This window comes from Xylanibacter ruminicola (genome assembly GCF_900142525.1).
GTDB lineage: Bacteria > Bacteroidota > Bacteroidia > Bacteroidales > Bacteroidaceae > Prevotella > Prevotella ruminicola_A.
The window spans coordinates 57,672-115,342 of record NZ_FRBD01000016.1 but is presented as its reverse complement, the minus strand read 5'-3'; the positions used below and the strand labels follow the sequence as shown (position 1 = coordinate 115,342).

The window sequence follows — 57,671 nt, the reverse complement described above, 5'->3', positions numbered from 1 at the left end:
CAGCCGCACTCCGCAGCCCAGTCAACGCTCTTTCCGCCGTCGATAAAGCCCAGCACCTCTACCCTCTCCAGCTTGTCGATACGGGCGGCATAGCGGCATATCATGCTCACCGCCTCGCGCTCGCCCTCGCTCACTCGCGCCGATGCCACCTCGATACGATCCACGTTCAGATCGTTCAGCAGCATGCGGGCTATGATCAGTTTCTCGTGAGGCAGAAAACTCACGCCGCTGGTCTGCTCGCCATCGCGCAGCGTAGAGTCCATAATCTCCACGAAGGGCTGTATGCGCTTGTACTTATTTACTTGTTCGCTTGTTCCCATAATTCTGTTTTCTGTTTGTTCTGCACCAGGAAGTCGATGTCGTCAAGTCCCTGCATCAAGCAGTGTTTCTTGTAGCCGTTGATGTCGAAGTGCTCGCTGCTTCCGGTAGCCTTGTTGGTAACGGTCTGATTCGGAAGGTCTACTTCCACCTCCATCTTCGGATTCTTGGCGATGCTATCGAAGAGTTCAGCCAGAAACGCCTCGCTCACTACCACCGGCAGCACGAAGTTATTCAACTCGTTATTCTTGTGGATATCGGCAAAGAACGAGCTGATGACCACGCGGAAGCCGTAGCCTGCAATGGCCCAGGCGGCGTGTTCTCTCGACGAGCCCGAACCGAAGTTCTTGCCTGCCACGAGGATGCAGCCCGAGAACTCAGGATTGTTCAGCACAAAGTCCTTGTTCAGCGTGCCGTCGGCATTGTATCGCCAGTCGCGAAACAGGTTGTCGCCAAAGAATTTCTCCTCGCGGGTTGTAGCCTTGAGGAATCGCGCGGGTATGATCTGGTCGGTGTCCACATTCTCCAAAGGAAGTGGCACGCAAGTGCTGGTAATTATATCAAACTTTTGTTTCATAATTCTTATTTTTATCGACCCCACTCCCTCTCGAGAACGTTTTCCTTCAATATTCCCCTCCTCTCGAGAGGAGGGACCAGGGGGTGGAGTGAATAAACTCTTATACCTATTTATATAACTCTCGGGGATCAGTAATGACGCCCGTGATGGCAGCGGCTGCGGCTGTGAGGGGCGATGCCAGGATGGTGCGGGCACCGGGGCCCTGGCGACCCTCGAAGTTACGGTTCGAGGTGCTCACACTCAGCTTGCCAGCGGGAATCTTATCATCGTTCATTGCCAAGCAGGCCGAGCATCCGGGCTGACGAATCTCGAAACCAGCCTCAGCCAGCACCTTGTCGAGACCTTCCTCGCGAATCTGCTTATCCACAGCCCACGAACCAGGCACCAGCCAAGCCACCACATCATCGGCCTTCTTGCGGCCTTTAACTATTGATGCAAACGCCCGGAAATCCTCTATTCGGCCGTTGGTGCAAGCACCAAGGAATACATAATCTACCTTGGTGCCCAGCAACTTCTGCCCAGCCTTAAACTGCATGTAGTTCAGCGCCTTCTCGAAAGTACACAAAAGGGACGGTTCTTTTTGTGTACTTTCGGGGATGGCGTCGTTGATACCAATACCCATACCGGGGTTGGTGCCGTAGGTGATGCGGGGCTCGATGTCGGCAGCATCAAAGGTGAGTTCCTTGTCGAATACTGCATCATCGCCGCTCTTCAACGTCTTCCAGTAAGCCACAGCCTTATCCCATTCCTCGCCCTTAGGCGCAAACTCGCGGCCCTTCAGGTACTCGAATGTGGTTTCATCAGGAGCTATGAAACCGCCTCGCGCTCCCATCTCTATCGAGAGGTTACAAAGCGTCAGTCGGCCCTCCATCGAAAGCGCCTCAACGGTTGAGCCCGCATATTCAATGAAATATCCTGTAGCGCCGCTGGTGGTAATCTGCGCCATCAGGTACAGCGCCACATCCTTGGCGGTAACGCCCTTGCCCAGCTGGCCGTTCACGGTGATTCGCATCGACTTAGGCTTCTGCTGCAGGATGCATTGCGAGGCCATCACCATCTCCACCTCGCTGGTGCCGATGCCGAAAGCCACAGCACCCATAGCGCCATGTGTAGAGGTGTGCGAGTCGCCACAGACAATCGTCATACCAGGCAGACTCAGGCCCTTCTCAGGCCCCACCACGTGGATGATACCGTTATCCTTCGACATCATGCCGTAGTGTGTCAGTCCGAACTCGGCAGCGTTCTTAGCCAGTGTGTCAACCTGCTTCTTCGATACAGGATCCTCTATGGGTTTGTCCTGATCGTGCGTTGGTGTGTTGTGATCTGGCATGCAGTATATCTGTTGGGGACGGAAACATTTCAGTCCGCGAGCACGCATGCCGTCGAAAGCCTGAGGCGATGTCACCTCGTGGCAGTACAGACGGTCGATGTAGAGCTGAGTGGGTCCGTCCTCTACCTGCTGCACCACGTGCTTATCCCAAATCTTGTCAAATAATGTGTTCATTCGTCTTCCTTTTTAAATTTGTTGATACAATCTATGTATGCCTCGACGCTGGCAGTCACGATATCCGTGTTGGCACCGAATCCGTAGTACAAGCTTCCGTCGTACTCCACCTGCATGTGCACCTTACCCACATCGTCCGAGCCCTTCGAGATAGCCTGGATGGTAAACTCCTTCAGCGTCATCTGCTTCATGATAATCTTCTTCAGCGCTTTGATAGCTGCATCTACAGGACCGTTTCCTGATGCCGCAGCCTCGAATTTCTGTCCGCTGATGTCGAGCCCGATAGAGGCCACGCTCTTCACGCCCTTACCTGTAGTAACCTGCAGGAAGTCGAGGCGAACAGCGTGCGTATCAGCAGTATCGGCGCCAGCCAGCATCAATGCATCGGCATCGCTCACCTCTTTCTTCTGGTCGGCCAGAGCCAGGAACTTCTCGTAAACCTTGTCGAGCTTCTCTTCGGTGAGATCAACGCCGTTCACGTGCAGACGATGCTTCAGTGCAGCGCGACCTGAGCGGGCAGTCAGTACGATGCTGTTATCATCGATACCCACATCCTTGGGGTCCATAATCTCGTAGGTCTGCACATTCTTCAGCACGCCATCCTGATGGATGCCGCTAGAGTGTGCAAACGCGTTACGACCCACGATGGCCTTGTTAGGCTGAACCGGCATGTTCATCAGGCTCGAAACCATGCGGCTGGTGGGATATATCTTGGTGGTATTGATGTTAGTCTCAATACCCAACTGCTTGTGACACTTCAGTATCATGGCAATCTCCTCGAGCGATGTGTTTCCTGCGCGCTCGCCTATGCCGTTGATAGTCACCTCTACCTGGCGGGCACCAGCCATCACACCGTTAAAGGTGTTGGCAGTAGCCATTCCCAAGTCGTTGTGGCAATGGGTTGAAATGATGGCGCGGTCGATATTATCAACGTGCTCCTTCAGGTACTTAATCTTGTCGAAATACTCCTGTGGCAGACAGTATCCGGTAGTATCGGGGATGTTCACAACGGTGGCTCCGGCCTTGATAACAGCCTCTACCACACGTGCCAGATACTCGTTGTCCGTACGTCCGGCATCCTCGCAGTAGAACTCCACATCGTCCACAAATCGCTTGGCGTACTTAGTGGCGGCTACGGCTCGCTCCAGAATCTCCTCACGTGTAGAATTGAACTTAAACTGGATGTGCTCGTCGCTGGTGCCGATACCTGTGTGGATACGCTTGTGCTTGGCATACTGCAGCGCCTCGAAAGCCACGTCGATATCGCGCTCTACGGCACGAGTCAGCGCACAAATCACCGGCCAGGTTACGGCCTTTGAAATCTCAATCACACTGTTAAAGTCGCCTGGACTTGAAATAGGGAATCCTGCTTCGATCACATCCACGCCCAACTGCTCCAGCGCCTTTGCCACCTGAATCTTCTCTACGGTGTTCAACTGGCATCCGGGCACCTGTTCGCCGTCGCGGAGCGTTGTGTCGAAAATAAACAATCTGTCACTCATTTCTGTTTGTCTTTTATTTAAATTTGTTTGTATATCCAACAAAAAAGCCTTTCACACTCGGAAGTGAGAAAGGCTCGTATTTAATATTTTTATGTTTACTCTTTAATGCTTCATCTACGCGCACCTCAATCACTTCCGCCTGCCCCATGCAGTCGAATAATAATTAGGCCGTTAAGTAGATTCAGACTCTTCATTCTTGATCTCAATTTTAATTTCGGGTGCAAAATTAATCTTTTTCATTGGAATAAACAAACAAATCGTAACTTTTTTAATTAAAAAACTAACATTTTATTACTTTTCACCATTTTTACTGGCATAAATCAATATCAATTCCTCATACACATATTTAATTTTATAGCGATTTTGGTTGCAAATATAAGAAATTTCTTTGTATCTTTGCATCCGAAAAGTAGTAAATAAATGAAAAAGGTATTAATATCTATTATATCACCCCTTCTGCTGTTGTCGGCATCAACTTACCTTCTGCCCCGCCCTGCCCACCAAGGCATGCAGCTAAGCGCCGCCATCAGACAAACCATCCCCGCACATGCCGACACCCTGACCAAGGACACCATCCCCGCAGGTCTCGACGACGAATTCAGATACTATTTCGACCGTCACAACGTGATGGATGAAGGTTACGAAATAGTAGCCGCCTTTGCCAACGGCAAGCGACTCAGCATAGAACCAGCCCGCCGACTAACCGTTTGGAACGTAGGAACATGGCGCAATCGTATACACGAGGGAACAGCCCTAGCGGTAGACACTGCTGGCTTTACGATTGTGGGCACCTACGATGCCGACACCATCAAGACGGGTCTCCGCATCGATACGCTGGGCACCTATCTGGGTGATTTCAGAGGCACCTCAGCCCACGGTCACGGCGCTTACATTGCTGATGGCAGCTACTTCGAAGGCCACTGGGTTGATAATGCTCGCGACGGATTCGGCATCCAACTCTTCACGCTAGCAGGCGAAGATGCCCGACTACAGGTTGGCGAATGGAAGAAAGGCCGATTCTGGGGCGAACGCATGAAGTACACCTCTGAGCGCATCTACGGCATCGACATCGCCCGCTATCAACACGGCAAGGGTCGCCACAAGTTCCCTATCAACTGGAAACAACTTGGCATCAACTACCTAGGCCGCAAAACGCACAAGAATGTTCACGGCAAGGCCGATTACCCCGTATCGTTCATCTTCATCAAGAGCACCGAGGGCATCAGCATCACCAACAAGTATTATGCCAACGATTACGCCCAGGCTCGCAAGCACCACATCCCCATCGGTGCCTATCACTTCTTCTCGCTCAAGAGTTCGGGTGCAGCCCAGGCTCAGCATTTCATCAAACACACCAAGTTCCTGAAAGGCGATCTGCCTCCTGTGCTCGATGTGGAACCCAGCGATGCACAGATAGCAGCAGCCGGCGGCCCTGAGAAGATGTTCCGGCAGATTCGCGTTTGGCTCCGTATGGTCAAAGCCCGTTGCGGCGTTTCACCTATTTTATATATAAACCAGATGTTCATCAACAAGTATTTCGGTATGGTACCCGACATTAAGCGCGACTACGATGTATGGATAGCCCGCTACGGCGAATATAAGCCCGATGTGCGTCTGGCCTTCTGGCAACTCTGCTCCGATGGTCGCGTCAAAGGCATCACAGGCGATGTTGACATCAATGTGTTTAACGGCTACAAGAGTCAGTTCGACCAATTTGTGGCCCAAAAATCGATAAAATGAAAACGATTCTGATTTTGGTTGGTAAGACCACCGACAAGCATTTCCAGGCAGGCATCAACGATTACGTAGATCGCATTGGCCACTATATGCCCTTCGAGCTATTCACTATCCCTGAACTCAAAAATACCAGAAGCCTGAGCGAGGAGCAACAGAAACAGGCCGAGGGCGAGCTGATTCTAAAGCAGATTCAGCCTAGCGATACCGTTGTACTGCTAGATGAGCATGGTAAGGAATTCCGCAGCATAGAGTTTGCCAAGTGGCTGGAGCAGAAAAGAAATACAGCCCGCCGACTGATATTCGTCGTTGGCGGACCGTATGGATTCTCGCAAGCCGTTTACTCAAGGGCCAACGAGCAGATTTCTTTATCAAAAATGACGTTCTCGCATCAGATGATTCGCCTTGTTTTCACAGAGCAAATCTACCGTGCCTGCACCATTATTAAAGGTGAACCTTATCATCACGAATAAAGTTTATATTTTACCTACGGATTATACGGATTTTACGGATTATTATCCGTCGCAGTTAATTAAATCCGTAAAATCCGTATAATCCGTAGGCCATAAAATCAAAGATTATTATAATTTTGAACAGAGAAGGTGCTGGTGCGCATGTCGCCAGTTTCAAATCCGCGCTTCAGCCAACGCTTACGCTGCTCGCTGGTGCCGTGAGTGAATGACTCAGGTGTAGCGCGACCCTGAGCCTTCTTCTGCAACCAGTCGTCGCCGATAGCCTTAGCCAACTCCAAGCCCTTCTCCAGATCGCCATACTCCATCGAGTGATTCATCGCGTCTTCATAGTGAGCCCAAACGCCAGCATAGTAATCTGCCAGTAACTCCAGGCGTACACTAATCTGGTTAGCCGTCACCTTATCTGTCTGATTCATAGCCGAATGCGCCTTATTCAGTGTACCTGTAAGATACTCGATATGATGACCTATTTCGTGAGCTATCACGTAGGCATAGGCAAACGTATTTCCCTCTACACCAAGCTGACGTTTCATCTGTGTGAAGAACGACAAGTCGACATACAATTTCTGGTCACCCGAGCAATAGAACGGACCAACCGCAGCCGTAGCCGAACCGCAGGCAGAGTTTACCTGATTAGTAAACAGCACCAGCGTAGGATACTGATATTCGCCCCAACCGTTGTCCTGGAACACCTTAGTCCAAACCTCCTCTGTCGAGGCCAGAATCTTCTTACAGTCAGAGGCCAATTCCTGTTCTTCTTCAGTAAAGTTTTCCTCGCCCACCGTCTCTGTCGGAGCCTGCATGGTCTGTTGCACAACGTTGTTCACCACGTCGGTCACATCGCCACCCTGAAGAAAGGTAAACAGAGCAATCAGGATAATACCGCCGATACCACCGATACCAGCCTTAGCACCACCGCTCAATCCGCGGCGATCCTCAACATTCGAGCTTTCGCGTCTTCCGTCTAATCTCATAGCTTTTAGGTTTATTAATTGTGAATTCTGAATTATCTTACTGTCATATGGAAACACCCCTGCTTCACCTCGTATTTAATGTAGCATCGGCCTTGCTCACGCATATCACGAAGCACCTCCGACAGTACATATTTAAGCGAGTCGTTTCGCACCGCACGGCGCGCAGGTCCATCAGGATTCTCAACCGTTTCAAATCGGTTGTAGCATATATCAATGGTAGTACCATACATGTGGCACGAGTTCTCGGTAGCATTGCCATTATGTCTGCGCAGCTTCACCACGTCAGCCTCCGAGCGCAACACGCTGGTAACTATTGGGCGATGCAAAGGTATACCCTTCACATACAAGCTATCGAAGAAAGCTGAACCGATATCCTGCAACAATACCGCCGCACGAGGCACCAAATAAGGAATACTAGAATACAGGTGGTCTACGTGAAAATATGGATTTGCACCAACATAAACCAGTTCGTTCTTACGTTTTTCAGCATCCTCACGGTCCTTCACGCGCTTAACACCCCATTTCAGGGCCGCCTGTAACTGCACCGCCTGAGTATCAGGGAAACAAGCTTTGAAGTTAGGAACGGAGAATATGCGGTGTGGCTTTGTGGAAGGTGGAATGGGATTCGAGGAACTCGTTACTCCTTCCTCGTTACTCGAACTTTCAGCCACCTCCGGAAACGCTGCACGCACCGCTGCAAGCACCAGAACCACAGCCGTAAAACTTAATAAATATCTTTTTTTTGAGAGTTTCATTTATTTTTTCCGTTTTGCGTTGCAAAGATACATATTTTTTTTGTAACTTTGTGCCCAAATTTAAAAAACTTCAGCATTTGATAGAGAAACATATCGTATTAGAAGACATTGACCCCGTGATATTCTATGGGGTTGGCAACGGGCACTTACAGATGATTCGCTCGCTATTTCCGAAACTGCGTATCATGGCTCGCGATAACGTTATCCGCGTGCTTGGCGATGAAGAACAGATGGCTGCATTCGAGGAAAGCACCGAAAAACTGAGAGCCCATGTGCTCCGCTTCAACTCACTAGGCGACGAGGATATCCTGGATATTATTAAAGGTAAGCGCACACGCGATGACGTGCCCGACGGCGTAGTTTGCTATTCTATGTCAGGCCGCCCCATCAAGGCGCGCACCCCTAATCAGCAGCAACTTATTGAGGCCTACAACAAAAACGACATGATTTTTGCCGTTGGCCCTGCTGGTACAGGTAAAACCTACCTCTCTATCGCTCTGGCCGTTAAGGCGCTGAAGGACAAGACTGCTAAGAAAATCATTCTATCGCGCCCAGCTGTAGAGGCTGGCGAGAAGTTAGGATTCCTGCCTGGCGACATGAAGGAGAAGATTGACCCTTATCTGCAGCCACTCTACGATGCACTCGAGGATATGCTGCCACAGGTCAAGCTGCAAGATATGATGGAGAAACACATCATTCAGATAGCTCCGCTGGCCTTTATGCGTGGTCGCACGCTGAGCGATGCCGTAGTCATCCTCGACGAGGCGCAGAACACCACTCCCGCCCAGATACGTATGTTCCTTACCCGTATGGGCTGGAACACCAAGATGATCATCACGGGCGATATGACCCAGATAGACCTGCCCCACTCGCAGAAGAGCGGACTCATCGAAGCCCTGCACATCCTGAATAACGTAGAGGGTATCGGCATCGTCAATCTGGATCGCGGAGACATCGTGCGCCACAAGCTCGTTACCCGCATCGTCAATGCATACGAAGAATTCGATAAAGAATATAAAAACAATGAAAGCATTAACAAAGACAGACTTTAAGTTCGAAGGACAGAAGAGCGTGTACCATGGAAAGGTACGCGATGTTTACAACATCAACGACGATCTGATGGTAATGGTTGCCACCGACCGTATCTCGGCATTCGATGTCGTATTGCCAAAGGGAATCCCCTTCAAGGGTCAGGTACTCAACCAGATTGCAGCCAAGTTCCTGGATGCAACCACCGACATCTGCCCTAACTGGAAGTTGGCTACACCCGATCCTATGGTAACCGTAGGACTCAAGTGCGAGGGTTTCCGTGTAGAGATGATTATCCGTAGCATCCTTACTGGTTCAGCATGGCGCGAGTACAAGAATGGTTGTCGCGAGCTGTGCGGCGTGAAGCTGCCCGATGGCATGAAGGAGAACGAGCGTTTCCCAGAGCCCATCATCACCCCAACAACCAAGGCCGATGAGGGTCACGACATGAACATCTCTAAGGAAGAAATCATTGCTCAGGGCATCGTATCAGCCGAGGATTACGCTATCATGGAGGACTATACCCGCAAGATCTTTGCTCGCGGACAGGAGATTGCCGCCAAGCGCGGACTCATCCTCGTTGATACCAAGTACGAGTTTGGTAAGCGCGACGGTAAAGTTTACCTCATCGACGAGATTCACACCCCTGACTCAAGCCGCTACTTCTATGCCGATGGCTACGAGGAAAAGTTGGCGAAGGGCGAGCCCCAGCGCCAGCTGTCAAAGGAGTTCGTACGTCAGTGGCTCATTGAGCACGACTTCATGAACGAGCCCGGCCAAGTTATGCCTGAGATTACCGACGAGTATGCCGAGAGTGTATCTGACCGCTACATCGAGCTCTACGAGCACATCGTAGGCGAGAAGTTTGAGCGCGAGCAGAGCGAGGACGACATTGCCGAGCGTATCGAGAAGAACGTAAGTGCTTGGTTATCAGCATTCAAGAGCCGCTAAAATATGTACGAGCAGGAGAAAATAAACCCCTATCACGATGGTGAGAAAGCCTCGCAGGTAGAGCAGATGTTCGATAACATCGCCCCTACCTACGATAAACTGAACCACCGTCTGTCGTGGGATATCGACAAGGGTTGGCGCCGTAAAGCCATCAAGCAGCTGGCGCCATTCCACCCCAAGTCGCTGCTCGATATTGCAACCGGCACAGGCGATTTCGCCATACTTTCAGCCCAAATGTTAAGGCCGGAGCGCCTGATTGGCGCCGACATCAGCGAGGGCATGATGCAGATAGGCCGCCAGAAGGTAGCAGCCCTTGGACTGCAGGATGTAGTGACCTTCGAGAAGGAGGACTGCTTACACCTATCTTATAATAGCGACACCTTCGATGCTGTTACCGCTGCTTTCGGCATTCGTAACTTTGCCGATCTCGATGCAGGCCTGCGCGAGATGTACCGCGTACTCAAACCCGGTGGTCATCTCAGCATAGTAGAGCTCACCTCACCCGTCAGCTTCCCTATGAAGCAGCTGTTCCGCATCTATTCACATACCTTCCTGCCCGTCTACGGCCGACTGATCTCGCGCGACACCAGCGCCTACTCATACCTCACCAAGACTATCGAGGCGTTTCCACAGGGCGAGCGCATGGTGGACATACTGATGAAGGCAGGCTTTGCCGAAGCCTCGTTCCGCCGACTCACATTTGGTATTTGTACGATGTATTTCGCAACTAAATAAACACTAAAAAAAAAATGGACAAGTACGGACTTATCGGCTACCCTTTAGGCCACTCGTTTTCCATCAGCTACTTCAACCAGAAGTTTGCCGATGAGGGCATCAATGCCAAGTACGAGAACTTTGAGATTCCCACGATTGACGATCTGCCCGAGATTATCGACCGCAACCCCAATCTGCGAGGTCTTAACGTCACTATTCCTTATAAGGAGAAGGTCATTCCCTTCCTCGACAGTATCTCGCCAGAGGCACGCGCCATCGGAGCCGTCAATGTCATCCGCGTGGTTCATCAGAAGAATAAGACCCTGCTCAAGGGCTACAATAGCGATGTTATTGGGTTCACCCAGAGTATCGAACCGATGATCGACCCCAAGTGGCACAAAAAGGCACTCATCCTGGGTACCGGCGGCGCATCAAAGGCCATCAACTACGGCTTGAAGTCATTAGGCATAGAACCCGTATTTGTAAGCCGTTACGAGCGCCCTGATACCATCCAGTATCAGAGTATCACACCCGATGTGGTTCGCGAGTACAACGTCATCGTCAACTGCACGCCCGTAGGCATGTATCCACATACCGACGAGTGCCCACAACTGCCTTACGAGGCGATGGACCAGCACACCATTCTCTACGACCTGATTTACAACCCCGACCAGACCTTGTTTATGCGCAATGGTGCGAAATACGGCGCCGAGGTTAAGAACGGTCTTGAGATGCTCCTGCTGCAGGCTTTTGCAAGTTGGGAATTTTGGCACGAACGCTGAAGCGCTAATTCACAATTCATAATTCACAATTAAGAGACATGGATAACAGATATATGATGAGAGGCGTAAGTGCCGCCAAAGAGGACGTGCACAACGCTATCAAAAACATTGACAAGGGAATCTTTCCACAGGCATTCTGTAAGATCATCCCCGACATTCTGGGCGGCGACCCTGAGTATTGTAACATCATGCATGCCGATGGCGCTGGCACCAAGTCGGCCCTCGCATATATGTATTGGAAGGAAACTGGCGACCTCTCTGTATGGAAAGGTATCGCTCAGGATGCTATAGTAATGAATACCGACGACCTGCTCTGCGTGGGTGCCGTCGATAACATCTTGGTCAGCTCTACCATCGGTCGTAACAAGATGCTCATCCCTGGCGAGGTTATCTCTGCCGTCATCAATGGTACTGACGAGCTCCTGGCTGAGCTCCGCGAGATGGGTATCGGTATCTATCCCACTGGTGGCGAGACTGCTGATGTAGGCGACCTGGTTCGCACCATCATCGTTGATAGCACCGTTACCTGCCGCATGAAGCGCTCTGACGTCATCGACAATGCTAACATCCGTCCAGGCGATGTGATTGTAGGTTTGTCGTCAACTGGTCAGGCAACTTACGAAAAGCGCTACAACGGCGGTATGGGCTCTAACGGACTGACCTCAGCCCGTCATGATGTCTTCGCCAAGTATCTGGCCGAGAACTATCCTGAGAGCTACGATCACGCTGTGCCCGACGACCTGGTTTACAGCGGCAAGTACAAGCTTACCGACAGCGTTGAGGGTTCGCCCGTCAATGCCGGCCAGCTGGTTCTCTCGCCCACCCGCACCTATGCTCCTGTCATCAAGCGTTTGCTCGACGAACTGCGTCCTGAAATCCACGGCATGGTTCACTGCACAGGTGGCGCCCAGACCAAGGTGCTGCACTTCGTGAGCGACAACTGCCGCGTAATCAAAGACAACATGTTCCCTGTCCCCCCACTCTTCCGCGCCATCCACGAGTGCTCAGGCACCGATTGGAAAGAGATGTACCAGGTGTTCAACATGGGTCACCGCATGGAGATCTACGTTCGCCCCGAGGTTGCCCAGCAGGTCATCGACATCAGCAAGTCGTTCAACATCGATGCCCAGATTGTTGGTCACATCGAGGAGGGTCCAAAGTCACTCACCATCAAATCCGAATTCGGCGAGTTCAATTACTAAACATATCTGCAAAAAGAGAGGTTTTCAATCGAAAACCTCTCTTTTTATGAATCGCCTCGTATAGCGCACAGCGTTACAGTGTTACAGTTTATAATTTTAACCATCGAGACTGTGAAAAAGGATCTGTTTAGAGAACTGTAACACCCTGTGACGAGAGCTTATAATCGGCAAAAAAACTAGCGGGGAATAATTACTCGCTGACCAGAATCTTTTCGATTTTACCCACGTACATGGTGTGGAAGTCGCCTTGGGGGTAGCACTGGTCGAGGGTTTCCTGATAACAGAAACCATCCTTGCTGAGCTCATGGGCGTACATCTTCTTACACACAAGCACCATCTTAGCCTCTTTGAAATATACCGAATTATCGGCATAGACAGGAGTGAGACCGGCCTTGGCAATCTTGTCTTCGTGGCGACCTGAAGTGCTGCCGAGATATGCCAACTGTTTTTTAAACGAACCGTCCAAGACACTAAGGGTGAAATAGGGCTCGGCATCGACAAACTGCTTGGTAAAGCGCGACTGGCGGATATAGATGACTGCAGTGGGATCGTTATGCCCCCAGAGGCAGCCGAGATGGCCCCAAGAAATGGTCATAGTGTTACAGCCACTCTGCAGGTTACCGGCAGTTACAAGCATCCAATCGCTTCCAATAAGATTGAACGGATTGAACTGCATTTCTTTGTAATTAATCTCTTTCATTGTATATTCTTAATTTAATTTTTTTTGTTATTGATTAATAATTTGTATTCAGGAGAACCGGCAGTGATACTCGTTCTCTTTTTTTGTCAACTAACTCGGAGACAGAGCATTGTGAGGTCGTCGTTGGCCTCGGCACCATTGCGATGCTCAGCTACCTGGGCGGCGAGGGCCTCGATGACCTGTTGGGCTGTGTCGAAGTGGGTGTTGCGCAGGATTTCAAGCAATCGGTCGTCGCTAAACTGAACCTGCTGCGGGTCTTCGGCCTCGTTGAGTCCGTCGGTATAAACAAACAGCGGACGATTCTTGATGGTATCAATCTCCTCACCTACATACTCGAGATCGGGCCACAAACCGATGGGAGCATTGGACTCCATCTGGAGGAAATCGCCATGATTAGCGCCACCACCGATTACAGGAGGATTATGGCCGGCATTACAGAAGTAGAGATGACCATTGTCCATGTTCAGCATGCCTATCCACATAGTGACGAACATGCCGTTCACGTTATCCTCGCCACCCAGCTCGGCATTCATGTGTTTGCATATCTCGGCTGGCATCAAGCCCTGGTTAGCCATAGTGCGGAAAAGGCGCGTGGCCTGAGCCATGAAGAGCGAAGCAGGAACTCCCTTACCACTGACATCGCCTACGGCGAAGTAGAGCATATTTCCTCGAACCACATAGCCATAGAGGTCGCCACCAACCTCCTTAGCAGGGGTCATCGAGGCATACATATCAAGTCCCTCGCGGTGCGGGAATTCGTGGGGCACCATCGACATCTGGATGTCGCGCGCAATCTGCAACTCGCCCTCGATACGATCCTGAGCAGCCTTGAGTTTTGCTGCACGGCGGCGCAAAACGGAATAGACAATGAAGAACACAGAGAACAGCGCGAGGGCTACGAGCAAAGCGGTGATACGAGTCTGGAGGAGCGAAGTTTCTTTCTCGGCTATCTGAGCCTCCTTATCCTTCGTATCGTAGACGGTGGCCAGCTCGGCTGCCTTATCGCGTTTCTCCCATACTCTGGCAGAATCTAACGCATAAATGATACGAGTGGCAATGGCCAAGGCTGAATCGCGACGACCTGCGCCAAGATATGCCTTGAACCTTAAAGAAACAAAACCTGCGATATTGTCGATGTTCCACTCCTTTTTCTGATAGCGCAAAATATCCTCAATATTATCTATATTCTTCAAGGCCTCTTCGTAATGATGGGATTCAAGCAGATAATCGACAGAGTTAAGGCGACCTATCTGTGATTTATAATAAGGATTCTTAATAGCCTGCTGGTAAGCAAGCGCAGCCTCATCGGCACGTCCCATACGATTAAGGAACAAGGCTTTCATCATCAGCAACTTATAGGATGTACTTTGCGCAGCAGATGTTTCACCATTTTTCTGTACATAGTCATTAAGATAGGTCTCGCCGACTTCCAACCATTTCATGGCTAGCTGATCCTGCTTCATATTAGCGTATGCAATCATAGCTGAAGTAGCCAGACGTATGCGCATATAAGCGTAGAGAGCTAAATCCAAGGAATCGCCTTGAGCGTCGGCTTCATATTTAGCTATAAGGTCAGTCGTTTTCTTAAACTGCGCCTCGGCCTCATCAAAGCGATAAAGATAGATATTATAATAGCCCAGGATAGAGTTCAGCATCAAATGATTGGACCTAAGTTTGCTATGACTGGCAACAAAATCAGGGTCGACAGAATCGAGAAACTGTCTTGTGCGTCGCAAGCCGCGCTCATAATGTCCGCTAATATAATCGAGCTGATAAGACATTCCTGCAATCATATAATGAAAGTAACGATCATCATCGTTCTCTATCTTGCGATTTAATGCAGTATCGGCAATGGCCATGGCAAGCGTATCGTTGTAATCGCTCCAATAGTTCACCCTATAAAAGTCGGCACCTATACGTCCTATAGCTCCTGCCTGCAACAGGCTATCGACAGTATGAGGTACCGAACGGGATGCAAAAACAAGACTATCAAACTTATCGGGATTGAAGTTACTTGTCTGCCGAGCCTTACCGCACGAGCCAAGAAATAATACTACAGCCACGATGGCTACAGAGAAACCGAAAAACGGGCGTAACTGATTAGGTTGCATACAAAATTTCAGGTTAAATGATTAATAATTGGCTGCAAAGATAAGCACTTTAAACGAAAAATGCAAAAAAAACGACGAATAATTGGCCGTTTGGTAATTTTTTCGTATCTTTGCACCCCAAATTAAAGGATTGAACAGAATATGGCAGAAACAAGCAACAGCATTCTACAGAAATTAGATGGACTGGAGGCAAGATTCGAGGAGGTATCGACACTGATTACCGACCCTGCAGTAATTGCCGACCAGCAGAGATTCGTAAAACTTACTAAGGAATATAAAGACCTGGGCGACATTATGGACGCCCGCAAGCGTTATATTGCCTGCCTGAACGGCATTAAAGAGGCCAAGGATATTCTGGCCAACGAGAGCGACCCTGAAATGAAGGAGATGGCTCGCGAGGAACTGGCTATGAACGAAGAGCTGCAGCCACAGCTGGAAGAGGAAATTAAGATAGCACTGATACCAAAAGACCCCGAGGACGCTAAGAACGTAGAGATGGAGATTCGCGCCGGAACAGGTGGCGACGAGGCTTGCTTGTTTGCCGGCGACCTGTTTAAGATGTACAAGAACTACTGCGAGTCGAAAGGCTGGCAGCTCAGTATAACCTACGTATCGGAGGGTGCCGTGGGAGGATTCAAGGAGATTGACTTCTCGGTAAGCGGAGCCGACGTTTACGGAACACTGAAGTACGAGAGCGGTGTGCACCGTGTGCAGCGTGTGCCAGTGACCGAGTCGAACGGACGTATGCAGACCAGTGCTGCCACAGTAGCCGTGCTGCCTGAGGCCGACAAGTTTGAGGTGCACGTGAACGAGGGTGAAATCAAGTGGGATACCTTCCGTTCGAGTGGTGCAGGTGGTCAGAACGTAAACAAGGTTGAATCGGGTGTACGTCTGCGCTATATGTGGAAGAACCCCAACACTGGCGAGACCGAGGAGATTCTGATTGAGTGTACTGAGACCCGCGACCAGCCTAAGAACAAGGAGCGTGCGCTGAGCCGTCTGTATACCTTCATCTACGATAAGGAGCACCAGAAGTATGTAGACGATATTGCAAGCCGACGTAAGAGCCTGGTATCAACAGGTGACCGCTCAGCCAAAATCCGCACCTACAACTTCCCACAGGGTCGCGTTACCGATCATCGCATAGGCTACACAACCCACGACCTGCAGGGTTTCCTTGGTGGCGACATTCAGGCTATGATTGATGCGCTGACAGTGGCTGAGAACGCCGAGCGCATGAAGGAAAACGAACTGTAATCATTGAACATTGAATATTGAACATTAAACATGACCAGACAGGAGTTAATTAAGCAGATACGCGAGAAGCAGAGCTTTCTGTGTGTAGGCCTGGATACAGACCTAGACAAGATGCCTAAAGGGCTGAAGGAGATTGTAAAGAAGGAGTATGAGGAGGAGGAAATGACCTTCGGCATGCTGCTTGAGTTTAACATCCGCATTATCGACGCAACTGCGCCCTACTGCGTGGCTTACAAGCCCAACCTGGCCTTCTACGAGGCTTACGGCATGGAGGGTATAGCTGCCTTCGAGGGTACCATTGAGTATCTGCAGGAGAACTATCCTAACCACCTAATCATCGCCGACGCTAAGCGCGGTGATATCGGCAACACATCGAAGATGTATGCCAAGACTTTCTTCGAGAACTACAATGTGGATGCACTGACCGTGGCACCCTACATGGGCGAGGACTCAGTAACACCGTTCCTGGGTTACGACGGCAAGTGGGTAGTACTGCTGGCTCTGACATCGAACAAGGGTAGTCACGACTTCCAGCTTACAGAGGATGCCAACGGCGAGCGCCTGTTTGAAAAGGTGCTGAAGAAGAGTCAGGAATGGGGTAACGACGAGAACATGATGTACGTAGTAGGTGCTACACAGGGCAAGATGTTCGAGGATATCCGTAAGGTGGCCCCCACCCACTTCCTGCTAGTTCCTGGCGTTGGTGCTCAGGGTGGCAGTCTGGAGGAGGTTTGCAAATACGGCATGATTGATGACTGCGGACTGCTGGTAAACTCTAGTCGCGGCATCATCTACGCCAGCAACGAAAAGGACTTTGCCGAGGTAGCTGGTCAGAAGGCCAAAGAACTGCAGGAGCAGATGGCTGCCATTCTTAAAAAATGAGTGACGTTAAGATTATAAACGACCCGGTTTTCGGGTTTATCAAGATACCTAAGGGCATACTCTACGGGATTGTAGAGCACCCCCTGTTCCAGAGGCTAAACCGCATCAATCAGCTGGGGTTAGCCTCTGTGGTGTATCCTGGGGCCAGGCATACGCGATTCCAGCACTCGCTGGGGGCATTCCACCTGATGAGCGAGGCTATACTCAACCTGCAACAGAAGGGCAATTTTATATTTGACTCGGAAGCCGAGGCCGTACAAGCTGCCATCCTGATGCACGACATAGGCCACGGCCCGTTCTCGCACGTACTGGAGAACACGCTGATTAGCGGCATCAGTCACGAGGAGATATCGCTGATGATGATGGAGGAGATAAACCGATCGATGAACGGACAGTTGAACTTGGCCATCTCGATATTCAAAGGCGAGTATCCCAAGAACTTCCTGCACCAGCTCATTTCGAGTCAGCTGGACATGGACCGCCTGGACTACCTGCGCCGCGACTCGTTCTACACCGGCGTGACTGAGGGTAACATAGGCAGTGCACGTATCATCAAGATGCTCAACGTGGTAGACGACTCGCTGGTGGTGGAACAAAAGGGTATCTACTCGCTGGAGAACTACCTGACCACCCGCCGACTGATGTACTGGCAGGTGTATCTGCACCGTACCTGCGTGGCCTACGAGAAGGTACTGGTAAACATGCTGAGGCGCGCCAAGGAGCTCATCAAGAAGGGTCAGCAGGTATTTGCATCGCCCGCCCTACTCTATTTCCTGGAGAACGACGTGGATGCCGAGTGGTTTGCCACACACCCGGAGGCGCTGCAGAACTACAGCGAGCTGGACGATAGCGACATCTGGAGCGCCATGAAGGCATGGAAGCACCACCAGGACAAAATCCTGTCGACACTGGCTACCGACATGCTGGACCGCCGCATCTTCAAGGTGGAGGTGCTGGAGGAAATGCCCAGCGAGGAGCGCCTGGAGGAGCTAAAGCACACCATCGCCCAGCAGATGGACATAGCATACGAAGATGTCCACTACATGATGAGCCTGAACACCATTCAGAAAGATATGTATAACGTGGATGACGATAAGATACAAATACTTTACAAAAACGGAGAGATAAAGGATATTTCGGAGGCATCGGAACTGCTAAATGTTCAGTTACTTTCAAAAAAAATACGAAAATATTATCTTTGTTATCAAAGATTTCAAAATAATTAGTTATCTTTGCACGGATATTTAATAACTTAGCAGAATTATGGAATTTACAGCCAAACAGATTGCTGAATTGATACAGGGAAGAGTGGAAGGCAACGAGAATGCTGCCGTTCGCACTTTTGCAAAAATTGAAGAGGGAGTAGAAGGAGCCATCTCGTTCCTATCGAACCCAAAATATACTCACTACATCTACGACACAAAGTCGAGCGTAGTACTGATTAACGAAGACGTAGAATTAGAGAAACCCGTTAGCTGCACGCTGATTCGCGTAAAAAACGCGTATGAGTGCGTGGCCAAGTTGCTGCAGTTCTACGAGAGCATGAAGCCCGCCAAGACAGGTATCGACCCACTGGCATCGATATCACCTAAGGCCAAGGTTGGCCAGAACGTCTACATCGGTCCGTTTGCCGTTATCGGCGATGGCGCTGTGGTAGGCGATGGCACCCAGGTATATGCCCACACCGTGATTGGTGATGGCGTGCAAGTAGGCGAGAAATGCCTGCTCTACCCCCATGTAACCATCTACCAGGGATGCAAAATTGGAAATAATGTGACAATACACGCAGGTAGCGTGATTGGTGCCGATGGATTCGGCTTTGCGCCTAACACTGAGGGCTACGATAAGATTCCACAGATTGGTATCGTAGTGATTGAGGACAACGTAGAGATTGGTGCTAACACCTGTATCGACCGTTCGACCATGGGGCAGACCACCATCCACAAGGGTGTGAAGCTGGACAACCTGATTCAGGTGGCTCACAACTGTGAGATTGGCGAGAACACCGTGATGAGTGCCCAGGTGGGTATGGCAGGATCAACCAAGATCGGAGCCTGGTGTATGGTTGGCGGACAAGCCGGTTTTGCAGGTCACATCCACGTGGCCGACAAGACATTTGTGGGAGCCCAGTGCGGTGTTATCAGCAACACTAAGGGCGACGGCGAGCAGCTCATTGGTTCGCCTGCCGTGAACCCCAAGATGTACTTCAAGGCAAGAGCCATCGATGCCAAGTTGCCCGATATGTATCGTCAGGTTGCTGCCCTGCAGCGTGAGCTCGACGAGCTGAAAGCAAAGCTCAATGACAATTGAAAATTGAAAATTGAAAGTTAGCAAGATATGAAACAGAAAACTTTGAAAGGCAGTTTCTCTCTGTTCGGAAAAGGACTGCATACAGGTTTGAACCTGACTGTTACATTTAACCCCGCACCTGAGAACACAGGTTACAAGATTCAGCGTATTGACCTAGAGGGGCAGCCCATCATCGACGCTATTGCCGAGAACGTGATTGACACCCAGCGCGGTACCGTACTGGGCAAGGGCGATGCTCGCGTATCAACCGTAGAACACGGACTCTCAGCGCTCTATGCACTAGGCATCGACAACTGTCTGATTCAGGTTAACGGTCCTGAGTTCCCTATCCTCGACGGATCGGCCATCCTCTACGTGAACAAGATTCAGGAGGTGGGCATCGAGGAGCAGAACGCACCAAAGGATTACTACATCATTCGCAAGAAGATAGAGATTAAGGACGAGCAGACTGGATCGTGCATCACCATCCTGCCTGACGACGCCTTCACCATCACAGCCATGTGCTCGTTCGAGAGTAAATTCATCAACTCACAGTTTGCTACCCTCGACGACCCAGAGAAGTATGCCACAGAGATAGCCAGCGCACGTACATTCGTATTTGTACGCGACATTGAGCCCCTGCTGCAGGCCAACCTCATCAAAGGCGGCGACCTAGATAACGCTATCGTTATCTACGAGCGCCAGACCACTCAGGAGCGTCTCGACATGCTGGCCGATATGCTGCACGTGGAGCATCGTGACGCTACCGACCTGGGCTACATTCAGCACAAGCCACTGCAGTGGGAGAACGAGTGTACACGTCATAAGCTGCTCGACATTATCGGCGATATGGCACTGATTGGTAAGCCCATCAAGGGTCGTATCATTGCCACACGTCCAGGTCACACCGTGAACAACAAGTTTGCACGTATGATGCGCAAGGAGATTCGTAAGCACGAAATCCAGGCACCTATCTACGATCCAAACGACGAGCCGGTAATGGACGTGAACCGAATTCGCGAACTCCTGCCCCACCGCTACCCCATGCAGTTGGTTGACAAGGTGATTGAACTGGGTGCTACCACCATTGTTGGTGTAAAGAACGTGACATCGAACGAGCCTTTCTTCACAGGTCACTTCCCACAGGAACCCGTGATGCCAGGTGTACTACAGATTGAAGCTATGGCTCAGTGCGGCGGACTGCTGGTACTGAACACCCTGGAAGAGCCTGAGCGCTGGAGCACCTACTTCATGAAGATAGACGACGTGAAATTCCGCCAGAAGGTGGTTCCTGGCGACACACTGCTGTTTAAGGTAGAACTGCTGGCACCAGTACGTCATGGTATCTCATCGATGAAGGGATACGTATTCGTAGGCGACCACGTGGTTTCGGAAGCTACATTTACTGCACAAATCGTTAAGAACAAATAAAGGAAAATGGCAAATCAGATACATCCACTAGCTGTTGTAGACCCAGAGGCAAAGCTGGGCGACAACAATATTATCGGCCCATTCTGCGTGATTGATAAAAACGTAGTAATAGGCGACAACAACAAGCTTTATAATAGCGTAACACTGCACTTCGGCACACGCCTTGGCAACAATAACGAGATATTTCCAGGTGCATCAATCTCTACCAAGCCTCAAGATCTGAAGTTCCAGGGCGAAGAGACCACCTGCGAGATTGGCGACAACAACTCAATCCGCGAGAATGTCACTATCAGCCGTGGCACTGCATCAAAGGGTAAGACCACTGTGGGCAACGGCAATCTTCTGATGGAGAATATGCACATCGGCCACGACTGTGAAATTGGAAATAACTGCATCATCGGCAACACGACTAAGTTTGCCGGCGAGGTTATTGTAGACGACTGTGCCATCATATCGGCATGCTGCTTGTTCCACCAGTTCCTGCACGTAGGCGGATACGGCATGTTCCAGGGCGGTACACGTACCAGCCAGGACATTCCTCCATACGTCATCGCTGGTAAGGAACCTGTGCGCTATGCTGGTGTGAACCTCATCGGACTACGTCGCCGTGGTTTCTCGAACGAGACAATTGAGGCAATTCACGATGCCTATCGCATCATTTACGGCCACGGCATCATGAAGGAAGGTGTGGCTGAAGCTCGTGCCAAATACCCCGATTCGAAAGAGGTAGAATATATCTGCTCGTTTATCGAAAACTCTAAGAGAGGTGTCATCCGCTAAGACCCTGATAGTAATAACAGGGCCAACGGCAGTAGGCAAGACAGCCTTGTGCCTGGATATAGCCCAGCACTTTGGCATCCCTATCATCAATGCCGATTCGAGGCAGATATACAAGGAACTAAAGATAGGAACAGCGAGCCCCACGTCAGAACAACTGGCAAAAGTAAAGCATTACTTCGTAGGATCGCTATCGCTGAACGACTACTACAGCGCATCGCTCTTTGAACAACAGACAATGGAGATATTGGAACGTGAGTTCGCTAAGAGCGACTATGCGCTGATGGCCGGCGGAAGCATGATGTATATCGATGCAGTGTGCGACGGGATTGACGACATACCCACGGTAGATGACCACACCCGCGAGCTGCTTAAAGCTAGATTATCAAGTGAAGGACTAGAACCTCTAGTAGAAGAACTTAAAAAGCTCGACCCTGAATACTACGAGATAGTAGACAAGCAGAATCCACGCCGTGTGGTACACGGACTGGAGATTTGCCTGATGACGGGCAAGACCTACACATCGTTCCGAAAGCGAGAGAAGAAGCAACGTCCGTTCCGAATCTTGAAAATCGGCCTGAATCGCGACCGAGAGGAGCTTTACAACCGTATCAACCAGCGTGTGGATGAGATGATGGACGAGGGCCTGCTGGCCGAAGCACGCAACCTCTACCCTATGCGCCACCTGAATGCACTGAATACGGTGGGATATAAAGAGATGTTTGCCTATCTCGACGGCACATGGACCTTGGAAGAGGCCGTGGAACGTATAAAAGGCAACACGCGCAGGTACGCGCGCAAACAATTAACATGGTATAAGAAGGATGAACAGATAAGGTGGTTTCACCCAGACGAAAAAGAAAAAATCATAAGTTACATATCTCAAGACTATGAGCAACGAAACAACTAAAAAATACATGGGCATGCTGAACATGGCCCTGCAGAAAATCAAAGGCCTTTGGCCATGGTATAAAGGATTGTATCAGGGACGTGCATGGTATATTAAGATATTGGTAGCTATCGCTTCGATGGTAGTTGCATTCTTCCTGTATTTGGGAGCAGTCGACATAAACCTACTGTGGCTGTTTGGTAAGTCACCATCCATGTCGACCATCAAAAACAAGCGCCCTGCCGAGGCATCGATGATTTATAGTGCCGATGGCAAGCAGATAGGCAAATTCTTCAGCGAAAACCGTACACCTGTAGGTTATGAGGATGTGACCCCCGCATTCTGGAAGGCCCTGATTGATACCGAGGACGAACGTTTCTATAGTCACAACGGTATCGATTATCAGGCATTTGCTGCTGCTTTGAAGGACTATGCTTTGCATCACGATGCACGTGGTGCCTCGACCATTACACAACAGTTAGCCAAGAACCTGTTCCGTACCCGTTCAGAATATTCTACTGGATTGCTTGGCAACATCCCAGGTATCAAGATGCTTATTCTGAAGAGTAAGGAGTGGATTACAGCCTATAAACTGGAATTCTTCTTCGACAAGAACGAGATTCTTACTCAATATGCCAACACCGTTGATTTTGGTTCGAATGCTTTTGGTATCAAGACCGCATGTAAGACATATTTTGGTTGCTCGCCAAAGGAGCTTACTACCGAGCAGGCAGCTGTTCTGGTAGGTATGCTGAAAGCAACAACCTACTATAACCCGCTTATCAATCCTGAGAACGCCCTGAAACGCCGCAACATCGTGCTTGACCTAATGAAACAGCACGGCGACCTTACCCAGCAAGAGTGCGACTCGCTGAAACAGTTGGAAATAAAACTTGACTATAGCGTAGAAAACGCTTATGACGGTGAGGCCAACTACTTCCGTGAGGCTGTGGGCGACTGGATGAAGAGATGGTGTGCCGACTACTACGGCGAGAACAAGAAATACGCCTACTATACTGAGGGACTGAAGATTTATACTACCCTCGACACCCGCATGCAGAAGTATGCCGAGGAAGCTGCTGTAAAGCAGATGAAGCAGGTACAGAAAACATTTAACGCACACTGGGGATCAACAAATCCCTGGCAGGACGAGCGTCATATAGAGATACCTCACTTCATTGAGGATCTGGCTAAGAAAACGCCATATTATAAGGTATTGGAGCGCAAGTTCGATGGTAATCAGGATTCTATCGATTATTATCTGAATCTGCCCCACCCCGTTAAGTTGTTCGACTATGAGAACGGATATATCGAGAAGGAGATTTCTACACTCGACTCTATCCGCTATATGGAGCGCTTTATGCACTGTGGATTCGTAGCCATCGAGCCGCAGACAGGTCACGTCAAGGCATGGGTAGGCGATGTTGACTTCAAGACATGGAAATATGACAAGGTTACAGCCATGCGTCAGCCAGGTTCCACCTTCAAACTATTTGTTTATACAGAGGCTATGAATCAGGGCATTACACCATGCGACACACGTAAAGATGAGTTCTTCTCAATGAAGGTGATGGATCATGGCGAGGAGGTTACATGGGCTCCAACTAATGCCGACGGACGATTCACAAACTCACTGATAACCCTAAAGCAGGCTTTCGCTATGAGTATCAATTCTGTAGCCGTTCGCTTGGGTCAGGAGTGCGGTATCGACAATATCGTAAATACTGCTCACGCCATGGGTATCAAGAGCAAGTTGGATGCAACTCCTGCATTGGCTCTAGGTTCAAGCGACGTCAACCTGCTTGAGATGGTAAATGCCTACTGTACGCCTTGTGCCGATGGTGTTCAACACGATCCCGTATTGGTAAGCAAGATTGAGGATCGCGATGGTAACGTAATCTACGAAGCCCCCAAGGAAGGTAATCAAGCTATTCCATATCGCAGTGCATTCCTGGTTCAGCAGCTGCTGATGGGCGGTATGAGCGGTACAAGCTCACGCCTGAGAGGATTCGTTGGCTACGACGTGACTGATACTGATTTTGGCGGTAAGACCGGTACATCCAACAACCATTCTGATGCCTGGTTCATCGGCACCACACCTAATCTTGTATGTGGCGCATGGGTAGGCGGCGAGTATCGCTGCATACACTTCCGTACTGGTCAGCTTGGTCAGGGTAACCGTACTGCATTGCCCATCTGTGGCTACTTCCTTGGCAGCGTGCTAAAGGATCCTGCATTCAAGAAGTATCATGCCAAGTTTGGTGCACCACGCGATGCATCGCTCAATCAGTCGATGTATGGATGCGGAGGCTATCTGGCATTGCCTTCTGATTCAGATTCGATAGGCGTTGACTCGCTGAGACTGGCTAATGGCGATGAGTTTATTGAGGTTCAAAGCGAAGGCAACAAACTGCCTGAGGGCGACACAGAAAACGCCAATCAGACTCCAACACCCAACAACAACTCAGAGGCTACTGAGAAAAAAGACTGATGCACGAGGAACAACAACTTGATTTAGACAACAAGGAGTGGCAAGATGCCCTTCAGATCATAAACTACACCCGTCGCTCGCTTTTCCTAACAGGAAAGGCGGGCACAGGTAAATCAACATTTCTGCGCTATATCTCGAAGAACACCAAGAAGAAACACGTGATTCTGGCTCCCACCGGCATCGCAGCCATCAACGCAAGTGGTTCTACACTGCATAGTTTTTTCAAGTTGCCCTTTCATCCGCTATTGCCTAACGACAAACAGTACGATTGGCGCCATCTGAAGGAAACACTGAAATATACAGGTGCACAACGCAAACTGATACGTGAGGTAGAGTTGATTATCATCGACGAGATATCGATGGTACGTGCAGACATCATCGACTTTATAGATAAGGTATTACGCGCGTACACGCGTAACCCAGAACCATTCGGCGGAAAACAACTGCTATTAGTAGGTGACATCTATCAGTTGGAACCGGTTCTGAAAGATGAAGATCGCCAACTGCTACAGCCATTTTATCCATCGGCCTATTTCTTCAATGCCAAGGTGTGGCAGGTTATGCCGATAGTTTCAATAGAGCTACGCAAGGTTTATCGTCAGACAGATAATAACTTCATTGCCATCCTGGATCGCATCCGTAACAACACCGCCACCCCCAGCGATCTGGCAGCGCTTAATGCCCGGGTAGCTAGGAATACTAGCAATACTAGCCTATCTAGCATCTCTAGCCCGACTAGTTCTGCTAGCCTAGAAATCACCCTTGCCGCCCGCAGAGATACGGTAGATTTCATCAACGAGCAACAACTGGCTGCCCTCGACGGCGATCCAACCATGTTCAAAGGCCTGATACAAGGAAACTTTCCAGAGAATTCGCTCCCTACCCCCATGGAACTGCTTTTGAAACCAGGCGCACAAATCATATTTATCAAGAACGACAAAGAAAAACGCTGGGTGAATGGCACGCTGGGCACCATCGAATACATCGACGAAGAAGAGGGCATTATCGGCATTATGACCGAAGCTGGCTTGGAGTACGATGTAGAACGTGATATCTGGGAGAATATGCGATACACCTTCAATGAGAAGGAACAGAAGATAGAAGAAGAACTGTTGGGCACCTACACCCAATTCCCTATACGCCTAGCATGGGCCATTACTGTTCATAAGAGCCAGGGCTTGACATTCCAACAGGTTTCTATCGATTTTGGTGGCGGAGGGGCCTTTGCTGGCGGACAGACTTATGTGGCTCTATCGCGCTGCACATCACTCGAAGGCATCACACTGAAAGAACCATTGCGCCAAAGCGATATATTCGTAAGAGCCGAAGTCGTAAGGTTTGCTAACCAATATAACGATCAGAAACTGATAAACCAAGCTCTGCAGGAAGGAAAGGCCGATCGCGAATATCGCGATGCCATACGAGCATTCGACAAGGGCGACTTTGGTGCATTTCTTGATAGTTTCTTCAAGGCTATCCACTCGCGCTATGATATCGAAAAGCCACACATCAAGCGATACATCCGCAAAAAGCTGGAAATCATTAATCGACAACGACGTGCAATCATTGAGATACAAACCAGCAAAGACAAAGAAATCGCAAAACTGAAATCAGAACTCGATGCCAAGAACGAGCAACTGAAACGTTTGGCAGCCGAATACACTATACTGGGACGCGAATGCGAACACGAGCACATGCCCGAAGCTGCCATACGCAACTATCAGAAGGCATTGGAACTATACCCCGATGCCGGCGATGCAAAACGAAGACTAAAGAAACTACAGAAAAATGAAAAAGATTAAGAACATCGCATTCGACTTGGGGGGCGTGGTCATCGCACTTAGCTACGAACAGGCCGTAAAACGTTTCGAAGAAATTGGACTGAAGGATGCCAGACAACATCTAGACGCCTTCCACCAACATGGCATCTTCGGCGATTTGGAGCAAGGATTGATAACTGCCGAAGAATTTCGTATTGAACTTAGCAAATTGATTGGCAAAGAGATAATCTACAAAGAATGCCTCCATGCCTGGCATGGATACGTGGAGTATGTGCCACAGAAGAATCTGCAGATGTTATTAAAACTACGCCAACTTGGATACAAAGTATGCTTGCTCTCAAATACCAACCCCTACATGATGCAGTGGGCCATGAGTAATGAGTTTGACGGACAAGGGCATTCTCTTGAATACTATTTCGACCATCTGTATCTTAGTTATCAGTGCAAACACATGAAACCATCGCCAGAGATTTTCCAGATGATGCTTGATGGACAACAAGCAAGTGCCGAAGAAACGCTTTTCATTGACGATGGAAAGAAAAACATAGAAGCAGCAGAAGCATTGGGCATGAAAACCCTGTTCCCAGAAAATAATAAAGACTGGACAGAGCCACTTGCAAAGATGCTTGAAATTGAATAAAATTATATCAAAAATACAATCGTTTGCATGGCATTTTGTGTTAACGTTATTTAAATTTGGTAATTGTGTAGGCACACATTGGCAATTCATCAAAAAAAAACGCCAAAAAATTTGTGAGTTTCCAAAAAAAGCCTTACCTTTGCCACCGTTATCCTGAAAACAATCTTTTTACCTTAGAAAACTAATACCTATTGAAGATATGGAGCGATCGCTTGCGAAAGTCATCGCTTTATTTTTTACCCATACCCAAACTGTTAAACTTTACTAAATATTACCTCTCCTATTAGTATAACTTTTCGAGTTTCAACTAAAAGTTGTACCTTTGCACCCCGTTAGAGTCCGTTGGGGCAGAGTTAAGTGTGTACGAACGTATGCCGCCTCGCGGAAAAACCCCTAAATACAAATAAAAAGCAAAATGTACGCAATTGTAGAAATTCAGGGTCAGCAGTTCAAGGCCGAGCAGGGCAAGAAGCTCTTCGTGCACCACATCAAGGATGTTGAGGCAGGCAAGACTGTTGAATTTGACAAGGTACTGCTCGTAGATGCTGACGGTGCAGTAAAAGTAGGTGCTCCAACCGTAGAGGGTGCCAAAGTAGTGTGTGAAGTAGTGAACCCACTCGTAAAGGGTGACAAGGTCATCGTTTTCAAGATGAAGCGTCGTAAGGACTATCGCGTTCGCAACGGTCATCGTGAGCAGTTCACAGAAGTAGAAATCAAGTCAGTAATCGCTTAAAATCGTAGGAGGAACAACATTATGGCACATAAAAAAGGTGTAGGTAGTTCTAAGAACGGTCGTGAGAGCGCAGCTCAGCGACTTGGCATTAAGATCTTCGGCGGTCAGCAGTGCATCGCAGGTAACATTATCGTTCGCCAGCGTGGTACAAAGCACAACCCAGGTAACAACGTTGCTATCGGTAAGGATGATACTCTTTACGCACTCGTTGATGGAACAGTACAGTTCCACAAGGGCAAACGCGATAAGAGCGTTGTATCAGTAATTCCAAACGCTGAGGCCTAAGGTAATTTTTAAAGAAACACTTATTCCAAACAAACAACACAGAGTCCCACTCTCCTACGGAGAGCGGGATTTCTGCTTTTTTTCAGCTATTTCCTTGGCTAATTAAACGATTATTTGTACCTTTGCACCTTAGAATAATGAATATAAACAAATAAATACGTATTTAATATGTTAACACTGAAACTCATCAATGAGGAAACAGAACGCGTAATCCGCGGATTGGAGAAGAAACACTTTGCTGGCGCTAAAGAGGCTATTGAGAATGTTCTGGCCGTTGACAAGCGTCGTCGTGAGGCTCAGCAGGAGCTCGACAAATGTCTGAACGAGCAGAAGCAACTGTCTGGCCAGATTGGACGCCTGATGAAGGAAGGCAAGAAAGACGAGGCTGAGCAGGTAAAGGCTCAGGTAGCCCAACTGAAAGAGAAATCGAAGGAGATGGACGATGTGATGGCAAAGGCTCAGGAGGAGATGACCACTCTGCTCTGCCAGATTCCAAACATTCCTTACGACGAGGTTCCTGAGGGCCGTGCCGCTGATGACAACCACGTAGTAAAGAGCAATCTGAAGGAGTGCACAGAGAGCGATACTGTAGGCAACTGGGACGTTAACCCCAAACTGGGTATTGCTAATCCCCTGCCCCACTGGGAGCTTGCTAAGAAATATAACCTTATCGACTTTGATCTGGGAGTAAAGATTACAGGTGCCGGATTCCCTGTTTATATCGGCAAGGGAGCTCGTTTGCAGCGTGCACTCATCAACTTCTTCCTCGATGAGGCCCGCAAGAGCGGCTACACAGAGATCATGCCACCTACAGTAGTAAATGCTGCATCAGGTTATGGCACAGGTCAGCTGCCCGATAAGGAGGGACAGATGTACCACTGCGAAGTAGATGACTTCTATCTTATTCCAACAGCCGAGGTTCCAGTCACCAATATCTATCGCGATGTTATCCTCGATGAGAAGGATCTGCCTATCAAGAACTGCGCTTACACAGAGTGTTTCCGTCGCGAGGCTGGTAGCTATGGTAAGGACGTTCGCGGTCTGAACCGTCTGCACGAGTTCTCTAAGATTGAGATTGTTCGTATCGACAAGCCTGAACACTCTAAGGAGAGCCACAAGGAGATGTTGGAGCACGTTGAGGGTCTGCTCAAGAAGTTAGAGCTTCCCTACCGCATTCTGCTGTTATGTGGTGGTGATCAGAGCTTTACGAGCGCCATCTGCTACGACTTCGAGGTTTACTCTGAGGCTCAGGGCCGCTGGCTCGAGGTATCTTCAGTATCTAACTTCGATACCTACCAGGCTAACCGTTTGAAGTGCCGTTATCGCAATAGCGAGACTAAGAAGACTGAGCTCTGCCACACACTGAATGGTTCGGCTCTGGCTCTGCCAAGAATCGTTGCCGCCCTACTGGAAAACAACCAGACAGAGAATGGCATCAGGATTCCTGCAGCACTCGTACCCTACATGGGCTGCGACATCATTGATTAATCAACAATAACATTACTACAATACTTATGAACAAAATCGTTAGAAAGGAGCAGTTCTCCGAGAAGGTTTTCCTTTTTGAGATTGAAGCTCCACTAATCGCCAAGAGCCGCAAGGCTGGCAACTTTGTGATAGTGCGTATAGGCAAGAAAGGCGAGCGCATGCCGCTGACCATTGCTGGTGCCGATATCGACAAAGGAACTATCACACTGGTAGTCCAGATGGTTGGACTCTCGTCGAAAAAACTCTGCGCCCTGAACGTAGGCGACTACGTGACGGATGTGGTTGGTCCACTTGGAAATCCAACCAAGATTGAGAACTACGGAACGGTGGTTTGTGCAGGTGGTGGACTGGGTGTTGCACCTATGCTGCCTATCATACAGGCACTTAAGGCCGCTGGTAACCGTGTGCTCTCAGTAATGGCTGGCCGCTCTAAGGACCTGATTATCCTAGAGGATAAGGTTCGCGAGAGCAGCGACGAGGTGATCATCATGACCGACGACGGTAGCTATGGCGAGAAAGGCGTAGTAACCGTTGGTATCGAGAAGTTTATCGAGCAGGAGCCACACGTAGACAAGGTCTTCGCTATCGGCCCTCCAATCATGATGAAGTTCTCTAACCTCACAGCTCAGAAGCACAACATCCCTTGCGAGGTATCGCTCAACACCATCATGGTTGATGGTACAGGTATGTGTGGTGCATGCCGACTCACCATCGGAGGCAAGACCAAGTTCGTGTGCATCGATGGTCCTGAGTTCGATGGAGCCTTGGTAGATTGGGACGAGATGTTCAAACGTATGGGTACCTTCAAGCGCGAGGAGCAGGAAGAGCTGGCTCACTACGAGGAGCATCTGGATTCTATCGACGCTGACGTGAAGGCTGAGGCCAAGGCAACAGATGTTGTGATGGATGCCGATCCTACTAATGACCCCATCGAGGTTCTTACCGATCGCAATGCACCTTGGCGTAAAGAGCTCCAGCAGAGCATGAAGCCCAAGGAGCGCACTCAGATAGCACGTGTTGTAATGCCTGAGCTCGACCCCGTTTATCGTGCTACAACACGTACTGAGGAAGTTAATATCGGCCTCACCAAGGAGATGGCTATGACCGAGGCTAAGCGTTGTCTCGACTGCGCTAAGCCAAGCTGTGTTGAGGGCTGCCCAGTAAACATCAATATTCCATCGTTCATCAAGAACATCGAGCGCGGCCAGTTCCTGGCTGCTGCCAAGGTTCTCAAGAACACATCTGCCCTACCCGCTGTCTGCGGACGTGTTTGTCCTCAGGAAAAACAGTGCGAGAGCAAGTGTATCCACCTGAAGATGAATGAGCCTGCAGTAGCTATCGGATATCTGGAGCGTTTCGCAGCCGACTTTGAGCGCGAAAGCGGCAACATCTCTCTGCCTGAGATTGCACCAGCCAACGGCATCAAGATTGCAGTAGTAGGTTCAGGTCCTGCCGGACTGAGCTTCGCTGGCGATATGGTGAAGAAGGGCTACGACGTTTACGTGTTCGAGGCACTTCACGAGATTGGTGGTGTACTGAAGTATGGTATCCCTGAGTTCCGTCTGCCAAATAAGATTGTAGACGTTGAGATCGAGAACCTGGCAAAGATGGGTGTTCACTTCCAGACCGACGTGATTGTTGGTAAGACAATCAGCGTTGAACAGCTTGAGAAGCAGGGCTTCAAGGGTATCTTCGTAGGTTCAGGCGCTGGTCTGCCCAACTTCATGAATATTCCTGGTGAAAACAGCATCAACATCATGTCAAGTAACGAGTACCTGACACGTGTAAACCTGATGGACGCTGCCAACCCCACAACTGATACACCACTGAATCCTGCAAAGAGCGTGCTCGTAGTGGGTGGTGGTAATACCGCTATGGACTCTTGTCGTACAGCTAAGCGTCTGGGTGCCGATGTTACATTGGTTTATCGCCGCTCTGAGGTTGAGATGCCTGCACGTCTGGAGGAGGTGAAGCATGCTAAGGAAGAGGGCATCAAGTTCCTCACACTGCATAATCCTATCGAGTACATTGCCGATGAGCAGGGCGCTGTGAAGCAGGCTGTTCTGCAGGTAATGGAGCTTGGCGAGCCCGATGCATCAGGTCGCCGTAGCCCAGTACCTGTTGAGGGCAAGACTGTTACACTCGATGTAGACCAGGTAATCGTAGCCGTTGGTGTATCGCCTAACCCACTGGTACCAAAGAGTATTGAGGGGCTGGAGCTTGGTCGCAAGAACACCATCGCTGTGAGTGAGGAGATGCAGTCAAGCCGACAGGAGATCTTCGCTGGTGGCGACATCGTGCGTGGTGGTGCAACGGTAATCCTCGCTATGGGCGATGGCCGTCGTGCTGCATTGAATATGGATAAGCATCTGCGTGGAGAAGCTTAATAACGAAGATAAAGAGAGCCGTCGCCTGTGGCATCGTTTAAACGAGCGATTTGTCAAGGCGATGGCTACTTATCATCTGATAGAAGATGATGACCACATACTTGTGGGATTATCAGGTGGCAAGGACTCACTCCTGCTACTCGAATTGCTGGCTTGTCGCTCGCGCATCTCTCACCCACGATTCAAGGTTGATGCGCTACACGTCAGGATGGAGAACATCCACTACGAAACCGACACCAGCTATCTGCAGCAGTTCTGCGACGATCTGGGCGTAACGCTTCACGTTCGCACCACGAGATTTGAGGTAGGTTCAGTCGAGACTGGCAAGGACGCCCGTCGACAGAAACAACCCTGTTTCCTCTGTTCGTGGAACCGTCGCAAACAGATGTTCAATCTGGCCCAAGAGCTTGGTTGCAACAAGATTGCTTTAGGGCATCATCAAGACGACCTGCTGCATACGACATTGATGAACCTCACCTTTCAAGGCAGGTTCGACACCATGCCAGCCCTGCTCAAAATGCGCAAGATGCCGCTGTCTATCATCCGTCCGCTCTGTATGATTGAGGAAAAGGATATCAAGACTTACGCAGCACTGCAGGGATATCAGAAACAACAAAAAATTTGCCCCTACGAGACCAACTCGCATCGTGCAGATATCAAGGAAATCTACGACGCAATAGAACGCATGAACCCAGAAGCTCGCTATAGCATGTGGAATGCGCTAAATGCTGACAACAAACTGATAGAAGAATAAATATGAACCTGAATAAGATTACGATACTTTTACTGGCTACACTGCTGTCGTTACCAATGACAGCACAGAAACGTAAACGTGTTACTAAACCCAAGCCAGCACCTGTAGTAGAAGAGCCACAGGAAGACCCACGCATCACTAATATGCGCGAGATGACCCAACAGATTATCATCATCGACAGCATCGTAACCAGTAAGGATAAATTTCTGGCATCCATCCGTCTGTCGTCAGAGTGCGGCCAACTGATGAATACAGGCACATTTTTCCGCAATCAGTTGCAAGGCACCCTCTATCTCAACGAGATGGGCAACAAGGTGTATTTCAGCCAGCCCGATGGTCGCCAGCAGCAACTGTATACAGCCGACAAACTGGGCGACGAATGGAGCAAGCCCCAGCCACTTCAAGGTTTGAGCGAGGGCATCGACGAAGCCTCCTACCCCTTTATGCTCAGCGATGGTCTTACCTTCTATTTTGCAGGTAAAGGCGAAGAAAGTATTGGCGGCTACGACATCTTTGTAACTCGCTACGACTCACGTAGCGGCAGTTTCTTGAAACCAGAGAATATCGGTATGCCATTCAATTCTGAGGCTAACGACTATATGTATGCCATCGACGAAGCCAACCGTATAGGCTACTTTGCCAGTGATCGCCGTCAGCCTGCAGGCAAGGTGTGCATCTATATCTTCATTCCATCAGACACTCGTAAAACTTACGACATTTCTAAATATTCTGAAGAGCAGATTCGCAAGTTCTCAGATATCGCACGCATAGCCGACACATGGGGCAATGGTACTGAGCGAAAAGCTGCCATCGAAAGAATAAAGGCAAAATATGCAGACCAAGGCATCCCAGGTCAGCTTGTTAGCACTGGCGATGCAGAATCTGCAGTAGAGCTTCATTCAAAAGAGGCAAAGAATCTGTATCAGAGACTATTAAAAGAGCAACACTCACTCGATATTGCAAATTCTCGGCTCGACCAGTTGCGCCATAAGTATCACTTGGCTAATGCTAGTGAGCGCAAACAAATGAAGAGCGAGATACTTAAACTTGAAGACGAGGCTCTGCAGTTGAACGCTAACGTTAAGCAACTCGACAAGGCCACACGTAATGCAGAAATTAAAAGTAAAACTCATTAACAAAAGAATACAAGTCTATGAAGAAGAATTTTCCTGAATCCGAACTGATTATCAATGCTGATGGTTCATGTTTCCATCTGCATCTCAAGCCAGAGCAACTGGCTGATAGAGTGGTGTTGGTAGGCGACCCTGCCCGTGTTGACACCGTTGCTGCCCACTTCGACTCAAAAGAGTGCGAGGTTTCGAGCCGTGAGTTTCACACCATCACTGGTATGTATAAAGGTAAGCGTATCACCGTGCAGAGTCACGGCATCGGTTGCGATAATATCGACATCGTAGCCAACGAGCTCGATACACTCGCCAACATTGATTATAACACCCGTGAAGAGAAACCTGAGCATCGCACCCTCACCATGGTACGCATTGGTACCTGTGGCGGACTGCAGCCCAACACCCCAACAGGTTGCTTCGTAGCATCGGTTAAGAGCATCGGTTTCGACGGCTTGCTCAACTATTATGCCGACCGCAACAAGGTATGCGACCTTAAGCTCGAGGAGGCTTTCAAGCAGCACATGCAGTGGAATCCTATTAAAGGTGCGCCCTACGTATCGGTAGCCGATGCCGAACTCATCGACCGCATTGCTCAGGACGATATGGTTCGTGGCTACACCATCTCGTGTGGTGGCTTCTATGGTCCTCAGGGCCGTGTGCTCCGCGCTAATATTGAGGATCCCAAGCAGAACGAGAAGATAGAGAACTTTGAGTACGATGGCATAAAAATATGTAACTTCGAGATGGAGTCGTCGGCTTTGGCTGGCATGGCATCACTGCTGGGCCATCGTGCCATGACTTGTTGTATGGTTATAGCTAACCGCTACGCCCAAAAGATGAACACAGAGTACAAGAATTCTATTGACACACTAATCGAAAAAGTCCTCGAGAGAATTTAATGTTTAATGTTTAACGTTTAATGTCAGTCGATACAATCTGCGCACTAGCCACGGCTCCAGGTGGCGCAATCGGAATAATCAGAATCTCAGGCCCACAGTCGCTTGAGATTCTTTCTCACGTATTTCGTGGCAAGGGCGACGTTATGTCCTACCCTGCTAACACTATCCACTATGGTCACATCGTCCCCCTCCTACAGGAGGGGCCAGGGGAGGTCTCTGAAGTCATCGACGAGGTGATGGTGAGCATCTTCCGTGCCCCCCACTCTTACACGGGCGAAGACAGTGTGGAGATTAGTTGCCATGGCTCGCGCTATATCCTCAACAAGGTACTGGCCCTGCTCATAGAGAATGGATGCCGACAGGCTGGCCCTGGCGAGTTCACCCAGCGAGCCTACCTCAACGGCAAGATGGACTTAAGTCAGGCCGAAGCTGTGGCCGACCTCATAGCCTCAACCAATCAGGCCACTCACCAGATAGCCATGAGTCAGCTACGAGGCCATTTCTCTTCTAAGCTGACCCAACTGCGCAATCAGCTGCTCAAGCTCACATCATTGCTCGAATTGGAGCTCGACTTCTCTGACCACGAAGACCTGGAATTTGCTGACCGTAGCGAACTGATGGAACTTACCCAGACCATTCATCAGCATATCACCCGTCTGGCCGACTCGTTCCATACTGGCAACGCCCTCAAGAACGGCATCCCTGTAGCCATCATTGGCGCGCCAAATGTTGGAAAGTCTACGCTGCTCAATGCCCTTGTAGGCGAAGAGCGCGCCATTGTCAGCGACATTCAAGGCACCACACGTGATGCTATCGAGGACACCATCCAATTGGGTGGCATCACCTTCCGATTCATCGATACTGCAGGTATCCGTCATACTGACGACCAGATTGAGTTGATGGGTATCGACCGTTCCATTGCTGCAGCACAGCGTGCCCTTATCATCATTATGATGACAGAGCCAGGAACATCCTATCCAGATGTACCTGTGCGCGATGACCAAACCGTCATACGCATCGAGAACAAGACCGAGCAGTTCCAAGCCAAGTTTGGTGTTGGCCTCGATCAGCTTCGTCAGCAACTGATTAATGCTGCTCCCAAGACTACCGATGCCGATGTCATCGTGACCAATGCCCGCCACTACGACGCCCTGATTCGCGCCAACGAACACCTGCAGCGCGTCATCTACGGATTGCAGATGCAATTAAGCGGCGACCTGCTATCAGAGGACCTGCGCCTGACCCTCGACACCCTAGCCGAAATCACTGGCGGCCAGATAACCCCCAATGAAGTCCTTGGCAACATTTTTAAGCACTTCTGCGTGGGCAAGTGACCCCTTATAAACAACTCTGAGCAACTTGGAGTAATTTGAACTAAGTCCCTCAAAATGAGGGACTTTTTGTATTTTAACACTTCAAGTTGCATATTTGTTTGTACCAGTTTTTCGAGCTATTTTTGCACAGTATTTCTACCGCGAGTGTAAAACAGATAATAAAAACGCCCTTAAAAACGCGATATTTGGAACAAAGGTGATACACCATGAGAAAGTACCAAAACGCCATCGAAGGGACAGCCCATAAGAGGGAGACACAAGGAAAGTATTTTGATCTATTTCAACTGACGTTATTTATTTCTCTAACGCTTGTTAGGGCTTGGCTGGAGCTGTAAGCCGAATGATGTTCAGCGAGTATGGAGGTACATCAAACTGAACGCTATTGTTCTCTGGGGAGAGTAACTGCTCCACAGGGTGAATGGTGGTAGGGGCATCGAGCGTGTTCTCTTCCATACCATCGTTGGCTGCCAAGCGTACTACTCGGGCTGATGCCGGTGTGAAATTCTTGAGGTTGACGTTGGCGGTTGTTGCGACATCGCTGGTATTTGCTACCTTTACGATAAGTTCACCTGTGGCATCGTCGATAGTGGCAGACGAGAAGATTCCTTTCGTTTCATCATGCTTCAAGACCGTGTCGAAGACAAGTTCGTTGTCGAGCCATGCCTTGACGCTATCTCCTGCCACCTGAAGGGTTACATCATACCAGCGTCCAGACTCGATATGTCCTCGCTTACTTGCGGTCAGCAGCTTTCCGCCATTGCTAATTTGCTCTATGGCATGCTGTGAGTTTGTCCATCCTCCGAAGTTCACCCAACAATAATTCTTTTCATCCACATAGTTGAAGATGATGATGAAGCCTTCAGCCCCCTCATCTTTGCGGGCACGGAACTTACAGGTGTAGTGGTCGCTGTCGATGATGCTCTTCTCTATGCAGAGCGTGGCATCCTTATGGCCTGTCTGCCGCACAGTGTTACCCTCCTTCTGCCAGTCACCATAGACATAATCCATATCCTTATTGGTCTCGAACGTGGCGCGTGTGTTCCATGTTCCGAATCCCACACGGCTATGCTTCGGTGTCAGCGGTTTTCTAACCATTCCTTCAAAGGGATCGTTCTGCTCCACCTTTACCACCTGTGAACCCAGATGCTGTGGCATAAGTTGCTGCACATAGTAACTCGGGGTACCCATGACACGGCTGCTGCTGAAACGGATCATATCGGGACGCCAGCGGGCATCGTTCTCGTTGACGAAGATGGGGGCATACGAGGCAAGTTCCACCACGTCAGAGTTGTTCTCCATGCCCATCATATAAACGGCTTCACCCAAAGCGGCATTCATGTTACCCAGTTTGCCGTAGCCGTTGGTCACTGCATATTCACCCACATAAACCTTTGGGCCTTGGCGGTCGTAGCTGTCGTACTTGTGGAATGCCGCGGCAAACCAGTCAGGTGAGCGGTAGTAGTGCTCGTCAAGCAGGTCAACGGACAGTTTGCTATTCCACTTGGGGTTGTCGTCGCCCCATGCCACCACGTTGCCGATGATCTTCATCTCGGGATATTTAGAGCGGATGGCCTTGTAGAACTGTTCGTAGCGCTCGTAGTAGTGGTCACTCTGCTGACGAGGGTCCGGCTGGTTGTTTTCGTTACCTATCTCCAAATATTCTATTCCGAAAGGCTCCGGATGTCCGTTCCTGGCACGCATAGCACCGTATTTCGATGTGACGGGACCGTTAGCATACTCCAAGGCATTCATGCACTCGTCGATCCACGGCTGGATGCTGTCATAAGGAGTCATGCCCCCATGCCATATTCCCACATTCACCACATAAAGCGGCTTGGCCCCTAAGTCCTCGGCCAACTGCAGGTATTCATGGTAACCCAGTCCGTCGGAAGTGCGATAGCCCCAGTTCACGTTCCAGTGCCCCTCACGCTCCTCAATCGGACCGATGGTACGTTCCCAGCGGAAAGCATTGTCTGGACTCTCCTGCCCCTCCACGAAACAACCTCCGGGGAAACGCATGAATTTCGGGTGCAGCTGCCACAGCATGTTAGCCAGATCGGGACGCATGCCGTTCTCATGGTTCTTGAAGGTGGGCGGGAAAAGGCTCACCATGTCTATCTGCACCTGCCCCACGCCGTCGAACACCAGTGCAAACTGCGCCTGCGGATCGTTGTCGTTGGCGGTGAGGGTGGCTTCGTACTTCGTCCAGCCCTGGGCCTTAACAGCAGGGAATTGGCTGACCACGGTCTCAGCATAGAGTTGTGAGCCGTCCTTCGAGCAGAGCGTGGCTTTCACGGTGCCTTGGTATTTCAGAGTCTTTGCCCAGAACGACAGACGATAACAGCGTCCCCGTACGGCATTGATGCCCCAAAAGCCCTCGTTTACCAGACAGACGGGCATCGTGGGCGAAGCCTTGATGTCGAGTGCCAGGGCGTTGTGCTGCACACTGTTAAGCAGTGGTGTCTTTTTCGTGGGTTGTATGAGTCTTGCCGTGAGTTGCGACGGGGCTGCTGCATAGGTTGACCATCCCTGCATATCGGCTGGTGCACCATAGCGAGGTCCGTCCTCAAACGAACGGTTACGTATCAGTTCGGCATAGATACCGCCGTCGGCTGCGTGGTTGATGTCTTCATAGAAGATGCCATAGAGCATCGGACTCACCTTCGGTCCGCGCTGCTGAGCGTCGATATCGATAGTCACTTGAGCCTGGACTGCTGCATAGAGCGCACAACCGGCCATGAGAAGAATGTTTTTGTAAGTCATATATTACTTGTTAATTTGTTTGATTTCTAACAACAACGCTGTCTTCTTCGGCAGAATCATCTGAGTGTCCATAATATGACATAGCCAAATTTCCTAAACTTATTTAATAATTGCTGCAAATTTAGCGAATTTACATTAAAATAAAGTACTTTTGCCAAAATTCTTAATATGTTTTGTGAAGTTCATGAAAAAAGTTGTATTTGCTTCAATGGTGTTGTGCGCATGGATAGGTGCTATGGCACAGACAGAGAAAACGAGAGGGTTTGACGACCTATATCATTACATTGAAAACCTTGACGTGTTTGAATATGGACAGGAAGAATCGCGTGCCTATTACATCCCGGGACATCACGTTCTGCTCAACGGCAAGTGGAAGTTCTTTTACGGCAATACACCTCAGGAGATACCGAACAACTTCTTCGAGGAGAAATTCTCAGATGCCAAGTGGGGCACCATCGATGTGCCTTCAAACTGGGAGATGAGGGGTTATGGCGACCCACTATTCCGCAACGTGTCGGCGCCATTCAAGGCCGACCCGCCCAATACACCACGCGACTACAACCCAACAGGCGCCTACCGCACCACCTTCACTATTCCCTCCGACTGGAATGGAGAGGAGATCTTTTTGCGTTTTGAGAAGGTGGCATCGGCATCGTTCCTGTGGATCAACGGTCAGGAAGTGGGCTACAACGAGGGAGCTCAGGAGCCTGCCGAGTACAATATTACAAAGTATCTGAAGAAAGGCCGTAACACGCTGGCCATGAAGGTCATCAAATACAGCGACGGCTTTTATCTCGAGGGTCAGGACTACTGGCGCCTGGCAGGTATCTTCGACGATGTTTATCTCTATGCCACGCCCAAGACCCGTCTGTTCGACTGGTATGTGACCACCGATCTGGACAAGGATTACCGAGATGCCGACCTGAACATCGAGGTAAGCGTCAGAAGCTATGACAAGCAGCCAATTACGACTCCCCTTAAGGTGCAGGCCGTGCTGACCGGTGCCAATGGAAAAGAGGTGGCACGACTGGAAAGTCAGGCGGCAACATTCGCCAACGGTAGCAGCACATTGATGCTGAACATGAGTAAGCATATCAGCAACCCCTTGAAATGGACGGCAGAGACACCAAATCTGTATAACCTCAAGATGTACCTCGTGGATGCTGCCACCGGCAAGCGGCTATCAGAAAACACGCCTGAGGATGCCCGTCAGGATGTGGGCTTCAAGGAGACTGAGATGCGCAACAACGTGTTCTATCTCAACGGTAAGCCGCTGAAGGTGAATGCCCAGTGTTCACATATGCAGGATCCCGACAACGGCCATGCCGTGAACGACGAACTGGTCAAGAAGGATATGACCATCCTGAAGCAGTTTGGCTTCAACGGTGTGCGCACCAGCCACTATCCCCCCGTACCGCGCTATCTGGAATATGCCGCCCGCTATGGACTGTACATCATCGACGAGGCAGGCGTAGAGGCACATGCCACCGAATGGGTTTCTGGCGACAAACGATTTATACCGATGTATCGTGAACGTGTGCGCCGCATGGTGCTGCGTGACAGAAACCAGCCTGCGGTACTCTTCTGGAGCGCTGGCAACGAGAGCGGCGAGGGTCCTAACATCGGCGAGGTGATTGCCGAAGGGCGCAAATACGACCACACCCGCTGGTGGATGTACGGTGGCAATGCCTACAGTCATCCCGCAGAGGATATCATCGGTCCACGCTACCCTACTGCCCTGGCTCTTGACCTCAGGGTGGGAAAACACGGTGACGGTGACGTGCGCCCGTCGTTCATGGATGAGTATATATCGGTAGCCGGCAACAGCGGCGGTATGTTCGACGAGATGTGGCGCGCCGTCTATACCCATGAGCGCTGCATCGGCGGTGCCGTATGGGACTTCGTGTCGCCTGGACTTACCCAGCCTGCACGTAGGCTCAAGGACAAATCAGGCCACGATGTCATGGCGCATATCATGGGCAATGCCAAATTAGTGGCCGACAGCCGTAACCGAAAAAATCATGTGATTGACCTGAGCGGCCACGATGAGTGGGTGGAGGTGTATCGAGATGACTGTCTGGAACTGACCGGCAACACCCTGAACGTCCATTTCGATGTCTATCCCCGCAAGCTCATCAGTTCCTGCGGCTCATTCGTGACCAAGGGTGAATGGCAGTTCGGCGTTCAGCAGAACGGTAAGGAGCAGCTGGTGTTCTACATCAACACCGACAAGGCACCAGCCTCAGAAGGCGAGCCCAAGGCATTCCCCTTCGGTAGAAGACCTGCGGCCACCAACCACAAGTACGAACTATCGGCACCACTGCCCGCCAACTGGGAGAACAAATGGCACCATGTGGAAGCCTGCTACGACGGTAAGAAGATGACAGTAAGCATCGACAAGACAGAGGTGGCACAGATGGAGGCTCAGGGCAACATCATCAACGCCCCGTTCCCTGTAAACATCGGCCGCAATGAACAGACCCATGGACAGGACACCCATGTGTATATCTGCGATGCGCTGATGGATAATGTCGTCATTGCCGACAATTCGGGCCAGTTGTTGAATCTCGACTTCGAGACAGAGCAACAAGAAGGCTCCTATTTCAGCTACGGCATCGGCGCCCGCACCTACGGTACGATATGGCCCGACAGAACCGTACAGCCGGAAATCTATCAGATGAAGAAATCGGCCCAGCCCGTATCATGCCGGTTGCTGAGTGCCGACAATGGTACGGTAGAGATCTGGAACAGGAACCATTTCCTCAACACCTCTTATTACAATATGACATGGGAACTCTACGAGGACGGCGTGTGCCTGCAGCAGGGCACGATCACTCCTGAAGTGGAGCCGCTCAGCAAGAAAATCATCACCCTACCCTACAGCCGTCCGGCCATCAAGCCGGGCTGCGAATACCGACTGACGATAACCAGCGCGCTGAAGGCCGACGAGCTATGGGCGCAGAAGGGGCACGTGGCTGCGTGGGACCAGTTGGAACTGCCTTGGCAACAGTTGGCCACACCGTCTGACAAAACCGTTGGGAAGGCTGTGTTGAGCCAGACAAACGACTCCATCACCGTGAGCGGAGAAGGCTTCTCCTACACCTTCACACCCGACGGCCAACTCTTCAGCATCCGACAGGGCGGACAGGAACTGCTCAAGTCGCCAATGCAGTTGAACGTCTGGCGTGCACCGTTGGCACTTGAAGTTGACGGCTGGGATCAATGGAACATCACCTACAACAACCGCAAGCCCTGGAACGGCGGGCAGATAGCCAACGAGTTCTACAGCAACAACCTGGATGCCATCACCCGCATCCCCATCTCTTGTCAGGCCTTCGAAGCCAACGGTCAGGTGTATATCAACGTACGCTGTTTCTCACAATTCGGGGCACCCGTCAACACATCGCTCGATGCCTATATCACCGGCCTGCGCTATTCAGGCTTCTCTGAGGTCTATGAATACCGCATCAACGGCGACGGAACCATCGCCCTGCATCACATCCTTGAGCCCGAAGGCCCGATGCCTGCTCTCCTGCCCCGCATCGGACTGACCATGACGCTCATCGACCCGTTGCAACAGGTGAAGTGGTACGGCCGTGGACCTGAGGAGAACTATCCAGACCGCAAGACTGGCTATGCCATCGGCATCTATGAGAACAATGTGGACGATATGTTCGAACCCTACCTCATTCCACAGGACTGCGGCCTGCGGTGCGACAACCGCTGGCTTGCCATGAGCAATAAATCAGGACTGGGACTGCGCTTTGCGATGGATGAGCCGTTCAACTTCAACGCCTACCACTACAGCACCGACAACCTGACGAAGGCGGTATATACCTACCAATTGCAAAAGCAGGACGGCATCACCCTGAACCTGGACTACAACACCACAGGCGTAGGCTGTACGGCCTGCTATGTGCTGCCCGGCTATCAGGTCAAGCCCGCCCGCTACGAGCGACATCTGACAATAAAACCAATATCTCAGTGACTTACCGACATTAAAGCGAAAAATCTGCTAAATCCGTAAAATGGGTTGATATATCACGGAGGGACAAAAACAGTGTTGACACTTTTTAACAAGCCAATTTTGAGTTATAAAATGCGCCCATTTTCGTCAGATTACAAAGATATACAAAGAACTGCAAAGATAAATGTACCTAAAGGGACAGAAATTGGAAGTCGCACTTCACTCGCTTCACAGAGAATACAAAAATGTGCAAAAATCCGTGTTAACGAATGTAAATATACAAAGAACTGTAAAAACGTCTTTGCAGATGTTTGTATATTTTATTTTTGACGGTAGCTTCATTTGCAGATTTTTGTATATTTTCCGTCCCTCCTCCGTCCCTCAGCATAGTATCAGCCCCCCGTAATTAGAGGAATATGCGCTGATTATCAACTACTTATATTTGCAGATTTTACATTCTGCGTCGGAAAGTAGATTCTGCGTGGGAAAGTAGAATGCGATTAACGGTTATCACTCGATATTACTCGATATGACATAAACCGTTTACTATCAAGCATTTCCACACTCGCAATATCATCAGCGTTAATCGTTGGTGATATTTTTTTTGCTCAATTTTGTACGTTATTTGTACGTTTGGGAAAATCCCAACGTCGGCACATGCTAAGTCAATGTCTCCGACTGGCACGCATTGGACACCATTGGATTGCTAACCGATGTCCTCACGTGGCACACATTGGACACCATTGGACACAGTTGGACACATTTGGACAGACAAGATGAATAATAACATACATAATTATGACATATGGAAATAGTTAAGAAATGCGAATGGTGCCACAAAACCTTCATTGTCCAGATGGTGTTATAAGAAATCTTAAATTTTACCTATACGTATATTATAATACTTCATTATTTTATAAATTTGTAACCAAAATATATAAGTAGTTATGAACTATAAGTTAGTAGAACTAGAAAGATTTGATAATCTAAGGGAAGTTTGGCCCCATGAGGCACATCACTTTACTCATTGGGTTGCCGATAAGGGACTTAGTATGCTTAGCAAAGAAATTGGGATTGGGGATATAATAGATCCCATATGTGAAGTATCTGTTGGAAGTAAAAGAGCAGATATCGTAGCTAAACTTAAAGATGCAAACAAAGGAGTTGAAGTTATCATAGAAAATCAGTTAGAAGCTACAAATCATGAACATCTAGGTAAGATCGTAACTTATTCTGCTGGGAGAAAAGAAGCTGCTGTTGTCATATGGATTGTTGAAAAAGCAACAGAAGAATATCGTAAGGCAGTAGAATGGCTAAACAGAAGAACTGATGACAACATGGATTTTTACCTCGTTGAAATCCAGTTGTTCATAATAAACCAAGAAACTCTTGCTCCACGATTTAAAGTGGTGGTTAGTCCATCGCCAAAAGAATCCATACGGGAGTGGTCAGAAAATGATAAATTCCTAATAGACTTTTGGAACGAATTTAATAGTTATGCAGATAGTATCCCCTATCATTTCTTTTCATCAGATAATTTCAATACCAAACGCAAGCCTTATCCACAAGTCAGCTATGATCTACATGTGCCTTATATTAAAGATGGGTATGTATTCTTGAGCATATTGAAGTCAAAGGGAATGGTAAGAACTGGCATATATCTTCCAGATGATGAGAGATCTTATTCGAGGTTGCGTGCAAATGAAGAGAATATTTCAAAAACATTTCATTCTGAGATAGAATGGAATGAAAGAAATCAAAAGAAAAAATCTTCTTCTGTTTGTGTATATAAAAAGTTTGAAGATCTCGAATCCAAAGAATCCCAAAATGAAATCTTTTCATGGATGTGTGATACAGCATTAAAATGGAAGGAGTTCTTGATGGAATGCCAAAACTGGAGAAGGTTTGTTGCAGAACCATCTGATTTTACACTTGTAAGAAATGGTAAGCATATGGAATGGGATGAAAATGCCCAAGAAATAGAGATTGATGAACAATAAATGAATAATTATGAAGTACGAGACACCATTTGACCTTCCACTTAATGAATACGAGGGTCTTATAGAGACTAACCAATATTGGGATGATTCTGGTGATGAAGCGAACTGGTTGACTATGGATCAGAAGCTTATTCGGCTTGCAGGATTTGTGCAGAAAGGTGGTGATCTTGCTAAAGTTATCACTAACTTTGCAGAAACCCATGATGATTATAAACGCAAGAGAATACAATTTTGTGTTGGGTCGTATATCCTGAAACTTATGGCGGGTGATAAATACACGATAACTACGAAAGGTGTACCATTGGTTGACCGTATTAAGTGCTTGAATAAAGAAGAACTTGTTGAGTTGTTGTCAGAAGAGCTTAAGCGTGGGGTTATCAAGACTGAAAAGTATGACAAGGATTACAAAACTCATGAGGATTGGGAAGTACTATCCAATAATGATGATTTCAGAATAAACGACGAGAATCTTGACGCTATTGAACGCAGGCATTGGCGCGAGAATCCTGATGAATCTTACACAACATATTCGAACAGGTCAATTTATTGGTGGAACTATAGCAATAGCCTGTGGTAGAGAAAGAGGAATTCTACAACACAGCTCTTGATTCGTTTAAATACGATCTATCAGGAGAGACAAATAATAACTGCTGTTTGCCACGCAATAAAGCAAACAGCAGTTATACTTTTTTTACACAAATCACTTTCTCATCAACTTGACGAACCACTCTTCTTCAGGATGGAATCCAAAGAAGGCTTTTCCATCACCACCTAAATCCCAAGAGCGCATCACCTCGAAGGACTTAAAGGGAAGAAGATGATCTTTTCCCTGATGTAATAATACATGCGCCTTACGGCGAAACTTGCGGCTACTTGCCTGCTTTCCTTTTCTTCTGCGACTTACAGCAACACCAAGTGCTGCCAGGCATTTGCTTTCTACTTCTACTCATTGTCTCGTAAATGTTATGAGGCGACATGGATTTCTGTCTCATGTCGTCTCGGTTAAACATTACGAGGCTGTAATTTTCAGAATGTACATAATCGTATCTTTATCCCTTTAGGTTTACTGTTGTTTAATATCCCAACATTGCAGCTGGCGTTATTCCTAAAGTGACACAGAGCAGACGGGCAATTTTCAGCGTAGGCTCTGCCCTACCTGAGACGTAGTCACTTATGCGTGAAGGACTAACCCCTATCTCAGTAGCCAACTGCTTCTGACTCATATTCTTCTCGTCCAACGAAAGCTGTATCAACTGGGCTACGGTAGGTTTGCCTATGGGATAGTGTTCCTTCTCATAGTCAATGACAACATCCGACATCATTGTCAACTCCACAGCATTGCGGTCGTTGGCAGGTGTATTGTCATCCACCATTGGCAACAGTTCCTCAATCCGTGCCAATGCAAACTCGTATTGTTCTTTAGTAATCTTTGCCATATTCGTACCTCCTTTTATTATATCGTTGAAACATCAATCTTATCGTATTCACTGTGAGTTCCCACAAATCGGATGAAGATATGCCCGATTGTGAATTTTACGACCACTACCAGACGATATTTGTTGCCCCTGATGTCAAAGACATAGTGTTGGTTTCCAACGTAGTCTATTGTGGGGAAATCTGCCTTGATATCCGACAGGTTCTTCCACTCTGCCTTTTCTGCGATGTTATACCATCGTTCAAGTGCAGCCTGAGCGTCTCCATGTCCTTCCGAACTATAGAACTCAACTAATCGTCTATGTGATACTATTCTCATATTCGCTGCAAAATTACATAATTATTTTGAATTTCAAAAGAAAATCGATAAATATTTCTATTTTTTTAGAACTTTTTTTTCTATTTTTCTTTGCTATCTCGTAATTTATAGTTATCTTTGCACCGCATAATGCAGAACAGATGATGATACTCTTCTGAGTGAAGAGCGAGTTTGTGGAAGACCTGTCAATGAACTAAAGGGATGAGAATGTTAAATTCCTTTCTATTTCCCAAATTCATTTGTACGGTTTAACTCATAAAACGTAGAATACCAATACGATAAATATGCCGCGTGGGCAAATAAGGCAACCAAACTACCTAAATATTGGCAAGTTACAATTTTCTCTGAAAACAAATTTTAATTTTCAAAAGAAAACTTTTTACTAAACTATCATCGACTCTGTTCCTACTATCCACACTTTGTGGGAATGGCTGCCACGAGTGGTGATGCCTGAGGTGGGGTCGGCTACGATCTGTCGCAGGTCTTTCGAGGCAACAGAACGACTCTGGTGGGTAGCGTTGGCATAGTCGTAGAGTGTCATGAAGCCGTTCTTCGCGATAATGGCTTTGGCTCTTGCTATTCGTTCCTCAAGGCTGAGCTTCGTCTTCTGCGGCACCTGAACATCAGCCTCACCACGCTCGAAAGTGGCCTCCTTGTTCAACGCCTGCAACAGCTTCTGATCGGGCTTGAAGTTGATACCCTTGATGCAGACGTGCCTGTATTTTGTTTTCGGATCATCAGCGGTATTCTTCAATTCTGCCTTTTCCGACGGGCTCGACTCATCGAAACCCAATGTCAGCGAGAACACGCCCAGTCCGTCAATCTTGATGTTATGCCCCATAGGCATCCAACTTTCCATTACCGATATCAGCGCATCGAAGACGGCGCGAATCATGCCTTCGCTGATGCTGCCGGCATAATCGTGCATGTGCTCAATCACCGTTTCGTAGTCGTGCAGAGAGTAAGTCTGCATCTTTGGATATACGATTTTCTTTCCATCGGTCATCTCCCCTGGGAGTTCCTGTAAAACGTATTTTGCCATATTCCTTTTGTTGTTTATACTCAATTAATTTTTCTTTCTCCTTCGTACTATTTTATGTTTTCGCACCGAGAACTTATGTTTCTGCACTGAAAACATGTGTCTCTGCATTGAAAACTTATGTACTCCGACCGAAAACATAAACTTTCTCGTTGCAAAAATACATTCTTTTCTTGATTCCACAAAACATTTTTCATAGTTTTTTTACCATCTGTCACAGAATCGTGCAGAATATCCCAGAAATTTGGCGATATCGGCAACTATTCGTAATTTTGCAGTCGTCAAACAAATAAAACATAAAACGAATATGGAAAAAGTCAATTTTTGTCAGAGTTGCGGAATGCCGCTTACTGACGAGGTTCTCGGCACCAATGCCGATGGTAGTAAGAACGAAGATTATTGTATGTACTGCTATAAGGACGGCAAGTTCCTGCAGGAATGCACGATGGACGAAATGATAGAGCATTGTGCCCAGTTTGTAGGTGCCGTGAACGAGAGTTTACCCAATCCGATTACAAAAGAGGAGTATATTGGACAGATGAAGACGTACTTCCCAAAACTGAAGCGTTGGCGCAAAGCTCTGAATGTTACTAATGATGAGGCCATGAAGGTCAATCCAGCTTTGGCAGGTGTGAAAGAGCTTATAGCCCAGATGGCCGACTCGCTGCCCATAGCCTACATCTCATCTGTAGACAACGAGGGATATCCCTACACTAAGGCCATGCTGGCACCACGTAAGCGAGAAGGTATCCGTACGTTCTATTTTACCACTAATACCTTCTCGCTACGTGTGGCCCACTACAAAGCCAATCCCAAGGCCAGCATCTATTTCTGTGATGAAAAAGGTTTTAAAGGCATAATGCTTCGTGGTACAATGGAGGTGTTGACAGATGCCAAGAGCAAGGAGATGATTTGGCGTGAAGGCGACGAGCAATACTACCCTGGGGGCGTAACCGATCCCAACTATTGCGTCCTGAAGTTCACCGCCACCGATGGCCGTTTCTACAGCGATTTCTATCCGCGTAGCTTCGTGATTGAGTAAACATAAGATATGCAAACAAAAGCACTTGTCGTTATCGATATCCAAAACGACATCACGAAACACTACCGCGACATTGTTGACAATATCAATGCTGCTATTGAATGGGCAGTATCCAAAGGGATGCAAGTTGTCTATATCAAGCACAACAACATCACCGCCGGCACACGTACCTTCAAGCCAGGTACTCGTGGCGAAGAGTTGGCACCAGAACTGAAGGTGGTTTCAGACAATATCTTTGTGAAGACAAAGAGTAACGCATTGACGAGTGAGGCGTTTGCCACGTTCATTGCAGGAAACGGAATCACAGAGTTCTATGTTACTGGTGCTGATGCTACCGGCTGTGTGAAGTCCACCTGCTTCAACATGCGAAAAGCTGGCTACACGGTGCACGTCCTCTCTGACTGTATCACCAGCTACGACCTGAAGAAGTTGCCAGAGATGCTCGCCTATTATGAAAAACAGGGCTGCGAACTAATAAATTTGGGTGCAAAATTAATAAATAATCATCAAACTGCCGCATCTTTAAATGAAAAAGCGATGCGTCGCACACAGGAACCTTAAACCAACAACAGTTCTGGCGGACGCATCGCGAATAAACCTAGTTTATTTACCTGACTTCCTACCTCTTATAGATATACTTCTTTATCTACCACTTCGTCGAGTATTCGTCGTACCTTTACAACAAGTGTTTTGAGGCAAAAATGGGGCGAAACCAAATTTTACCACATTTTTAATGTCATTAATAGACGGAGTTTGCTGGATTTTTTGTATCTTTGCACGCGAAGCGTGCGAGAACGGGCAGCGCCTCGGCAGGCTTGCACCGTTTGCAGTGATTTAGGTGTTTTTCAAACAGATGTACGATATGCATAAAACCACATGCCATAAAATATCATGGTACAAGAGAGTAATGATGCTACTGCTCTCTGTACATCTCTCATTGGCAGTAGCATTTGCCCAATCGGACACCACACGGGTCTTCTCAGTGAACAATCCGCTGATTTATGAAGATGTATGGGACCTGTGGCCCTACTCGTTTCTGAACGACAACGGCGACCCCGACGGCTTCAACGTCGACTTGATTCGGCTCATCATGAAGGAGCTGGACATTCCCTATGTGATCAGGCTGAAACCGTCGTCGGAAGCCTTCCGCGACCTGAAGGAAGGGAAATCAGACCTTATGCTGGGACTGGCCGTAGGATTCCACGACGAGTTTGGAAAATTCTCGAAAAATGCTGTCACACTCTTCACCCAAAGCGTGGTGACACCGAAGAATAAAGAGGTGGTCATCAAGCGCTTCCGCGACCTAAGCAATCATCAGGTAATAGTCTGCGACAGTTCGCTGGTCTATCACTTAATGCTGGAATACGGGTGGGGCGAGAATGCCATTCCCGTCGGGGACATGAGCGAAGCCATTCAGGAGGTCAGCGCCAAGGGCGAGGGACAGATTGTGTGGAATACCCTTTCGCTAAAATGGCTGATGAACCGCTACCATATCGACGACCTTGAACTGACGCCTGTCAACATGCCTCATGGAGAGTACAAGTTCATGTCGAACAACCAACAACTGCTCGACAAACTCGACGAGACCTATACAAAACTCTATACCAATGAAAAGATACAACCCTTGCAGGATAAGTGGTTCTATCCCGAGCGGCAGGATATGGAAGAGTCGAAAGGACTGTGGTATCTGCTGGGCGGCGGCCTGCTGCTACTCGTCTTCATGGCCGTCTATGGCATCAGTTACCATATCCAAAACCGGAAGATAAAACTCGAGAACGTCAAGCGCAACAATCGTCTGGCGCTGATTTTGCAGACCAGTCAGGTACACATCTGGACCTATGATATCAAGACGAACCGGTTCTCCTGGCACAACGACAACGGACAGGTGGCCTACACGTACTCGATGGAGGAATTCTCGCAGCGATACAGTCACGAGGATTTCGTCAGTCTGAAGTCGGCCTTAGAAAAACTCGCTGAGACCAGAAAGACCGATGAGGAAGAGAAAGAGATAGAGTTGAACCTGCGTGCCAAGGACACGGAAGGTGGTGACACCAACGACCGCGACTACCACATCGTGCTGTCTGTATTGAGCCGCGACAAGAAGGGCAACCCCGCCGTCATCATCGGCACCAAGAAGGACGTGACGGAGGAACAGCAGCAGAAGCGGCTCGATGCAGAGCGTACGCTACGCTACTGGTCCATCTTCTACACCCCGATTTTGGGCATCATCCTCTTCAACAAGGACGGCCGGCTCGTCAACATCAACCCCAAGGCCTGCGACATCTTCGGATGCAATGCCGAGGAAATCATTGAAAAGGGTGTTGACATCCATTCGATGTTCAACATCGACATGCAGGATATGGAAGACGTGAACGGATACCAGGCCACCCAGACCGTCGGCCACGACATGATAACCGAGTTCCGCCTGATGACCATCCACGACGATGCCGGCGAGATGTTGGGTGTTTTCGCCTTCTGTCGCGACATCACCACGTCGGTCAGCAGCAAAGACCAGGAGCAGGAAAGCCAGAAGAAGATTGACGCGTTGCACGAAGAGCAACGACAATATATCGAGATTCTCAACGCCGCCATCGGCGATACCGACATCCGTAAAGTCACCTACTCGCCCGACTCCCACACACTGACTATCTACCGGGGTAACGACACCATCCAGCATGCGTTGACGCAGACACGTTGTATGACACTGGTCGACGAGCAGTCACAGCGACAGGCCATGCGCCTGTTGAGCGATATGGACGATTATGAAGACAAGGTGATAGAATATAATATTAGGACTACCCTCCGCTCGACGGGCGGAAGGCCCTTGATTCTGTATTTCCGCTTAGAGCCCTGCCACGACAACGATAGTAAGGTGATGGAGTACTGCGGTATGCTGCGCGACATTAGCGAGATGGACTGGATTGAGCGTCAAATGAATCTGCAAACTGCAAAGGTGCAGGAGGTGGAGAATACAAAGAACAGTTTCGTAAAGAACATGGTGCAGGAGATTCGCACTCCGATGAGTGCTGTAGTTGAACACGTGGCGCAAATCAACGACGACAGTTTTTCGGCCAACGAGCCGGAACTGTGTAAGGTCATCCAGCAGAATGCCGACTACTTGTTGCACATCGTTGACAACATCCTCTACCTGTCGCGCCTGGAGGCACGGATGGTCGAAATCAACCGGCAGCCGCAGAACTTCGCTGAGTTGTTTGAGTCACAGTGCGCTACGGGATGGATGAAATTCATGAATGCCGACACCAACTACATCGTGGAGAATCCTTACGAGCAACTGACCGTTGACATCGATGCCGAGAACCTTGGCCACGTCATCGAACAGGTGACGTGCAACGCCGCGCAGCATACGAAGCGGGGCACCGTCAGGGCCCGCTACGACTACATCGGCCGCCGACTGATCATCTCGGTCGATGACACGGGCGAGGGTATCCCCGAGGCCGAGCTTATCCGTATCAAGGAGGAACTGGGCGGTGCCCACAACACCAAAGGTCTGGGCCTGGCCATCACCAAGGAGCTGGTCAGCCAGATGGGCGGCACCTTAGAAATCAGTTCGGAAGAGGGGTCGGGCACCACCATCTACATCATGATTCCGTGTCACGCCTCAGTCATTAAACGCAAGAAAACCGCTTAGCCCATGAAACGTCTATATACCTATATTATATTGTTGCTCAGTGCCACTGCCATCAGGTCAATGGCGCAGCAGCTCTCCGACACGTACACCAATCAGCGGCCCGTCATCATTGTCTGCGACTGGGACAAGGCGCCCTATGAGTTCCTGAACGACAAGGGGCAGCCCTCGGGCAGCAATATCGATGTGATGCAGGCCGTGATGAAAGAGCTGAACCTGCCCTGCCGGTTCGTGATGAAAGACTGGAGCATCGCCCTGAAGACCTTCGAGCGCGGTGATGCCGACATCATCCTGGCCAATGCCCGCCGCTACCGTCGCGAGCCCTACGTCCTCTCGGAGAATATCGTCAACTACAATCGCATCCGCGTGGCCACGCACTCCGATTCCGTCGGTATGGTGTCGCTCAGTCAGTTGGAGCGTGATGGTGCCGTCTTCAAGCCCAGCGATTACTCTGCCTTCTACTTCATGGACGGCGATACGATGCGCAACAGCCGTATGGAGTTCCAGACGCCCAAGGTGGCACTTTTGGGCGTGCTCAACGGCGACTACAAATACTACGTGTGGGGCGAGGAGCCGTTGAAGTGGAAAATCAAGGAACTCAACCTCGAGGGCATCGCGCTTAACGACGTGGGCATCCCCATCTCCGAGATCCATATCATTGGCCGCGACCGGCAATTGATTGAACAGATAGACGACCAGTACTCGCGCCTGAAGCAGAGGGGCGAGATTGCTGCCATTCAGGATCGCTGGTTCCATCCCGAGCGCGTCCACGACCACTCGTCGCCAATCGTCTATTACATCATCGCCGCCGTATTGCTACTGACGGCCCTTTGCTACTTTTTCGCGCGGCTGGCGAAGGCCCACGTGCGGAGCGCCGCCCACAAATCGACGGAGTTGAATGGTATGATGTACAAGGCCCTGCACATGGGCAACTTCATCATTATGGTCTATGACATCAAGAACGACCGGATGACCAACAGGTACGGCCAGATACTGCCCAATGAAGGCCTGACATTAGAGGAATTCACCAACCACATCCATCCCAGCCAGCAACAAGAGTTCACCCAGAAGATGAAGCGCCTGACCGAAGGCCGTGAGCGCCAGTTCGTGCTGAACAAGCTGTTCAACAGCGCCACCGACGACGACCCCCATTGGCTCAGTTTCCATGGCCATGCCATCCTAGAGCTCGATAACGAGGGGCATCCCGCCTATGTCGTCAACGCCATCCACGACGTCACCCACGACCTCGAGGAGAATAAGGCCGAGCGCGAACTCGTCAAGAAGTACGAGCAATTGTCGAACATCCCGTTCATCGCCATGTCGTTCTACGACAAAAACGGCTTTCTCATGGACCTCAACGATAACATGCGGGAACTCTGCAGCATGACCGATGAGAATCCCGAGAACAAGCGATTCTGGGAGACCGTCTGCATGTTCGATGTCCCGCTGTTCCGCAACATCTACTCGCCCGACAACCGCAATGACTTGCTCATCTGCCAGCACATGGAATACCCCGAGATGGGTATCAATCGCTACATAGAGCTCTATATCCTGCCGCTGTTCAATAGCGATGGCGAGATCTGCAACTACTTCATTACCGCGCTCGACATCACCGATGACCGCAACCGCGACCACGACCGCCATCTGCACGACAAGGAGGTGCAGGCCATCATGACCGATATTGAGCGTAAGAAGCAGACTCTGGCCTTCCTCTTGGAACATAGCGACCGCCACTTAGAGCAAGGCGACGACGGCAGGATGCGCATCATCGTCGATAACACCAGGATCGAGGAGGCCCGCCGACAGTTGCAGGCTGTCACCACGTTGGCCGACGAGAGTGTTAGGCTGAAGAGTGGCTTTATGGCGTCAATGACCCACGAGTTGCGCACGCCACTGAACGCCATCGCCGGATTTACCAGCGTCCTCGACACGCTGGGCGACAATCCTGAGCGTGGCGAGTACGTCCGAATCATCCGAAACTCCAGCGACATGCTGCAGCGACTCATCAACGACATCATCGAGGCCTCGTCCATCAGCGGCGGTACGCTCACCATCAAACCCGGAACCATCGACTTTGCCACTGCCTTTGACGACATCTGCCTGACCCTCCAGCAGCGCGTGCAAGGCAAGGAGCTGAAGTTCATCAAGGAGAATCCCTACGATACCTTCGTCACCACGCTCGATTTCGAGCGCATCCAGCAGGTGCTCACCAACTTCGTCACCAATGCCGTGAAGTTCACCGAACAGGGCTATGTCCGACTGGGCTACCGCTACGAGAAGCATGGCATGTACCTCTACTGCGAGGACACCGGCATAGGTATTCCTAAGGACAAACAAAAGATAGTATTCGACCGCTTCGTCAAGCTCAACGAGTTTGTACAGGGCACAGGCATGGGACTAGCCATTTGTAAGTCGATTGCCGATAGTTGTGGAGGCGACATCGGCGTTATCAGCGCTGGCGAAGACCGTGGCTCCACCTTCTGGCTTTGGATTCCCTGCGAGAACCACGCCTAATTCTTAGCCCTCACCCCTATTTTATGCTGACGCAGAACATGGTGAGGTCGTCACTCTGCTCGGCGCCGTCGACGAAGGCGTCGAGGGCGCATTTCATTTCGTCTATGAGGAAGTGGGAGCGTGTCTTGGGGGTACGCTCGCCGAAGGGCTGTGTGGACTCGCGGAGTACACGGAGCATACGCTTCTCGCCGAACTGCTCCTGCATGTGGTTCTCGGCCTCGTTGACGCCGTCAGTATAGACGAAGAGCGAACTGCCGCGGATGTCGTCGAGGTGGCCTCCGACGAAAGTGTAGTCGGGCCAGAGTCCGATGGGGACGTTGGACTCGACGTCGAGGAAGCTGAATACGGTCTGTGCGGTGTGCATGCGGCGCTCGCCGTAGACGGGCGCGTTATGGCCGCAGTTACAATAGTCGAGGTGGCCGGTCTTGAGGTCAATGATGCCGATGAACATGGTGACGAAGACAGCGTTCTCATTGTTGACGGACATCGTATCGTTCAGTTTGGTGGCAATGACCTCTGGGGGGAATCCCTCCTTGGCGACAGTGCGGAACAGGTTGACGGCAACAGCCATGGTGAGCGAGGCGGGGATGCCCTTGCCGCTGACGTCGCCCACGCAGAAGTAGAGACGGTCGTCCAGGAGGAAGAAGTCATAGAGGTCGCCGCCTACTTCCTTGGCGGGCACAATGGCGGCGTGAAGGTCGATATCGCGGCGGTCGGGGAATGCAGGGAAGGTGCGGGGCACCATCGACATCTGGATGTCGCGTGCGATGCGCAGTTCGCTGTCGATGCGCTCCTTGGCAGTGGTCGTGTCAGCCAGTTGGTTGTAGGCGTGGCGCAGTTCCCGCATCTGCTTGCGGCGGCGGAAATAGTAGAAGATGAAGAAGGCGAGGGTGATGAGGAAAATGGCTATGGCGGCCTGTATTTGCAGGTCCAGCTTGGAGAGTCGCAGGTTTTTGGCCTCGTTTTCCGCCCGTGTCACGTCAATCTGTGTGGCGTACTCGTAGGACATCTGCTGCACCTCGGCGGTGTTGATAGAGTCGCGATATTCCATGTGGCGCTTCTTGTAGAGGTAGGCCTGCCGGTAGTCGCCGAGGCTGGCGTAGGCTTTGGACATGAATTGCAGGCGGTCGCTGCCGCTCTTGATGCTGGAGGCGATGTCCAGGGCCTCGGCGTAGCGGCCGTTCTTCATGGCATAGAAGTAGTTGACGATGGTCCCAAAGGTGTCATCGTGGCCGTTCTCGCGCTTTAGTTTCTCGCGCTCGGCGTAGGCACGGTTGAAGTCATCGCGGCTGTACAGGTCGTTGGAGTACGCAATACAAATATAGGTCCACGCCGACAGCCTGTGCTGCAGAATGACGTTGGGCTCGGCCAGTGCCTTGCGGGCGCAGTCGAGCACCTTCTCGGGCTTTTCCAGATTGACGTAGATTTTCGCCATTCCGAGGTAGGGGGCGGCGGCGCTCTCGTCTGGGAAGAAACGATGCTGGTAGTTGATGGCCTCAGTGAACTCGTGCTCGGCCTGGGCAAAGTGGCGCAGGCTCGACGACATGGTGGCCAAAGCGTACGTGGATGTGTAAAGTCCGAACTTGCTATCGTGCTGGTAGGCGTAGTCGTGAATCTGGTTGGCCAGCTCCAGACCACGCGTGCGGTTTACCCTGTTGAAGCTGTAGATGGCTTGGTTCGACCATGCCTTGTAGAACAGCCGCTCCTGGCTGGGTCCTGCCTTGCGGCACGCCTCTATTAGCTGGTCGGTGATGAGCATGAAGCTGTCGGTAGCGTTCGAACTGTAGTAGCGGTACATCTCCTTCTCCAGCTGTGCGATGCGGTCATCACCGCCTGTCGCGTTGCCGCCATCACCCGATGTCTGCGCCGCTGCGGTCAGCGTCGCCATGACGGCCGTCAGCACGGCCACGTAAAGTCTCCTCAGCATGCTCAGCATTTTTTCTTAACTCTTAACTATTAACTCGACGAATACGTTTTTCTTTATTTCTTTACGACGATAGCCACCGACCAGTGGGTGCGCTTCAGTGGGGTGTAGTAGACACGTGACGGCACGCCGTTCACCTCCAGTTCGGCCACGCCGCGATCGTGCTTCTTCAGGCTGGCGACGAACGCCTCATCACTCATGGCGACAATGTTCCCGTCGGGGTGGGCGAAGCTGGTTCCATCGTCGTTCAGGA

The 57,671-nt window shown here is 49.7% G+C and carries 46 protein-coding genes and 2 pseudogenes (2 of these 48 cut by a window edge); 34 read left to right on the top strand and 14 right to left on the bottom strand.

Going from position 1 to position 57,671, the window contains the following annotated elements:
• From BUB86_RS11270 to BUB86_RS11255, 4 genes are all read right to left on the bottom strand, one after another.
• Positions 1 to 320: the beginning of an alpha-isopropylmalate synthase regulatory domain-containing protein gene (locus BUB86_RS11270; protein WP_073209535.1), read on the bottom strand. It extends 1,255 nt beyond the left edge of the window; 320 of the gene's 1,575 nt are visible here — the first part of the coding sequence; its start codon is at positions 318 to 320; the stop codon falls past the left edge of the window.
• On the bottom strand, positions 299 to 895 hold the full coding sequence (leuD, locus tag BUB86_RS11265) for a 3-isopropylmalate dehydratase small subunit (RefSeq protein ID WP_073209533.1): 597 nt from the start codon (positions 893 to 895) through the stop codon (positions 299 to 301). Before leuD ends, BUB86_RS11270 begins: the two co-directional genes overlap by 22 nt.
• Before the next feature lie 106 nt (positions 896 to 1,001).
• Complete coding sequence (gene leuC, locus BUB86_RS11260) at positions 1,002 to 2,399, bottom strand: 3-isopropylmalate dehydratase large subunit (RefSeq protein ID WP_073209531.1); 1,398 nt, start codon at positions 2,397 to 2,399, stop codon at positions 1,002 to 1,004.
• The gene (locus tag BUB86_RS11255; RefSeq protein ID WP_073209529.1) at positions 2,396 to 3,901 is read right to left on the bottom strand and encodes a 2-isopropylmalate synthase; all 1,506 of its coding nucleotides are present in this window, start codon (positions 3,899 to 3,901) and stop codon (positions 2,396 to 2,398) included. The genes leuC and BUB86_RS11255 overlap by 4 nt, the downstream gene beginning before the upstream one ends.
• Positions 3,902 to 4,321: 420 nt before the next feature.
• Between BUB86_RS11255 and BUB86_RS11250 the strand changes: the two genes are divergently transcribed.
• Both BUB86_RS11250 and rlmH read left to right on the top strand, forming a co-directional pair.
• A complete protein-coding gene (locus BUB86_RS11250; protein WP_073209527.1) occupies positions 4,322 to 5,641 on the top strand; it encodes a GH25 family lysozyme in 1,320 nt (439 codons plus the stop codon).
• Complete coding sequence (rlmH, locus tag BUB86_RS11245) at positions 5,638 to 6,108, top strand: 23S rRNA (pseudouridine(1915)-N(3))-methyltransferase RlmH (protein ID WP_073209525.1); 471 nt, start codon at positions 5,638 to 5,640, stop codon at positions 6,106 to 6,108. Before BUB86_RS11250 ends, rlmH begins: the two co-directional genes overlap by 4 nt.
• A 98-nt stretch (positions 6,109 to 6,206) precedes the next feature.
• On the opposite strand, the gene BUB86_RS11240 is transcribed toward rlmH, so the two are convergent.
• On the bottom strand, positions 6,207 to 7,082 hold the full coding sequence (locus tag BUB86_RS11240) for a neutral zinc metallopeptidase (RefSeq protein WP_073209523.1): 876 nt from the start codon (positions 7,080 to 7,082) through the stop codon (positions 6,207 to 6,209).
• Positions 7,083 to 7,114: 32 nt separating this feature from the next.
• Positions 7,115 to 7,837, bottom strand: a complete 723-nt coding sequence (locus BUB86_RS11235) for a DUF5715 family protein (protein ID WP_073209521.1) — start codon at positions 7,835 to 7,837, stop codon at positions 7,115 to 7,117.
• A 77-nt stretch (positions 7,838 to 7,914) separates the two neighbouring features.
• Here BUB86_RS11235 and BUB86_RS11230 point away from each other — a divergent pair, with 77 nt between their 5' ends.
• From BUB86_RS11230 to BUB86_RS11210, 5 genes are read left to right on the top strand one after another with little or no spacing between them, the layout of a single operon-like run.
• Positions 7,915 to 8,889, top strand: a complete 975-nt coding sequence (locus BUB86_RS11230) for a PhoH family protein (protein WP_073209561.1) — start codon at positions 7,915 to 7,917, stop codon at positions 8,887 to 8,889.
• Entirely contained in the window at positions 8,861 to 9,817 is a 957-nt protein-coding gene (locus BUB86_RS11225; RefSeq protein WP_073209519.1) for a phosphoribosylaminoimidazolesuccinocarboxamide synthase, read from the top strand. The genes BUB86_RS11230 and BUB86_RS11225 overlap by 29 nt, the downstream gene beginning before the upstream one ends.
• Before the next feature lie 3 nt (positions 9,818 to 9,820).
• The gene (ubiE, locus tag BUB86_RS11220) at positions 9,821 to 10,552 is read left to right on the top strand and encodes a bifunctional demethylmenaquinone methyltransferase/2-methoxy-6-polyprenyl-1,4-benzoquinol methylase UbiE (protein WP_073209517.1); all 732 of its coding nucleotides are present in this window, start codon (positions 9,821 to 9,823) and stop codon (positions 10,550 to 10,552) included.
• Between the two features lie 14 nt (positions 10,553 to 10,566).
• Positions 10,567 to 11,313 (top strand): shikimate dehydrogenase family protein, encoded by a 747-nt coding sequence (locus tag BUB86_RS11215; protein ID WP_073209515.1) that lies wholly within the window; start codon positions 10,567 to 10,569, stop codon positions 11,311 to 11,313.
• Positions 11,314 to 11,351: 38 nt separating this feature from the next.
• Positions 11,352 to 12,515: an AIR synthase-related protein gene (locus BUB86_RS11210; protein WP_073209512.1), complete on the top strand. Its 1,164-nt coding sequence runs from the start codon at positions 11,352 to 11,354 to the stop codon at positions 12,513 to 12,515.
• Positions 12,516 to 12,705: 190 nt separating this feature from the next.
• Here the strand turns inward: BUB86_RS11210 and BUB86_RS11205 are convergent, their stop codons facing one another.
• Both BUB86_RS11205 and BUB86_RS17050 read right to left on the bottom strand, forming a co-directional pair.
• Positions 12,706 to 13,215, bottom strand: coding sequence for a flavin reductase family protein (locus BUB86_RS11205; RefSeq protein WP_073209510.1), 510 nt, complete (start codon positions 13,213 to 13,215; stop codon positions 12,706 to 12,708).
• A gap of 86 nt (positions 13,216 to 13,301) precedes the next feature.
• On the bottom strand, positions 13,302 to 15,326 hold the full coding sequence (locus tag BUB86_RS17050) for a PP2C family protein-serine/threonine phosphatase (RefSeq protein WP_254795154.1): 2,025 nt from the start codon (positions 15,324 to 15,326) through the stop codon (positions 13,302 to 13,304).
• Between the two features lie 141 nt (positions 15,327 to 15,467).
• Here BUB86_RS17050 and prfA point away from each other — a divergent pair, with 141 nt between their 5' ends.
• The 18 genes from prfA (at position 15,468) to mnmE (ending at position 36,770) form a co-directional block, all read left to right on the top strand.
• Positions 15,468 to 16,583, top strand: a complete 1,116-nt coding sequence (gene prfA, locus BUB86_RS11195; protein WP_073209508.1) for a peptide chain release factor 1 — start codon at positions 15,468 to 15,470, stop codon at positions 16,581 to 16,583.
• A 30-nt stretch (positions 16,584 to 16,613) separates the two neighbouring features.
• Positions 16,614 to 17,465, top strand: coding sequence for an orotidine-5'-phosphate decarboxylase (gene pyrF / locus BUB86_RS11190; RefSeq protein ID WP_073209506.1), 852 nt, complete (start codon positions 16,614 to 16,616; stop codon positions 17,463 to 17,465).
• Positions 17,462 to 18,691 (top strand): HD domain-containing protein, encoded by a 1,230-nt coding sequence (locus tag BUB86_RS11185; protein WP_073209504.1) that lies wholly within the window; start codon positions 17,462 to 17,464, stop codon positions 18,689 to 18,691. Before pyrF ends, BUB86_RS11185 begins: the two co-directional genes overlap by 4 nt.
• 37 nt (positions 18,692 to 18,728) lie before the next feature.
• A complete protein-coding gene (gene lpxD / locus BUB86_RS11180; RefSeq protein WP_073209502.1) occupies positions 18,729 to 19,775 on the top strand; it encodes a UDP-3-O-(3-hydroxymyristoyl)glucosamine N-acyltransferase in 1,047 nt (348 codons plus the stop codon).
• Positions 19,776 to 19,802: 27 nt separating this feature from the next.
• Entirely contained in the window at positions 19,803 to 21,185 is a 1,383-nt protein-coding gene (locus tag BUB86_RS11175; RefSeq protein WP_073209500.1) for a bifunctional UDP-3-O-[3-hydroxymyristoyl] N-acetylglucosamine deacetylase/3-hydroxyacyl-ACP dehydratase, read from the top strand.
• Between the two features lie 6 nt (positions 21,186 to 21,191).
• Positions 21,192 to 21,965: an acyl-ACP--UDP-N-acetylglucosamine O-acyltransferase gene (gene lpxA, locus BUB86_RS11170; RefSeq protein ID WP_073209497.1), complete on the top strand. Its 774-nt coding sequence runs from the start codon at positions 21,192 to 21,194 to the stop codon at positions 21,963 to 21,965.
• On the top strand, positions 21,952 to 22,872 hold the full coding sequence (gene miaA, locus BUB86_RS11165; RefSeq protein ID WP_073209495.1) for a tRNA (adenosine(37)-N6)-dimethylallyltransferase MiaA: 921 nt from the start codon (positions 21,952 to 21,954) through the stop codon (positions 22,870 to 22,872). The genes lpxA and miaA overlap by 14 nt, the downstream gene beginning before the upstream one ends.
• On the top strand, positions 22,853 to 25,342 hold the full coding sequence (locus BUB86_RS11160) for a transglycosylase domain-containing protein (RefSeq protein WP_410543943.1): 2,490 nt from the start codon (positions 22,853 to 22,855) through the stop codon (positions 25,340 to 25,342). The genes miaA and BUB86_RS11160 overlap by 20 nt, the downstream gene beginning before the upstream one ends.
• Positions 25,342 to 27,144, top strand: a complete 1,803-nt coding sequence (locus tag BUB86_RS11155) for an ATP-dependent RecD-like DNA helicase (RefSeq protein ID WP_073209491.1) — start codon at positions 25,342 to 25,344, stop codon at positions 27,142 to 27,144. Before BUB86_RS11160 ends, BUB86_RS11155 begins: the two co-directional genes overlap by 1 nt.
• Positions 27,131 to 27,763, top strand: a complete 633-nt coding sequence (locus BUB86_RS11150) for an HAD family hydrolase (protein ID WP_073209489.1) — start codon at positions 27,131 to 27,133, stop codon at positions 27,761 to 27,763. The genes BUB86_RS11155 and BUB86_RS11150 overlap by 14 nt, the downstream gene beginning before the upstream one ends.
• 415 nt (positions 27,764 to 28,178) lie before the next feature.
• Positions 28,179 to 28,496, top strand: a complete 318-nt coding sequence (rplU, locus tag BUB86_RS11145; protein ID WP_073209488.1) for a 50S ribosomal protein L21 — start codon at positions 28,179 to 28,181, stop codon at positions 28,494 to 28,496.
• 21 nt (positions 28,497 to 28,517) lie between these two features.
• On the top strand, positions 28,518 to 28,781 hold the full coding sequence (gene rpmA / locus BUB86_RS11140) for a 50S ribosomal protein L27 (RefSeq protein ID WP_073209487.1): 264 nt from the start codon (positions 28,518 to 28,520) through the stop codon (positions 28,779 to 28,781).
• A gap of 168 nt (positions 28,782 to 28,949) precedes the next feature.
• Entirely contained in the window at positions 28,950 to 30,269 is a 1,320-nt protein-coding gene (gene serS / locus BUB86_RS11135) for a serine--tRNA ligase (protein ID WP_073209485.1), read from the top strand.
• Between the two features lie 26 nt (positions 30,270 to 30,295).
• Positions 30,296 to 32,656 carry a bifunctional dihydroorotate dehydrogenase B NAD binding subunit/NADPH-dependent glutamate synthase gene (locus BUB86_RS11130; RefSeq protein ID WP_073209484.1) on the top strand — a complete coding sequence of 787 codons (2,361 nt, stop codon included), beginning with the start codon at positions 30,296 to 30,298 and terminating at the stop codon, positions 32,654 to 32,656.
• Positions 32,643 to 33,410, top strand: coding sequence for a tRNA 2-thiocytidine biosynthesis TtcA family protein (locus tag BUB86_RS11125; RefSeq protein ID WP_073209482.1), 768 nt, complete (start codon positions 32,643 to 32,645; stop codon positions 33,408 to 33,410). Before BUB86_RS11130 ends, BUB86_RS11125 begins: the two co-directional genes overlap by 14 nt.
• Before the next feature lie 2 nt (positions 33,411 to 33,412).
• Positions 33,413 to 34,546, top strand: coding sequence for a hypothetical protein (locus tag BUB86_RS11120; protein ID WP_073209481.1), 1,134 nt, complete (start codon positions 33,413 to 33,415; stop codon positions 34,544 to 34,546).
• Positions 34,547 to 34,563: 17 nt separating this feature from the next.
• A complete protein-coding gene (locus tag BUB86_RS11115; protein ID WP_073209479.1) occupies positions 34,564 to 35,436 on the top strand; it encodes a nucleoside phosphorylase in 873 nt (290 codons plus the stop codon).
• A 20-nt stretch (positions 35,437 to 35,456) separates the two neighbouring features.
• Positions 35,457 to 36,770 (top strand): tRNA uridine-5-carboxymethylaminomethyl(34) synthesis GTPase MnmE, encoded by a 1,314-nt coding sequence (mnmE, locus tag BUB86_RS11110; protein WP_073209478.1) that lies wholly within the window; start codon positions 35,457 to 35,459, stop codon positions 36,768 to 36,770.
• A 312-nt stretch (positions 36,771 to 37,082) separates the two neighbouring features.
• Here the strand turns inward: mnmE and BUB86_RS11105 are convergent, their stop codons facing one another.
• A complete protein-coding gene (locus BUB86_RS11105; RefSeq protein ID WP_073209476.1) occupies positions 37,083 to 39,533 on the bottom strand; it encodes an alpha-L-arabinofuranosidase C-terminal domain-containing protein in 2,451 nt (816 codons plus the stop codon).
• Positions 39,534 to 39,717: 184 nt separating this feature from the next.
• Between BUB86_RS11105 and BUB86_RS11100 the strand changes: the two genes are divergently transcribed.
• From BUB86_RS11100 to BUB86_RS11090, 3 genes are all read left to right on the top strand, one after another.
• Positions 39,718 to 43,521, top strand: a complete 3,804-nt coding sequence (locus tag BUB86_RS11100; RefSeq protein ID WP_073209557.1) for a sugar-binding domain-containing protein — start codon at positions 39,718 to 39,720, stop codon at positions 43,519 to 43,521.
• 926 nt (positions 43,522 to 44,447) lie between these two features.
• Entirely contained in the window at positions 44,448 to 45,500 is a 1,053-nt protein-coding gene (locus BUB86_RS11095; RefSeq protein WP_073209475.1) for a DUF4268 domain-containing protein, read from the top strand.
• 10 nt (positions 45,501 to 45,510) lie between these two features.
• Complete coding sequence (locus BUB86_RS11090; RefSeq protein WP_073209473.1) at positions 45,511 to 46,077, top strand: hypothetical protein; 567 nt, start codon at positions 45,511 to 45,513, stop codon at positions 46,075 to 46,077.
• Positions 46,078 to 46,573: 496 nt separating this feature from the next.
• Here BUB86_RS11090 and BUB86_RS11080 read toward each other — a convergent pair whose 3' ends face one another.
• The 3 genes from BUB86_RS11080 to BUB86_RS11070 form a co-directional block, all read right to left on the bottom strand.
• Positions 46,574 to 46,936 (bottom strand): type II toxin-antitoxin system HigA family antitoxin, encoded by a 363-nt coding sequence (locus BUB86_RS11080; protein ID WP_073209471.1) that lies wholly within the window; start codon positions 46,934 to 46,936, stop codon positions 46,574 to 46,576.
• 17 nt (positions 46,937 to 46,953) lie between these two features.
• Entirely contained in the window at positions 46,954 to 47,253 is a 300-nt protein-coding gene (locus BUB86_RS11075) for a type II toxin-antitoxin system HigB family toxin (protein ID WP_073209469.1), read from the bottom strand.
• A gap of 382 nt (positions 47,254 to 47,635) precedes the next feature.
• The gene (locus BUB86_RS11070; RefSeq protein ID WP_139261573.1) at positions 47,636 to 48,295 is read right to left on the bottom strand and encodes a hypothetical protein; all 660 of its coding nucleotides are present in this window, start codon (positions 48,293 to 48,295) and stop codon (positions 47,636 to 47,638) included.
• A gap of 304 nt (positions 48,296 to 48,599) precedes the next feature.
• Here BUB86_RS11070 and BUB86_RS18030 point away from each other — a divergent pair.
• The 6 genes and pseudogenes from BUB86_RS18030 to BUB86_RS18015 form a co-directional block, all read left to right on the top strand.
• Positions 48,600 to 48,854: pseudogene (locus BUB86_RS18030) on the top strand (zinc ribbon domain-containing protein); the annotation flags it as partial.
• A gap of 60 nt (positions 48,855 to 48,914) precedes the next feature.
• Positions 48,915 to 49,334: a pyridoxamine 5'-phosphate oxidase family protein gene (locus BUB86_RS18025; RefSeq protein ID WP_262503396.1), complete on the top strand. Its 420-nt coding sequence runs from the start codon at positions 48,915 to 48,917 to the stop codon at positions 49,332 to 49,334.
• Positions 49,335 to 49,343: 9 nt separating this feature from the next.
• Positions 49,344 to 49,895 (top strand): isochorismatase family cysteine hydrolase, encoded by a 552-nt coding sequence (locus BUB86_RS11055; RefSeq protein ID WP_073209466.1) that lies wholly within the window; start codon positions 49,344 to 49,346, stop codon positions 49,893 to 49,895.
• Positions 49,896 to 50,241: 346 nt separating this feature from the next.
• Complete coding sequence (locus BUB86_RS11050; RefSeq protein ID WP_175549487.1) at positions 50,242 to 52,983, top strand: ATP-binding protein; 2,742 nt, start codon at positions 50,242 to 50,244, stop codon at positions 52,981 to 52,983.
• Between the two features lie 3 nt (positions 52,984 to 52,986).
• Positions 52,987 to 53,676 (top strand): annotated as a pseudogene (locus BUB86_RS18305) (transporter substrate-binding domain-containing protein); the annotation flags it as partial.
• A 207-nt stretch (positions 53,677 to 53,883) separates the two neighbouring features.
• Positions 53,884 to 55,494: a PAS domain-containing sensor histidine kinase gene (locus tag BUB86_RS18015; protein WP_254795152.1), complete on the top strand. Its 1,611-nt coding sequence runs from the start codon at positions 53,884 to 53,886 to the stop codon at positions 55,492 to 55,494.
• A gap of 16 nt (positions 55,495 to 55,510) precedes the next feature.
• Here the strand turns inward: BUB86_RS18015 and BUB86_RS17040 are convergent, their stop codons facing one another.
• Together BUB86_RS17040 and BUB86_RS11035 are read right to left on the bottom strand one after the other, a co-directional pair.
• The gene (locus tag BUB86_RS17040) at positions 55,511 to 57,430 is read right to left on the bottom strand and encodes a PP2C family protein-serine/threonine phosphatase (protein ID WP_081373221.1); all 1,920 of its coding nucleotides are present in this window, start codon (positions 57,428 to 57,430) and stop codon (positions 55,511 to 55,513) included.
• Between the two features lie 44 nt (positions 57,431 to 57,474).
• Positions 57,475 to 57,671 carry the final stretch of a hypothetical protein gene (locus BUB86_RS11035; protein WP_073209460.1) on the bottom strand. 688 nt of this gene lie beyond the right edge of the window, so only the last 197 of its 885 coding nucleotides appear in the window; its start codon lies beyond the right edge, outside the window; it ends in the stop codon at positions 57,475 to 57,477.

Excerpts from the sequence above, each read along its gene's own strand:
- leuD (WP_073209533.1), bottom strand. The coding sequence starts at position 895 with ATGAAACAAAAGTTTGATATAATTACCAGCACTTGCGTGCCACTTCCT.
- leuC (WP_073209531.1), bottom strand. The coding sequence starts at position 2,399 with ATGAACACATTATTTGACAAGATTTGGGATAAGCACGTGGTGCAGCAG.
- BUB86_RS11255 (WP_073209529.1), bottom strand. The coding sequence starts at position 3,901 with ATGAGTGACAGATTGTTTATTTTCGACACAACGCTCCGCGACGGCGAA.
- BUB86_RS11250 (WP_073209527.1), top strand. The coding sequence starts at position 4,322 with ATGAAAAAGGTATTAATATCTATTATATCACCCCTTCTGCTGTTGTCG.
- rlmH (WP_073209525.1), top strand. The coding sequence starts at position 5,638 with ATGAAAACGATTCTGATTTTGGTTGGTAAGACCACCGACAAGCATTTC.
- BUB86_RS11240 (WP_073209523.1), bottom strand. The coding sequence starts at position 7,082 with ATGAGATTAGACGGAAGACGCGAAAGCTCGAATGTTGAGGATCGCCGC.
- BUB86_RS11235 (WP_073209521.1), bottom strand. The coding sequence starts at position 7,837 with ATGAAACTCTCAAAAAAAAGATATTTATTAAGTTTTACGGCTGTGGTT.
- BUB86_RS11225 (WP_073209519.1), top strand. The coding sequence starts at position 8,861 with ATGAAAGCATTAACAAAGACAGACTTTAAGTTCGAAGGACAGAAGAGC.
- ubiE (WP_073209517.1), top strand. The coding sequence starts at position 9,821 with ATGTACGAGCAGGAGAAAATAAACCCCTATCACGATGGTGAGAAAGCC.
- BUB86_RS11215 (WP_073209515.1), top strand. The coding sequence starts at position 10,567 with ATGGACAAGTACGGACTTATCGGCTACCCTTTAGGCCACTCGTTTTCC.
- BUB86_RS11210 (WP_073209512.1), top strand. The coding sequence starts at position 11,352 with ATGGATAACAGATATATGATGAGAGGCGTAAGTGCCGCCAAAGAGGAC.
- BUB86_RS11205 (WP_073209510.1), bottom strand. The coding sequence starts at position 13,215 with ATGAAAGAGATTAATTACAAAGAAATGCAGTTCAATCCGTTCAATCTT.
- BUB86_RS17050 (WP_254795154.1), bottom strand. The coding sequence starts at position 15,326 with ATGCAACCTAATCAGTTACGCCCGTTTTTCGGTTTCTCTGTAGCCATC.
- prfA (WP_073209508.1), top strand. The coding sequence starts at position 15,468 with ATGGCAGAAACAAGCAACAGCATTCTACAGAAATTAGATGGACTGGAG.
- pyrF (WP_073209506.1), top strand. The coding sequence starts at position 16,614 with ATGACCAGACAGGAGTTAATTAAGCAGATACGCGAGAAGCAGAGCTTT.
- BUB86_RS11185 (WP_073209504.1), top strand. The coding sequence starts at position 17,462 with ATGAGTGACGTTAAGATTATAAACGACCCGGTTTTCGGGTTTATCAAG.
- lpxD (WP_073209502.1), top strand. The coding sequence starts at position 18,729 with ATGGAATTTACAGCCAAACAGATTGCTGAATTGATACAGGGAAGAGTG.
- BUB86_RS11175 (WP_073209500.1), top strand. The coding sequence starts at position 19,803 with ATGAAACAGAAAACTTTGAAAGGCAGTTTCTCTCTGTTCGGAAAAGGA.
- lpxA (WP_073209497.1), top strand. The coding sequence starts at position 21,192 with ATGGCAAATCAGATACATCCACTAGCTGTTGTAGACCCAGAGGCAAAG.
- BUB86_RS11160 (WP_410543943.1), top strand. The coding sequence starts at position 22,853 with ATGAGCAACGAAACAACTAAAAAATACATGGGCATGCTGAACATGGCC.
- BUB86_RS11155 (WP_073209491.1), top strand. The coding sequence starts at position 25,342 with ATGCACGAGGAACAACAACTTGATTTAGACAACAAGGAGTGGCAAGAT.
- BUB86_RS11150 (WP_073209489.1), top strand. The coding sequence starts at position 27,131 with ATGAAAAAGATTAAGAACATCGCATTCGACTTGGGGGGCGTGGTCATC.
- rplU (WP_073209488.1), top strand. The coding sequence starts at position 28,179 with ATGTACGCAATTGTAGAAATTCAGGGTCAGCAGTTCAAGGCCGAGCAG.
- rpmA (WP_073209487.1), top strand. The coding sequence starts at position 28,518 with ATGGCACATAAAAAAGGTGTAGGTAGTTCTAAGAACGGTCGTGAGAGC.
- serS (WP_073209485.1), top strand. The coding sequence starts at position 28,950 with ATGTTAACACTGAAACTCATCAATGAGGAAACAGAACGCGTAATCCGC.
- BUB86_RS11130 (WP_073209484.1), top strand. The coding sequence starts at position 30,296 with ATGAACAAAATCGTTAGAAAGGAGCAGTTCTCCGAGAAGGTTTTCCTT.
- BUB86_RS11120 (WP_073209481.1), top strand. The coding sequence starts at position 33,413 with ATGAACCTGAATAAGATTACGATACTTTTACTGGCTACACTGCTGTCG.
- BUB86_RS11115 (WP_073209479.1), top strand. The coding sequence starts at position 34,564 with ATGAAGAAGAATTTTCCTGAATCCGAACTGATTATCAATGCTGATGGT.
- mnmE (WP_073209478.1), top strand. The coding sequence starts at position 35,457 with ATGTCAGTCGATACAATCTGCGCACTAGCCACGGCTCCAGGTGGCGCA.
- BUB86_RS11105 (WP_073209476.1), bottom strand. The coding sequence starts at position 39,533 with ATGACTTACAAAAACATTCTTCTCATGGCCGGTTGTGCGCTCTATGCA.
- BUB86_RS11100 (WP_073209557.1), top strand. The coding sequence starts at position 39,718 with ATGAAAAAAGTTGTATTTGCTTCAATGGTGTTGTGCGCATGGATAGGT.
- BUB86_RS11095 (WP_073209475.1), top strand. The coding sequence starts at position 44,448 with ATGAACTATAAGTTAGTAGAACTAGAAAGATTTGATAATCTAAGGGAA.
- BUB86_RS11090 (WP_073209473.1), top strand. The coding sequence starts at position 45,511 with ATGAAGTACGAGACACCATTTGACCTTCCACTTAATGAATACGAGGGT.
- BUB86_RS11080 (WP_073209471.1), bottom strand. The coding sequence starts at position 46,936 with ATGGCAAAGATTACTAAAGAACAATACGAGTTTGCATTGGCACGGATT.
- BUB86_RS11075 (WP_073209469.1), bottom strand. The coding sequence starts at position 47,253 with ATGAGAATAGTATCACATAGACGATTAGTTGAGTTCTATAGTTCGGAA.
- BUB86_RS11070 (WP_139261573.1), bottom strand. The coding sequence starts at position 48,295 with ATGGCAAAATACGTTTTACAGGAACTCCCAGGGGAGATGACCGATGGA.
- BUB86_RS11055 (WP_073209466.1), top strand. The coding sequence starts at position 49,344 with ATGCAAACAAAAGCACTTGTCGTTATCGATATCCAAAACGACATCACG.
- BUB86_RS11050 (WP_175549487.1), top strand. The coding sequence starts at position 50,242 with ATGATGCTACTGCTCTCTGTACATCTCTCATTGGCAGTAGCATTTGCC.
- BUB86_RS18015 (WP_254795152.1), top strand. The coding sequence starts at position 53,884 with ATGATGTACAAGGCCCTGCACATGGGCAACTTCATCATTATGGTCTAT.
- BUB86_RS17040 (WP_081373221.1), bottom strand. The coding sequence starts at position 57,430 with ATGCTGAGCATGCTGAGGAGACTTTACGTGGCCGTGCTGACGGCCGTC.